A 53,968-nucleotide genomic window follows, 5' to 3' on the forward strand; every position below is an offset into this window, starting at 1 on the left:
TTGCTGTTATGTATGTATGAAATTTTCGAGGTACGGCGGTCTTCGGTTTTTTTCCTTGACCGTTAATATTACTTTAGCTAGTTTATTTCTATTTGTAAAGGGGTGTTAAGTAATTTATTCTTTAATTTATTTATAAGTTTTTTTTATCAAAATAGCTGACAAATCCAGAAACCGGGTTTCTTTGTGGATAAAAATAAATTCAGGACTTAGGCAAAGGTACTATATATATATATATATAGTTGAAAAACTATTGCGCAATAGTTTTTAGGACTATATTTAGGGTCGCTGCGTAAGTCCTGATAAAGTTCCATTGCTTCTCTAATATTATTTTCTGTTTCTTCAAGGGTTTTACCTGTAGAAATACAACCTAGTAAGTCAGGAACATAAGCAGAATAGTTATTTCCAGTCCATTCAAAAATGACAATATATTCTTTCATTATTTATCCTCTAATTTTGCTTGTTTCCAAATGCTTTTAAGTGTTCTAATGGCAACTTCAAAAGAATAAATAAGGAAGAAGGAAGAATAGATAAATATTGAAAAACGAGGAGGAAAATGATAGAAATAGAAATCTAAAATAAATTGAAGCAACCATTTTTCAACATATCTGATCGATATGTAGAGTTTGCTGATTAAATCTAAAACATTAACAGATAAAAGTTTTACCCTTTTTCAAGTCCGAAAAAGTGCAAGTTTTTAGGTCTAAAAGGTACGGTTCCCGAAAAATCAAAAAGTTATAATTTTGGGGTAACTATAGCAGACAAATAAAGAAACCATTCTTAAAAGCAACTTTCTCCATAACTGCTGATTATTAACTACTTCCTACTCCCTACTCCTTACTCCCGTAGGGACCTTGCACGCAACGTCCCTACCAAATGCAAAAAGACTTTTTATAAACAAATCCTATGTACTTTTTTGTAAAATTATTTTTCCAAAGTGTTACCTATGAAAAATTCTCTAATTAACTAGATTTAATCCTTCGTCCATGTCTAAAATCGTCACATATAGTCCTGCTTATACAGTGGTTCCTACTTATGAATGTTTTAATCGTTGTAACTATTGTAATTTTCGCTCAGAACCAGGTCAAAGTTCTTGGCTAAGTCTATCAGAAGCAGAAAAAATATTATTATCTCTCAAAAATCAAGGTATAATTGAAATTTTAATTCTGAGCGGTGAAGTACATCCGAACAGTCAATACAGACAAGCTTGGTTTCAACTAATCTATGATTTGTGTAAATTAGCTCTATCTTTAGGATTTTTGCCCCATACTAATGTTGGGCCACTGAGTCAACCCGAAATGAAAGATTTGAAACAAGTAAATGTGTCAATGGGACTAATGTTGGAGCAGATCACCCCTAAATTACTAGAAACTGTTCATAGAAATGCTCCTAGTAAGAGGCCACATTTACGGTTACAACAATTAGAATGGGCAGGAGAATTAAGAATACCTTTTACTACTGGTTTATTATTAGGAATAGGAGAAACTGTAACTGACTGGAAAGAAACTTTAGAAGCGATCGCTAATATTCATCAAAAATGGGGCCATATTCAAGAGGTGATTCTCCAACCCTACAGTCCTGGCAATCTAGAAATATGGAATGGTGAAGGTTTTGAGCTTAATTTATTGCCAGAGGTTGTAGCGATCGCCCGTCAAATATTACCATCAGATATTACTTTACAAATTCCTCCTAATTTAGTTACAAAACCAGAAATATTATTAGCTTGCTTAGAAAATGGAGCGGGAGACTTGGGAGGTATCGGACCATTAGATGAAGTTAATCCTGATTATCCTCACCTACATTATCAAGCTTTAGTAAAAGTTTTGGAGTTTGAAGGATGGGAATTAATTAAAAGATTACCAGTTTATTCTCAATATGATAATTGGTTGCCAATAAATTTAAAAAATATTGTGAGTAAATGGCGCTCGAAATTATCAGTAAAGTTATCTCCCGTTCAATCGGAATTATAACGGGAGAGGGGTTTTTGGTGTTCTCCCCTGCTCCCTACTGCTATCCAGTCTCAAGATAAGTTGGTACTTAAGCGAGCAGTATTGGAAACGAATCTACTTTGTCAAAAGATAGAAACGATAGTCACTACCATCATGTAGCATCCCTAATTCACTTAGATCACTGTTAGAAGGGGTATCGACTAAATCTAATTCTGGAATAGAGTTGAATTTATATTCATAAGCATTACTACTCATATTGAACGAACCCTGTAATAATTTGTTGTTGTTTCCTAGTTCCATCCTGTAGTATCGGTAAGCACTTCCATCATGTAGCATTCCCCATCGGTTCGCGTCTGAATTATCTGGAAAACCTGTTACAGGGATTTTAGGAATGGAATTGTGTCCCCATTTGTAGGTACTACTACCAGAAACCCAAGCAAACTGATAAAGTTGATTTGATTCACCAAGCTGACGAAGGTATAGTCTGTAGTCACTACCGTCATATAACATAGCAAAACTGCTGGCATCAGCATCTTCTGGTGCATCAATTAAGGTCAATTCTGGAATTGAGTTATGTCCAAATTCATAGGATGAACCATTGAAAGCAAATTGATAAATTGTGTTATTGGTGCTTCCTTTGAAAAAATACAGACGGTAAGCTGAACCATCATGAAGCATAGCCCAACGTTCAAAATTAGTGTCATTTGGAGCATTGGTAATTGGAATATTCGGAATTGAGTTATGTCCGAACTGGTAATTATTGGTTCCAGCGACATAAGCAAATTGATTAAGGGAAGGCATAATTAATTTTCTCCGATTGTACAGTTTTAAGTTAGAGCATCATTCTGTCTTACTATCAGCAAAATACTGATATATATTAGACTAGCTTTTTTATAGTTAATATATACAAATAAATAGGTAAATTTTTTTGAATATTGTGAAAATTTAATGTATTATTTTAATTTACATTACTTAAATTAACAAAAGCCATAAAAAAATGGACGTAACAGAACTCGAATCTGTGACCTCCACGATGTCAACGTGGCGCTCTAACCAACTGAGCTATACGTCCTAGATATTTAATTACAATAACACACCCTTCTGAAACTTGCAACCTCTAAACCAAAAAAATATTATTAGTACCTGACTTCTAGTTATACCTTTTCACAGGAGTTTACTGAATACTAAAAGTTAATAGCTAGTTAAATCCAAGACCGAAACCACATTCTCAACTGCCAATCTTGGGGAGATAAAGGTAATCCTAAATAAACAGGCATCCAAAAAACAAACGCCAAGAAAACTATAAAAATTGTTGTAAATCCTATTATCTTAAGATAATTTTTGCGACTGTTTAATAACCTATCAACCCACCAAGAAAATGCCAAAACAGCAAACACTAAAGCTCCCATATAATGATACAAAAAAGTGCAACGACTCACTTTACTCCAAGGGAGAAAATTACTCATCCAATTTATAATTAAATATAGTAACAACCACATTTCTGAAGCAGGTGGAAATTGAAAAGTCTGCTTTAATTTAATTTTTTTACGTCTTGCTTGTCGATTTTTTTCCCAATGCCAAATACGATTAAATAACATCAAGATTAATAATAAAATTCCCCATACTGATAACCACCAAAGAATAGGATTTCCCATCGCATGAACATCAAAAATTAGGGGATTAACTTTTGGGTCTCCAATATCTGGAGGTAAGGGTGGTAAAGAAGGTTCTGGTTTGTCTAATAAACCTGTATTTTTATAAAAATAAACTACTGGTCTAATCATTAACGGCCAGGTAAACCATTGAGCGCAATAAGGATGAGTATCAGGTCCGCTGCCGACTCTTTGGTGATAGCTGAAAATCTGTTGCTGCATTTCCCAAAAGCCATATTGGGGGTTAAGAATAATGTGGGGAATCCAAAGTAGGCTATAGGTAATTATAGGAATAACGAATAAATATAGAGTAAATTTAATCAGATTTAGTTGAGTTAAATTTTGCCAAGGAAATTTATATTCTGATTTTTTAGTAGGAGCAATAAATTGAATTATCCATGCTAATATCCAGAGCATATAAATTCCGAGTAAAAATCCTAGACCATTCCATTTAATCGCTGCACTTGCACCAAAAAATATACCAGATAAAGCTAACCATTTTCTTGGTTTTAATTGATTATTTTGGAGAGCAATAATTAAACATAAGTGACCTAATAATCCAAAGATTACTAGATAGATATTATTCAAAGCATAGCGAGATTCAACTAAAAATAATCCATCTAAAGCTATTAGTAAAGCAGCAATAAAACTATAACTCCAACGGTGGGTTAATTGATAGGCGATCGCTCCTACTACTACAGGAATAAATGAACCTGTTAAAGCATTTATCCACCGATAACTCCAAGAGGCTAAAGTAGAACCTGTTTCATTATTAACTATTTCTTGACCAAAGGGTAAAATAGAACCTATCCAAATACCAATGGCAATAATATATTGACTTAGGGGGGGATGAGCATTAAAAAATTCTGTTTGAGTGAGATAGTTGTTAGCAAATTTAGCATAATAAACCTCGTCAAAAACGAGAGTATTAAAACGACCTAATTGCCAAAATCTGAGGATGACTGAAAATAGAAATATACTAGCTATCCCTATAATAGTAAACCATTTATTTAATTGATAAGACATTGGATATATGAAATAAATATAATTGACTTTTAGAGGTTTTTAATTTAGTATTAAAACTTAAGCATTCAGCATTCAGCTATGAGTTATTAACTCACTGTTACACCGAAGGATAAATTAGCTTTCAAAAAGAATGAGAACTTATGTTTGCATAGCATTTTATAGGAAATAAAAAGACCATTAGCTAACTTTAGTAAGTGATTAGATTCAAAAGCTAAATGCTGAATGCAAATAGCTAAATACTTAAATCAAAACTGAAGGAGTAACAAGTTTGACAAATTATTTTTCCTGCAATTTCAAGTATTAAGAATCAAGCAAAGCTATCAATAATGTTACTGTAACTAATTGTTCAGTTTTGACTTAAGCACTTTATTTTTACTAACAATATTTTTTCAATTTTTCTGCCATACCAGTATTAAGTACTGAAGCAAAATTAATTGTGCATTAACTTTTCAGATCGCCAATCTATTATATCAAATTCGCTTACTTTGGAGAATAATGTTATACCATCAGTATTAGCAAAAACTCCTAGTTTGTAAGATGTTTAGAAACCAGAGCCATACCGGGGGTGAATTCTCACAATACTAACAGATTTGATATTAAATACAGTAGCGTTAGAGCTAATTTATTTTTGACTTACAGCGTTTTTCAAATTGATGAATCACATTTCTATAATCAAAGCCTTGTAGAGACATTCGCATTTTTTTTATCTAACGTCCCTACTCTGGTTTACCAAAATGAAAACCGCTGTAATTTGGTCAAGATTTTACCTGACGCATAACACGCTAAAGTAATAATTAAAGAAACTTTAGCTACTAAAATTCCAGTTTTCAAACTTTGTTTCTGTAGAATTTCTTGTTGATTTATAATTTGCGCTATTCTCATTATTTAGTCAATCATTTCTGATGATTTGTAATACCGTCGCTCACAAGTCTTCAAAACTTGATAACAACTTACCGAGCAATTTTTTATCAATTTATACCTCTCTAGATTACAGTCTTATATTAGTAAAGTACACCAGTTCCGGGTAAGATGCCCACATAATGAATTTACTTTTGTCTAATTTTGATAAATACTTTTGCTTTCTATTAGTTAGTTAATTATTGCTGAATTTTGTTTAATAACTGTATTCTTTCCAGCAGAAGCTTGAGACATAATACCATTTCTCAAAAGTATTGCTATACTTGGAAGCTAGTAAAATCACTTTTCTTCATCACCGAAATTACTAAATATCAAGCATTTGCTCGAACAAATAATATTTAGAAAGAAAAAATCCAAATATAGCAAAGTTTATGGTAATTTGGTATAATACCTATTTTCCTGATTGTCAAGATAAGTTAAAGAAGTTTTTGATTACTAGAAAAACTCTTGAATTATAGACTATTTGCAAATGGATAATTTTCTCCTGCCATCCATCCTCTTTATTATTTTTAAGTGCAAATTCGTTCAAACTCAAGTATTATTTAATTACACTAATCTGAACTTTGAATAGACAATTAACCTAATCAAAGAATAACGGTACAATTTGAAAAAATACTTAAGTAATGTCTCAACAAATTACACAATTATCTATTGATGAATTGAAACAAGTCTTTGATTCATTTGATACTGATGGTAATAGCTCATTATCACCTGAAGAGGTAATAAATGTTCTGCGTTATCTAGGAATGAACCCAAACACTGAAGATATAAAATCTATCTTTATTAGTATTGATAAAAATGTCAGCAATACGATTGAGTTTGACGAATTTTCTCAATGGATTTTAGATAAAGTAAATATAACTTCTAAAAAGGATTTATTAGAGATTTTTCGCTTAATTGATTTGGATAACAACGGTACTATCTCAACTGATGAACTACGAGAGTTATTTTATGGGTTAAATATTAACGTCAGCGAGGATGAAATCGAAATGTTGATCCAACAAGCTGATATCAATGGTAATGGTATCATTGAGTTCGATGAATTTGTCAAAAGTGGCGGTTTATGGACTCGGATTAAATTAACAGTTGGTGTAGTACGTTCCTTTTACATACAAGCAGAATTTGATTCTCTTGCACGACAATATAATCAACTTATCCGTTTGTGGGTTCCCTGGTACGAAGAGAATCTTGGAATCACCCTGGATAATTTACAAAATGAATTAGATGCGCCGAATATCCTGGAGCTAGGTGGTGGTACTGGTAATCTTTCTGCTGCTGTGCTAGAGCGTTACTCAGAAGCTGATGTTCATGTTGTAGATAGTTCTAGTAAGATGATCGATTTTTGTCAGCAGCGTTTTGGGAAGAATGAGCAAATCCACCTCTATGAGCAGGATTTTATGACATTGGATTTCCCAGAAGCGACTTTTGATTACGTTATCTCATACATCACTCTGCATCATCTAAATGATGGCGATAAAAAACAATTGTTCCACAATGTACATCGGTGGTTAAAATCTGATGGGTTATTTTCTTATTCCGACATCTTTCGGGGAATTAATAATCAAATCCATGAACGCTATAATGAACAATGGAAAAATGCTGTTTATGAGCTAGGAGCAACGAATGAGCAATGGAATCATTTTTGGGATCATGATCGACGCTATGATCGGCATATTCCTATTATGACAGTAGTAGATTGGCTGAGAGAAATTGGCTTTGTGGATATAGATATTACCTGGCGTCGTTCTCTATGGGCAAATATTATTGCTCGAAAACCTTGATTTTTGATGCTTGCTTAATAATTTCTAAATTGTCCTCAGAACAAAATTTTAACTTCTTGACAGAATTTGTTAAACTAGAAGAGTTATTTAGTACCATTGACATACAATAACCCTCTTTGAATTTCATAACATAATAGGTAATGCAACTGATAAATAGATGTTATTCCAAAAATTTAACCTGGTTAAATTTATCAGTTGCTATTTTATTATATTTCAAAATAGCAGTAACTAAATTTTTATATAGTAAATAGCTCACCTTATTAAATAGTAACTATCTATTCTATCTCTAACCAATTTTCTAAATTTATTCCCTCAACTCTTGACATATCAGAATCATTAGAAACTAAAGTTAAATTATTAGTAATTGCTGTTGCTGCAATGAGTATATCAGCATCTTGAATAGGTCTTCCTTTCCTCCTCAAATTTATGTGAATTTCTGTTGCTTTTTCAATAACTTCTAAATTGTCTAAAAACAAAATTGTAACTTTTTGACAGAATCTGTTAAAAATAGATAGTTTGCGAGTAGCATTCACATATAATAATCCTCTTTTTACTTCATAAAAGCTGATGCAGCTAATGTAAACATCTTCTTCTCTGAGATATACGTTCAGTAATTTATCTCTAATTTTTTGATTCTGATTGACAAACGCTGAAACTATATTAGTATCTAATAGATAATTCACTTTTCCTATCTCCCTTCTACTACAGCATTAAACATTTCTATTTCTTCTGGAGTTAAATCATTAGGTGTTGTCCATAATAACTCTGTTACCATGATTCTCTCAACCCTTTTTTTCAACCTTTCATCATTGAGAGGTAGGAGAATTTGAGGTGACACTCTATCTAATAATGTCGAGAAAGTCTGAATAAGTTCATCTCGATCTAATTCTTGATAAAGACTATCGTTTTCCATTGCTCGATCGATCATTTCTGATATTCTTTTAAGAACTGTATTCTTTTCTGTAGAAACTTGAGTCATAATTTCCTCCTATAATTTTTTAATTCTGGTTTACAACTGTTGAAACTATATTAGCATCTAATAGATAATTTAGATAACTTGCTTTTCCCATCTCCCTTCTACTGCAGCATTAAACATTTCTTTTTCTTCTGGGGTAAAATCATCCAGTATTGTCCATAATAATTCTGTTGCCATAAGTCTCCGAACTCTTTTTTTCAACCTTTCATCATTGAGAGGTAAGAGAATTTCAGGTGATACTCTATCTAATATTTTCGAGAAAGTCTCCAGAAGTTCATCTCGATTTAATTCTTCTTGATAAAGACTATCGTTTTCCATTGCTTGATCGATAATTTCTGATATTCTTTTAAGAACTGTATTTTTTTCCACAGAAGTTTTGAGTCATAATTTCTTCCAATTATATAAATAAATTGAAAAGGTTCCCTATTTCTAGAAAACCTCTTTAATTATAATTGATAATCAAGTCAATAAAAACTAAATTGACTTATGCTTTAGTTTTAAGTGTTAGTATCCAATAGGATTTTTTAGTATTAGTTGAAGTTCTAAATAAATTGGTAATCTATCAATTTCTCTACATAGATTTGATAAAGGTTCACCATTTGATTTTCTCTGTAGATAAACTCCTTTCAACAAAACTTCTAACCCATACTTTGTCAGTGCATCTGATGCCAGTCCTATTACTCCCAAAAATGCGATACCACCAATCATTCCTCCCGGCCCTAACATTGCTAATGTTGCTGTAATTGCTGCTGCACCCCTTAAACCAGTAGTTGCCATTGCAATTAAAATACAATACCAGGTAATCCTAGACTTGCTATCTTTCTTACAACTTCATCCATAACTACTTTTTGCTGTTACTAAATAAAAATTTTTGCTGGTAAAATTATAACAGAAAATTGTATTAATAACTTGGGCAAAAAATATATTTAATTCTATTCCACGTCTAACCAATTCTCTAAATTTATTCCCTCCACTCTAGACATATCATAATCATTAGAAACTAAAGTTAAATTATTAGTAATTGCCGTTGCTGCAATAAGTATATCCGCATCTTGAATAGGTCGCCCTTTCCTTCTCAAATTTATGTGAATTTCTGTTGCTTTTTCAATAACTTCTAAATTGTCTAAAAACAAAATTGTAACCTCTTGACAAAATTTGTTAAACTTGGAGAGTTGCCTAGTAGCATTGACATACAATAATCCTCTTTTAATTTCATAATAGGTAATACAACTGATAAATATATCTTCTTCTAAAAATTTAACCTGTTTAAATTTATCAGTTGCTATTTTATTCTGTTTCAAAATTGCAGTAACTAAATTTGTATCTAGTAGATAACCCACCATTTTTATCTCCCTTCAACTACTGCATTAAACATTTCTATTTGCTCTGGAGTAAAATCATCAAATATTGTCGATAATAGTTCTATTGACATTACTCCTCTAACTTTCTTTGTCAGTCTTTCATCATCTAGAGGTACTACCATTTGAGGTGAAACTTTATCTAATAATGTAGAAAAACTATCAATGAGTTGATTTTTATCTAATTCTTGATAAAGACTATCGTTTTCCATAACTTGGTCAATTATTACTGAAATTCTTTTAATTGCTGTATTTTTTTCCACAGAAGCTTGAGTCATAATCTCCTCCTAATTATATAAACAAATTTAAAAGGTTCCCTATTTCTAGAGAACCTCTTTAATTATAGTTTAATTATAGTTGATAATCAAGTCAATAAAAACCAAATTGACTTATGTTTTAGTTTTAACTATTAGTATCCAATATACCAATCCTAAATTAGTTATGACAAGGTGGCTTATAAATCGAAAAAGCGCTTTAGAAAAAAATCAAATCAATTGCCTAATATTTCTTTTATTGTTAGCAAAAAGTTGAGCCAAACTTGGTGCATTAACCAAAACATATACAACCCTGTTAAAGAACTACTAATAATAGTCAATTCAAAACTTCTAACTGTCTTTCCTATAGCTATAAATATTCCCAATAGTGAGAAAGTTACAATTACAGTAGATAGCTCCAGCATTATCTAAATTCTCCTTAATAAAATTCAAAAGGTTCCCTATTTCTAGGGAACCTTTCTAATTATAGTTGATATTTTAAGATAGCTAATAGGCAGATATAACACTACGCAATATGTAGGGGCGAATGGCAGTCGCCCTCACTAGATAAACGTGTCCGCGCGGCTGACTGCTGAATGCTTATCCACCATCGAAACTAACCTAATACTTCCCTAGCTTTAGCAACAATGTTATCAACAGTAAATCCAAACTTCTCTAACACAACATCACCAGGAGCAGAAGCACCAAAAGTATCAACACTTATAGTCGCACCTTCATCAGTCACATAACGATGCCAGCCAAAACTAACACCTGCTTCTACTGCTAAACGCTTCTTCACAGCAGCAGGGAAAACAGACTCCTTATAAGCTGCATCCTGCTCTTCAAATAACTTCCAACATGGCATAGAAACTACCCGCACTTTCTTACCTTCTGCACGGAGTATTTCCCCAGCATCAACACATTGGTAAGTTTCGCCACCAGTACCAATTAAGATAATATCTGGAGTACCTTCGCTATCAGTAACAATATATGCACCTTTAGCAACTGCATCAATAGAAGTACCAGCTAAATTAGGTAAACCTTGACGAGATAATGCTAATAAAGTAGGTTGAGGATGACTTGCTTTAGCTCTTTCTACCGCAACCTTATATGCACCAGAAGTTTCATTACCATCCGCAGGACGCATAACCAGTAATTGAGGAATCAAACGTAAAGATGCAATATGTTCAACTGGTTGGTGAGTTGGGCCGTCTTCACCTAAAGCGATGGAGTCGTGAGTCATTACCCAGATAACACCAGCTTCAGCTAAAGCAGATAAACGGATGGAGTTCCGCATATAATCTGTGAACACCAAGAATGTTGCACCATAAGGAATTAAACCTGAACCGTGGAGAGCAATACCGTTACAAATAGCTCCCATACCATGTTCCCGAACACCGAAGCGCAGATTTCGATTTTGATATTGACCTTTTTGGAAATCTCCTAAACCTTTCATTAAAGTCTTGTTAGAAGGTGCTAAGTCAGCGGAACCACCAATTAATTCTGGTAAAACTCCAGCGATAGCATTTAGTGTTGCGCCAGATTGGTTACGAGTAGCATCCTTCTTGCTTTCCGGAGTATATTTAGGTAGTGCATCCGCCCAACCTTCAGGTAGTTTACCACTTACCATTCTTTCTAGAGTCGCTGCATCTTCAGGATACTTAGACTTATAATCAGAGAATAACTGATTCCATTCTTCCTCAGATTTTGCGCCCCTATCGACTGCTTTACGGAAATGACTCAAAACATCCGCAGGAACTTCAAACTCTGGATATTCCCAACCAAGATTTTTCCGAGTAGCTGCTACTTCCTCAAGTCCGAGTGCTGCACCGTGAACATCATGAGTATCAGCTTTGTTAGGAGAACCATAACCAATCAGAGTAGTAACCTTGATTAAGGAAGGTTTATCAGTAACTGCTTTTGCTTTTTCAATAGCTTCAGCGATCGCGTCTAAACCAGTATTACCATCCTCAACGTGTTGAACGTGCCAACCATAAGCTTCAAAACGTTTGCTTACATCCTCAGTAAAGGAAATATCAGTATGACCATCAATAGAAATATGGTTATCATCATAGAAAGCGATTAACTTACCTAAACCCCAGTGTCCAGCAAGAGAACAAGCTTCACCAGAAATTCCTTCCATGTTACAACCATCACCCATAATTACATAAGTGTAATGGTCAATCAAATTACAATCTGGCTTATTAAATACAGCAGCTAAATGAGCTTCAGCAGCAGCTAATCCCACAGCATTAGCAATACCTTGTCCGAGTGGCCCAGTAGTAACTTCTATACCTTCAGTAATATGATTTTCTGGGTGGCCAGGAGTTTTAGAATCCCACTGACGGAATTGCTTAATTTCTTCGATAGGTACACTGTCATAACCAGTTAAGTGCATTAAAGCGTACTGTAACATACAGCCGTGGCCAGCAGAGAGAACGAAGCGATCGCGATTTAACCATTTAGGATTTTTGGGGTTAAAGCGCATGAACTTGTCCCAGAGAACAAAGGCCATTGGAGCAGCACCCATTGGCAATCCTGGATGGCCAGAGTTAGCTTTTTGGACTGCATCAATGGCTAAGAAACGGATGGCATTAATACAAAGTTCTTCGAGTGATTGAGTTGCAACAGCCATAATTATTGTTTTTGTGTATCTAAATAGTTAATTGTGTTAGTGCCAGAGCTTGAGGAGCAGGTATTTTTTTTGAGTAATACTACTCCCGAATTATGCTCAGGCCATATACATTACAAATCATCTCACTTGTAGGGAACTCTAGGCAAGAGAAGTCATCAAGTTAAAAATTTTCTGGCTGTTTATTACAAATAGGACTTACGCACTGGGAAGGAATTTTGGTTATTTGAGATTGCTTCGCTGTCCCTCGCCATGACAGAAATACGTTGCTTTGCGTAAGTCCTGACAAAATTAAACTTATGATAATAGAGGATATTTTATTGTCAATTGTTATACCCTTTTTGGAGTAGGCAAGGTATGGAAGGTTTCAGGGAAAGTCCGTGTTGATTAATGTTCCCCAAAATCCTTACCAAAAAATGAGGGTATGTGTCTACCCTGGTTCGGGGATTAAAAAATATTTAACTCAGTATTCCAAGTCTCTGACTTTAATCTGAGGTTCACTGATAACTGAAATGACCTTTTTCTTTCTTCCTTTTATATATCCCTTACAGGAAACTCCTGAAAATCTTGAGACCCACCCCTAGCCAGGAGGGGAAGGGGGAGAAGGGAGCTGGGGAGAAAGGAGAAAACATCATAGTAGCTATGGCGTGTCATCAATTAAATAAGTTGACAAAAAAGCTGTTGTCTGTTTTGTGAAAATGGCGATCACGATTGAGTAGGTTCAGATACAGGGTACCACACCTGAAATTGTCTAGTTGGTAGGGGCGGGTTTCTCAGTTAAATGAACTATTTTTCACGCATTCAGTTAAATAAACCCGCCACCCAATGATATAATAAAAACTTTTAGCTTTGTCAGTTCACTACTTTTGTTAACCAAGCTTCTAACGTCTAATTGATGACACACCCTAGCACGCCTGAAATTGTCCGGTCGGTAGGGCGGGTTTCTCAGTTAAATGAACTATTTTTCACGCATTCAGTTAGATAAACCCGCCACCCAATGATATAATAGAAACTTTTAGCTTTGTCAGTTCACTACTTTTGTTAACCAAGCTTCTAACGTCTAATTGATGACACACCCTAAGTAAAACTACTTGCTTAAGCGATCGCCAAAAAAATGTGTTTTTTCATACATTTTTTTCCAAAAAAAGCTGAATTAAGGTATTTACATAAGTTGTCAATTTTGTCAAGTTACATATTAAAAAATATGTGGGTAAAGCATCGATAAGACCGTAGGGGTTTGGTCTCCCAACCCTCTAGAAATATGGGTAGAATTTAAGACCGTAGGGGTTTGGTCTCCTAACCCTATCTAGAAAAGAAAAATCCCACGCTATAGTATAAAGTTAGCATGGGAGTTTCACTCAAGATTAAAAACCTATCCAGTTAGCCAAGACGACCTGCTATCAGATATCTTATATATATTTCTTAAATGCGAGAGTGACATTATGGCCTCCAAATCCAAATGAATTAGATAAAGCTGCTTCTACTTTTTTCTCAATACTTCTATGGGGGACATAATTTAGGTCACATTCTGGATCGGGATTATCCAAGTTAATAGTTGGTGGAATTTTGTCATTGGCGATCGCCATTACTGTTGCTATGGCTTCAATACCTCCAGAGCCACCCAATAAATGGCCAGTCATTGACTTAGTTGAACTAATTGCGATCTTCTCAGCACTTTTACCTAATGCTTTTTTAATTGCTTTTGTTTCAGTTGGGTCATTTGCTGGTGTACTTGTACCGTGGGCATTTATATAACTAATATCTTCTGGAGTTAAACCAGCATCTTTCATGGCCAACTGTATAGCTCTGGTTGCTCCCTCTCCATCTTTTGAAGGAGCTGTTATATGATAAGCATCACAAGTCATACCATAACCAACCATTTCTGCATATATTCTCGCTCCTCTACTCAAAGCATACTCTAATTCTTCCAAAATGAGAATACCTGCACCTTCACCCATAACAAAACCATCCCGATCACGGTCAAAAGGACGATTTGCACGAGTTGGGTCATCATTACGAGTAGATAAAGCTTTAACAGCAGCAAACCCTGCTAGTCCCAAAGGCGTAACTGCTGATTCTGTCCCACCACAAATCATTGCTTGAGCAAACCCTCTTTTAATTAGACGAAAAGCATCTCCTATAGCATTAGATCCAGCAGCACAAGCAGTCACAGTACAAGAATTTGGTCCTTTAGCCCCAGTATGAATTGCCGTCAGACCTGCGGCCATATTAGCAATCATCATCGGAATCATAAAGGGACTACACCTAGAAGGGCCACGACTCAAATAAATCTCTTGCTGATCTTCTAATACTTGAATGCCACCTACCCCAGTGCCAATGATTACCCCTACCTGTTCTGCGTTTAGGTCGTTGATTTCAAATTTGGCATCAGCAACAGCTTGTTTGCTCGCTGCAATTGCAAACTGAGAAAAGCGGTCTGCATGTTTTGCTTGTTTGGTCTCCATGTAGTCGTGAGGGTCAAATCCCTTTACTTCTCCTGCAATACGACATTTGTGTCGGGAAGCATCGAATCGGGTTATTAGTCCTATACCATTTTTGCCACTTAATAACCCATCCCAGTAATCAGATAAAGTGTTGCCTATTGGTGTTAATGCACCCATTCCTGTGACAACTACCCGTTTAAGTTCGTTATTTGTCATAATTTTTTGTTTCCAGAAATTCCACACCCATAAAGCAGAAACTTTTGGCTGTGAGGTTTTCTAGCTTTTTACTTCAAGAAGCATAACGCTAGGTCTCCCAAACTTACTGATATAGCTCTCTGCTTTCAAGGCAGACAAACCCCATCGACTCCACAGACATAAATCCTATGACTCAGCTAACTTCAATGGAGAATTTTAGCTATTGACGCCTTAACGTTTGACTTTGGGAATTTCAGCCTATGTTGTATCTTCAATTATTAATATTTTGTTAGAGAGATTTACAATTGCTACTAATTAAGTTAAGTACATTACTATAACATTAACCTAAAAAAACACCAAAATTTTACCTAATAATTAATAATTAAATAATTCGCGCCTTGAAGCCTCCCCTTTAAAGGGGAAAAAATAAATTTTTTCCTTTTATTCAATCCTATCCGTTTTTAGGGAGAGGTAATTATCAATTATCCATTATTGAACTGCCCCATTATTTGCTTTGCGACAATAAATAAGCACCCGTTAAGCTAAAGCTATAACGGGAGATTAATTCTCAACACATTGACAGTGGTAAATAATTATGCTGTGGCTGGTACTTGTTTCTCAATATAATCTACAGCATCTTGGACAATAACAATTTTTTCTGCGTCTTCGTCTGGAATCTCAATGTCAAATTCTTCTTCTAATGCCATAACCAATTCTACAGTATCTAAAGAATCAGCTCCTAGATCAGTAGCAAAGTTAGCTTCTGGCTTTACTTTTTCTTTATCGACTTCCAGTTGTTTAGCCACAATGTCCTGCACTTTGTTGAAAACTTCTGTGCTCATAAAATGCTCTCCTTACTTTAAATTATTTTAGATGTTGCGTTTCTGATTTTATCTGAAACTGGGTTAAAGCTAACTATATAATTCGAGTTTGCTAAAAAAGTATGAGTGGTAAAGGTAGAAAGTAGAAGGCAGGAGACAGAAGGAATGGGAATTAAAGAATCGTCTCTTGATTTTCTTCCCCTTTCTTGCCCAAAATGCTAGATTTTTGATTTTTTCGGGAACCGTACCTGAGACAACTAAAAGCTGGTACTTTATTAGTACCTGAAAAGGCTACAACCTTTACATATAAAAGTTTTGACAAATAAAGTTTTTAGCAATTTTATGCCTAAAAAAAAGTACCAACCAGCTTTTAGGTCAAAAAGGTACAAAAATTTAGCATAATTAAAGTTTAGTAGGATAGAAAAATCAAGAGAAAATTGTGCCAACTAATACCTCTATAAGTCCTATTCTTCCTCACTCTTAACTACTCCCTACTCCCTACCTTAACCATCAGACTTTTCAGCAAACCCTATATTATTGCTCTGCTGAATATATCTAAAAGCATTGACATTCTAAACTTTTAGCCTTTTTTGATCGAAAAAAGTACCTAGTTTTTGGCTCTTGTTGTCTTAAAATGGTAAATTTTTGACCAACATTGTTAGAAAATTTGACCGTAGCAGATAGTTTAAACTGTTGCTTGTTGCCTGTTGCCTACCTTTTGGGATTTGGTTTTACCTTTTTCTGTTTTCTGTACGTCCGGTCTTTTTAGGTAAATTCTCTCCAGATATGGAAGAATGAAAAGTTTAACAAATATATAAACATAAGCTTAATATCATTAAGAGTATAAAATCTATGTTTATAAAATAATGTTTCTATTCCTATATTTTTTCATGTCATGCCTACTCAAAAACTCAAATATGCTTATTTTCCTGGTTGTGTAGCTCAAGGAGCTTGCCGAGAGCTTTATCAATCTACCCAAGCTCTGACCCAAGTCTTGGGAATAGAGTTAATAGAACTGAAAAAGGCTGCTTGTTGTGGTTCTGGCACCTTTAAAGAAGACTCTCAACTACTAGAAGATACCGTTAATGCCCGTAACATAGCTTTAGCAGAGGAACTAAATTTACCACTACTAACTCACTGTAGCACTTGTCAAGGGGTTATTGGTCATGTAGATGAACGTCTTAAAGAATCTCAACAAACTGAGCCAGCTTATCTAGAACAAATCAATGGCCTCTTACAAAAACAAAGTTGTTCTCCCTATCAAGGCAGTACAGAGGTTAAACATTTACTTTGGGCGTTAGTGGCAGATTATGGTCTCGAAGAAATCCAAAATCGTGTCACCCGCAAGCTTTCTGGTCTTAAATGTGCTGCTTTTTATGGCTGCTATTTACTGAGAAGTCAAACTAATTTATCTTATGATGACCCCTATCAACCAGAATCTATGGAAAATGTGTTTCGGGCTATTGGGGCTATTCCTATTTATTATCGAGGTCGGACTCAATGTTGTGGTTGGCCTCTTTCTAGTTATGCCACTAATCAGTCTTTTCAAATGGCTGGAAGTCATCTACAGGACGCTATTGACAATAGTGCAGATTGTATGGTAACGCCCTGTCCTTTATGTCACTTAAATTTAGATTCTCGTCAACCAGAGGTGGAGAAAGTGATGGGACGTAAGTTGGGTTTACCAGTATTACATTTGCCCCAATTAATAGCTTTAGCTTTGGGTATTTCTCCAAAGGAACTGGGATTAGATCGTCATCTAGTCTCAACTCGTCCAGTATTAGAAAAGTTGGGACTTTGATTCCTTTTTTGAAAAAGGAGTTATAAGTATGGTTCCTGTGGTTCCTGTGGTTCCTGTGGTTCCTGTAGTTCCTGTAGGAAGACATAAAAGGTAGGAAGAAGTAATTGTTTCTTGATTTTCCTGCACAGATATCACAAGATGATAACTTTTTGACTAACAAAAACCAAAAAATTCTCCCCCACTCCCCTACTCCCTACTCCCTACTCCCTATCAGATTATTGAGATATTTTAAGTTTTTCAACAATGTTTATCAGTGATGAGAAGCAGTAATGTAAACTAAATCGAAGCATTCACATCTAAAACTTGCTGTTCTATTTGCCTTTTGGTAGATATGACAGAATAAATTTGTTGGGAGAATTTAATTCATGGCTCATTCAGTAAAAATTTATGACACTTGCATCGGTTGTACTCAGTGTGTCCGTGCTTGTCCATTAGACGTTCTAGAAATGGTACCTTGGGATGGTTGTAAAGCAGGCCAAATTGCTTCATCCCCTCGTACTGAAGATTGTATTGGTTGTAAGCGTTGTGAGACTGCTTGTCCTACTGACTTTTTGAGTGTCCGGGTTTATCTTGGTGCTGAAACTACTCGCAGTATGGGTCTTGCTTACTAATACTAATTCCCTTCTATTGATTTTAGATTTTAGATTTAATAGAGGGTGGGACAACTGTATCTAAAAAATTAAAAAATAAAAGCTTGATAGGGGGAAATTAGTCCCCCTATTTTTTGGCTTTCTATTGGTAGTGGACTGACACAGCTAAAACCCATGTTCCGCACGTCAATTTGTAACACTAGAGTATTATAAGAATTTGGTAGCTTAGTAAATATTTATACTGTAAGAATTATCTTCATTTATAGCAATGTGGGCACTTAATATTTACAAATTGCCGGAGGTGTCCAATAGCTAAAAACATTATATTTAGAGGCTATTGATTCTTCCTCCATACCTGTTCCCTATTGCCTGTTCCCTGTTGCCTGTTCCATAAAAGCAGCGCTATAACCCACATTCCGCACTTCAATTTGTAGTATCAAATTAGGAGTTAGAATTTTCTCCGGAATGCTCCGGAAACAGAATTTAGAATAAAGTCATACTCAAGTATGTGAGCCAAGGAATTTATCCCTTGGCGTTTTTGCGCTGAGAAAGGCATTTTGCTAATAACTGACAACTGATAACTGATAACTGACCCCTACTCCTCACTGCTTACTCCCTATTTATATTACTTCCTATAGCTATGGCCTATATATTGCCTGTTCCCTACTCCCTATCTTCAAACATTTTTGTAAGTTATTAATCAAGTCTTGGTCTAAATAAGGTTTAGTTAAATAGCCATTTGCACCCAACTGTTTACCTAACTGACGATAGGGTTGACTCCCACGAGATGTTAACATTAATACAGGCATTTCTTCCTGAGAATATTCTTTACGACAACGACTTAGGAACTCAAAGCCATTCATTTCTGGCATTTCTACATCACAAATAATGGCTTTAATATAAGTATTTTGTTCGAGCTGTCTTAATCCAGCTTTACCGTCTTGAGCTTGCAGAACATTATATCCTGATTTTTGCAATGTTTTAGAAATAGTTTGGCGAGTAGTCAAGGAATCATCTATTACTAAAATAGTAGGTGCTTTTAAAAAAGTAGAATTTGATAAATTAGGGTGTTGAAATTGCCTCTGAATACCAGGTGATTTATGAGGACTTGACCTGGTTTTATCTAAGGTTTTTTCTAATAATTTAATTCCGTCAATAACTGGTACTAAACTACCATCTCCTAAGATGGTACAACCATATAAATATGATGGTAATGTTAAAGCTTTGCTAAAAGGTTTAATGGTTAAATTTTGTTCCATTAATATCTGTTCAATTTTGATAGCAATTGTATCTGTATCTTCAGAAATTAATAATAACATTACCTTTCCTTGAGATTTTAGACCATAAGGACTTTTACCAAATTCAACAGTTTTTTCCTGCATATCCCTCAAGACTATTGGATAATTATAATCTGATACTATTGATGGTGCTATTGATACTTTTTTGTTTCGCCAAGAATATATTTCTTCCCCTTCTTGACTAACTTTAATTTCAGTGGGGTCAGCATAGACAATAGTTGCTAAAATGTCTAACGGAATGGCAAACAAATTACCTTCCATACGAAAAATTAATAATTTTGTAATTGTTAAAGTCCAAGGTAATCTGAGAATAAATCTTGCTCCTTTACCAATTTCAGATTGAATGGTAATATTGCCTTTTAATGCTTCTATTTGACGCAATACTGCATTTAATCCTACTCCTCTTCCTGATAAATCACTTACTTCTTCTTTGGTGGAAAAGTCAGGATAGAATAAAAATTGATATAATTGTTTGGTTGATAATTTTGCAGCTTCACTGGCAGAAACAATATGCTTAAGTATGGCTTTATTCCGAATTTTGGCAACGTCTATTCCTCCACCATCATCTTGAATTTCAATATAAGTATAGTTTCCTTGATAATAAGATTTGATAGTAATTATTCCTACTTCTGATTTAGCATTAGCTTGTCTAATTTCTGGGGATTCAATACCGTGGTCGAAAGCATTTCTGAGTATATGAACTATAGGGTCATATAATTTCCCTAAAACTGCTTTATCAATCAAAGTATTTGCCCCTACTAATTCTAATTTTACCTGTTTTTGTTTTTCCAATGATAAATCTCGAATCATTCTGGGGAATCTATTAAATAATGATTCGATAGGTAACATTCGAGTTTTAGTAATATGACTTTGAATTTGTTGTAAGGTTTGTTGTCTTTTTTTGATAATTTGTTGACTCTGCTGGTGTAATAGTTTAATGTCATCTACTGCTTCTCCTATTTGAGAAATTTCTTCTAGTAGATTTGGTAACATATTAATTAAAGAACCTAGTTTTTTATTCTGAGGGTTTTCAGATTGATTTAGCTTCTCAGCAAAGGCATTAATGTCTTGAAATTTTGCCATTAATTGCTGAAATTTTTGCCATCCTTTATCTAAGGTTTCTATTGAGGCTTGGGATTGTTGATTTTGCAGAATAAAACTATTATCTTGAGTGGTTAATTCTCCAACTAAATTATTCAACATTTCTAAGCGTTTCATATCTATCCTAATGCCTAAATTAGATGAAGATTGGAAAGTAGTTTGTTTTTCCAGATTTTCCTTTTTATCATCAGTAACTTCTGGTGCAGAAGCTTCTTGAACAGAAATATTTACTGATGCTTTATCAACATTAGAAATTGGAGTTTTAATTCTGCTAGTTGTCTGTACTTTTTGACTTTGATTTTGATTATTCACTTGAGATTTTTTACTAACTTGATTTACTGTTCCTGACTTTAATTTTTGAGTGGCTTTTGGTGCAGTAGTGCTGCTATTTTTTGGCACTTTTTGACCTTGATTTTGATTAGTAACTCGAGATTTTTTAGTGGCTTGATTAACTTGTTTTGACTGAGTATTTGCTACAGTTGTTTTAGGTTTTAATGGTTTGGTCAATCTTACCAATGTTGCATTTGGTTGCCCTCCTTGAACGCGATCGCCTTCTAATACAGCTTTTTGCCCTTTCCAAAAATCTGCTAAAGCTAACTGACCAATTTTGGCTGTATATTTGGGATTAACATCCAAAGCTCTAATTGTAGTTTCCGCAATGGAAGCAAACCCAGACAAATTCAGCATTGTTCCCAATGTCGCAAATACTTCCGCTTGTCTCTTCAATTCATTTTTCAGGGATAAACTATTGTCACCTTTACTTTTCCCAGCTAATAAACTTTCCCAACGGTGCAAACCAGAAGGTATTTCTTCTGTAAATAGAAACTTAGCCATATCACCCTGTTCCATTGGTACTTCCGGAAATTCTGCTGCTGCTTCCAGAGAATGCCCAAGTTTACTTTCCAACTGCTCAAAAATTTGTTTTGCTTGACTAAGGGCAGTCTTTTCATTGTAGTTACCTGTTTCAATTTGTTCTAGAGTTGGCGATCGCAAACAGTCAAAAGCTTGCAATAGTAAATTTTCGAGCGCTACATCAAAAACAGTATTTTCCTGATAAAGCGCTCTGATGCCATTTTCTAAATTATGGGCAATGGTTTTAATACCCATTAAACCGATACAAGCAGCACCACCTTTAATAGAATGAGCTGCCCTCATTAATTTATGGAGTGTTTGCAGTTCATGTTCTTGAGAAATATTTATTAACCCTTGCTCAAGAGTTTGCAATAATTCTGTAGTTTCTTCTACGAAAAATTCGTAAGCTTGGTCATCAATTTCTATCATAATAGGTAATAGGGAATAGGGAATAGTCGTAGGTTGGGTTGAGGAACGAAACCCAACATTAGGGAGTAGGAACTAAGCCAGAAACCCGGTTTCTTTAGGGAATAGGGAATAGTCGTAGGTTGGGTTGAGGAACGAAACCCAACATTAGGGAATAGGAACTAAGCTAGAAACCCGGTTTCTTGAGGGAAGAGGTATGGAAGGAATAGGGAATAGTCGTAGGTTGGGTTGAGGAACGAAACCCAACATTAGGGAATAGGAACTAAACTAGAAACCCGGTTTCTTATCAGTGCGATTTTTCGGGAACCGTGTATCTTGCTTCCTTGGGTGTACCGGAACTAAGCTAGAAACCAGGTTTCTTTTTGGACAAGAAATAAACCCCCAATTATTAATTATTAATTGTTCCCTGTTCCCTTCTTTTAATTTACCTTAAACTCTGCCACATTCTTTTCTAACTCCCCAGCAACTTCTAGTAACTTAGCAAAAGACTGCGCCACAGTCATAGACTGTTCAGAAGTTTGATTAGCGATCGCTGCCACCTCCTCCATAGTTTTCGACAGTGCATTAGAAGTATCAGCTTGAGTAGTAGCAGAAACAGTAATCTCCCCTACCAACTCACTAATTTGTCCACTCACATCCAACACATCCGTTAGAGTTTTTCGTGCCCCCTTAACTAACTCAGTACCAATCATAACTCGCTTGCGTCCTACCACCATTGCCTTAATCACCTCAGTGGTGCCAGACTGAATCTCCTCGACAATTTGCTCTATCTCCTGAGTCGCACTAGCCGACTGTTCTGCCAGAGAACGTACTTCACTGGCAACCGTCGCAAAACCTTGGTCGTCTTGCCCCGCTCTAGTTGCCTCCACGGAAGCATTCAAAGCCAAAACATTAGTTTGATTTGCCAAATCATTAATCAAACTCAACACCCGGGAAATCTTCTTAGAAGTTTCCCCCAAAACCTTCACCTTCCTAGCAGTTGCCTCCACAGTTTTCTGAATCCCCACAATACCATCCACAGTTTTATTCATCGCTGCATCACTGGTTTGCAGAATCTGATTTGCCTGCTGCACCTTAGCTTCGGCTTGTTGAGCATTACCCACCACTGCCTTGACTGAATTAGCCATCACCTGAATTTTTTCCAGAGCATTAATAATCGCCTCCGCTTGCCGTGTCGCTCCCACAGACAACTTCTTAATCTCTGCCTCATTACCCTCAGTCGTCGAACTCACCACATTTGTTGCCGACTGCACCTGCAACACCAACTGCTGTAAATTTTCAATCGTGGCATTAAAAAAGTCAGCCACAGTTCCCATCACACCACTGGTTACAGCAGCACGCACCGTCAAATCACCATCAAAAGAACTTTCGATTTCTGACAAAAACTTTTCAATTTGACTTTCTAACAACTCCTTTTGCTGCTGTTGCTCAATAGACACACTCTCAGCTTTTCGACGAGCCTGTTCAACCTGTTGCAACAAAACCGCCTGGTCCAAAGCATACCCAATCTGCAAAGCCACCTGTTTAAACACCTCAACATCTGACTCCAACCAGTTGCGAGTTTCCGAACATTGATGCACACCCAACAAACCATAGAGAATCTGATTCACCAAAATTGGAGCCACCATATTCGCCTTCACCTGCCATTTTTTTAACTGTTCCTCATGGCAAGCAGTCAAACCTGCCTTACTAATATCAGCATTCACTAACACCCGACCTTGACGATATGGTTCCACATAATCTGCTGGAAAACAAGTCACATCGCTTTCCACCTCCGAAATATTGATATACCCTTGTTTCACTGCCTCACTAATAATCTTACCATCCCAGTCTTCATCAAAGCGATAAACTACCACCCTGTCAGCCTCTATTAACTTTAGCGCCTCCTCTACACCTGTACGGAAAATGCGTTCAATATCAAGAGACTCTCGAATCCTTAAACTAATTTGATTCAACTTTTTCGACTGCTCAACACTTGTTTTTTGTTGTTGGAGGAGGTTTTCCTGTTCCACCGCAAAACCAACTTGAGTAGCCAACTGCCTAACGAAATCCACCTCCGTATCTTTCCAGTTCCGGGGAGCAGAACATTGATTAATCACAAAGAAACCATACAGCTTTTTGTCAACAAAAATTGGAGCCGTCAAAGTTGCCTTAATTGCCAAAGGTTCAGCATCCTTTAAATAACACTCAGTAGTCTTAGCATCGTCAATTATAGTTTGAGAAGGGTCATGCAAATTTCTCAGAACCTTAACTCGTCCTCGCAAATAAGCCTTAATATGATGTTCCTTAAAACACTTGCTATCTAACTTACTACCCAGAGCAGCATACCACATACTATCCACCGACTCAGCCACAACCACACCATTGTAGTCATCATCTAACTTATAAACCATCACTCGGTCTGCTGCTAACACTTGGCGAGTCTCCACCACCACCGTATTAAAAATATCCTGTTCATTCAAAGACTCCCGAATCATCGAACTAATTTCATTCAACCGTCGCGCTTGTTCCGTCGCCACCCTTTGTTGTTCCAAAAGTCCTTGCTGTTCCAAAGCAGTGCTGACTTGACTAGCCAACTGTTTGATAAAATTAACTTCTGACTCTTGCCAACTTCGAGGTTTAGAACATTGGTGAATAATCAACCAACCATACAACCTTGCCTCCACTAGAATTGGTGCAGAAATGTTCGCCTTAACATCAAAAGGTTTTAATAGCTGAAGCATACATTCAGATACCCCAGGACTATTAATATTTTTAATTGTACTAACTTGTCCGCGCAAATAAGATTTAAAATTTTTCGCAAAGCAAGGATCAGCTATTTTCTGCCCCAGAGTGCTTTTCCAACCCTGACCGAGTGATTCTGCTATCACTGTACCAACCATATTCTCATCAAAACAATAAATTATAGCACGGTCAGCTCCCAGAGCATTACGAGCCTCCTCAATCACAAGGTCAAAAACTTCTTCAATATTCGTGGTACTACGAAGATTCATAGAAATTTCATTTAATAAGCGAGCCTGTTTAGTCGCCGCTTGTTGCTTTTCCAATAGATACGCTTGGTCTAGAGCATATCCCACCTGAACACCAACCTTCCGCATCAAATCCATTTCTAACTCCGTCCAACCTCTTGGACCGGAGCATTGGTGAGCAATCAACAAACCCTGCAACTCCTTCTCCACTACAATAGGAGCAACCAAATTAGCCTGCACCTCAAAAGGTTCGAGTTGACCAAGATAACACTGAGTCAATCCCGCTTCATAAATATTTTCTGTAGCTTGAACTCGTCCTTGTTGATAAGATTGTATATAGCGATCAGCAAAACAAGGGTCAGCAATTTTTGCCCCCAACGCTTTCGGCCAGCCACTACCCACCGACTCAGCAATAACAGTACCCTTCCACTCTTCATCAAACTCATACACCACCACCCGGTCTGAGTTTAAAGCACGGCGAGTTTCTTCAACAGCAGTCACCAAAATATCCTTCAGATTGAGAGACTTACGAATTTCAGCATTGATGTAATTTAAGTTTTGAGCTTGTTGAGTAGCTGCCCGTTGTTTTTCTAATAATAATGCTTGGTCTACAGCATAACCAAGTTGAATCGCCAATTGTTGGAAAAACTCAATTTCTGACTCCACCCATTGTCGAGGTTGAGCGCAATGATGCGCTATCAATAACCCCAGTAACTTTCCATTAGCAAGTATAGGCGCAACCAAATTTGCTCTCACAGCAAAAGGTTCCAATTGCTTAATGTGACATTCAGTTAATCCAGCCTTATAGATATCAGGAGTCGCTCCTACCCGCCCTTTCTTGTAAAATTCTACATAGCGATCAGCAAAACAAGGATCCGCTATTTCCGCTCCCATAGCCTTTGGCCATTGTACATCTACTGATTCTGCAATAACTGTACCTTGCCAATTTTTATCAAATTCATATACTATTACTCTATCTGTTTGCAAAGCAGCCCTAGCATCTTGCACCACAGTTTTAAAGATGTCTTCAATATTGAGAGACTCCCGAATATTTGACGTGATTTCGTTTAATAATTCAGCCCTTTCTGCTGCCGCTCCTTCTTTTTCTATTAATAATTGAAGTTGATTAATTCTGATATCTATATTAGAGCGTAATGTGGCTAAATCTTCTGCCAAAGCATTAGTTTTTGCCTTTAACCCTTGTGGTTTTTGATTAGTATTTGGCTGCCAAACTTCTACTGGCACAATTGTTACCTCCTCATCATCTACTTGATTCTTTGTAGTTTCTCGATTAGATTTTTGAGAGTAATCTTGAGCTTGATTTTGTACTCTATTATCTGGCTGGTTGTTTTTTCTAAAACGTGCTTGTGTCATTTATTTTAGGAAATAGGAAATAGTGCGACCATCTTGCTCGCATTGGAACAGGGACTAAGCTAGAAACCCGGTTTCTTGGAGAAACCGGGTTTCTTTTTTTTTTTTGGAAACCGGGTTTCTTTGAGTAGGGAGTAGAAAGTAGGAAATAGTGCGACCATCTTGCTCGCGTTTGATAGAGTAAGAAATAGTGTGACCATCTTGCTCGCGTTTGATAGAGTAGGTTAGGGGTTTGGTCTCCAAACCCAAGCATTAAGGGATGATATCTAGTTATTAGCATTCAGTCTAGTTTAATCTAGTTTTTTTCTATGTATTCAATAATTGCTTCAACATCTAAAATCATCTTTCTTTCTCCTGTTGAATTAGTGCAAGTTCCTAGAATAAATTGTTCTACAAGTGAATCTTTTTTCTCTTTTTTTATAGCACTAATATTTTGACTTTCAATGTCAATCAAGTTACCTACTTTTTGCACTAATATACCCAGATAACTATCTCGAAATTTTACTTTGATTACCCGAAATTTTTGTTGATAGTATCCAGTAGAGAGCAAAGGTTCAAAACCCATCAAATAAGCTAGATCAATTAACCAGAGAATTTCGCCTTGCCACTGAAACACTCCTACAACTACAGTTGGCATACCCGGTATTTGTAAAATTGTTCTCTGGTCTAGGGTAATCACTTCATTCAGCTCACGGGTAGATAATATAACCTCTAATGTTTTAGTAACTTCTAAAGATATAAATTGTTTACTACTACTGATTGTTTGGGAACCGTATGATGCTTGTTTTGACATTGGCTTTTTTCTATTTTTAGGGAGTAGGGAGTAGGGAGTAGAAAGTAGGTAATAGGCAATAGGGAACAGTTTAGAGTATCTGCTACGGCCAAATTTTCTGACAATATGTCAAATCTTTACCATTTTGAGATAACAATAGCCAAAAAATAGGTACTTTTTTAGGCATCAATAAAAAGGCACTTACCTTGATCTGTTAATGCTTTTATATTTAATGAGCATAGCAATATTTATTGGTTGGCTTGGGCTTGGTTTTATTTAATTCTTTAGTGATTAAATACCTACCGTTTTTCAAGCGACCAATTTTTCTAAAGTTGCCACAAGTTTCTCTTGATCAACTGGTTTAGTAACATAAGCAGATGCTCCCTGCTTCATCCCCCATTTTTGATCTATTTTCTCTGATTTACTAGAACAAATAATAATCGGGATATTCGCTGTATTTTCTTGATTTTTTAGTTCTCTACATAAACTATAACCGCTTTGACCAGGAAGCACAATATCCATTAAAATCGCATCAAAATTTTTTTGCCCCAATATAGCTTTAGCTGCTTCTGCTGTAGTTACGCTCAAGACATCATATCCTGATTTTTTTAAATAGTCAGTCAAGATAGTAGCTTCTGTTGGACTATCTTCTACAATTAAAACATTTTTTTTTACCATTGCTGATCTTTTCCTTATCAATACTAATTTAATAATAAATTCTTGTTAATTAATATTATTAATATTTAGACAAAAATTTATTTTTCTTCATAATACAATATTAATTACTAAGTTGCATCTTCCCAATTGTTTTTCCTGCTTCTCTGGTGTAGCTTATAGGAATTTCCATACTTAGGGTTTGCGCTTCTTCAGTCTTTTTAAGAAGATGGGGTGATAGGGTGATGGGGAGTAAATTTTTGTGCCCAACTATGCGCCCAAAATAATAAATTTTTGAGTATGAATAGCTCAAATAAGCTGATTTTTTTAAGGTGTAAAAAAGCTAAAACTTTTATCTGTCAAGGTTTTTATCTTTAATTAGTAGGAAATTAGGCTTTAGGGAAAAATAGTACAGTCTCCAACGACAAGTAGCAAAGAGTTATGACATTAGTCGAGAGGCTTTGCTAGAGCGATTATCCTTGCTAACAACTGCTTTTCATCCCCTGAAAAGGGAAGGCTTGAGACCTTATTTTTTGGTCAAACGATATAGTCGAGTTTATTAACATATTTTAATTATATAAGCAATAGTAATATTGACTGATTTTTGATTAGGAAAATTTGGGAGCGACAGACAAATATTTTTCGATCATTTTTAAAATTTCTTCTGGTTCACCAGGTTTGTGCAAAAATCCAACAGCTCCCATTAATTTAGCCCGACTCCTATCTATTAAATTATTCCGACTGGTAAAGATGATTATTGGTATTTTGGCAAATACTGGTGCATTTCGTAAAAATTGATAAACAGTATAACCATTAGCATCAGGCATTTCTAAGTCAAGAAAAATTAAATCTGGTTTTTCTTCAGCAATTTTTACCAGTCCTTTGACTGGATCTTGTACATCCATCAACTCATATCCAGTAGGTTCAATAATTTTTCTTAATCTTTCAGCAACTACTATACTGTCATCAATACAAGCAATTAATGGCTTTTTTTTAGTAGTAATCTGGTCTTTATTTTCCTCATTTTCTTGAGCATCAGTTAAATGTAATTGAAAATTCGGTTTTGGTAAATCGGGAATTTCTTGTAGTTCTACAAAGTTTTTTTTGATTAAGGGAAGTAAAGCTTTACTGACAGTTAATACTGTTTTTTTTAGTTTACAGGAAATATCCCACAAAGTTAAATCCCCCTTTAAGTATTGAATTTGATTAGATAAAACTTTTGAATCAACAGATTTTTTCAATATAGGAACAAGATTGGGGTTAAAATTTTCTAAACCTGCTCTTTTCGAGAAATATTGCATTTGAGCAACTTTTGTTAAAATTTTTTCTATTTCCCAATAAGACAGAGATAAACCAAGGGATAATTCTGAGCGACTATCATCATTTTTTTTCCATTGATATGTTAAATCTAGACAATGACTCATGGAAAAGAATATTTCTAAGGTGACAGTGCTAATCACTGCTTTAGCTTGAGAAACAGTGATTTGATCTTTCCTAATTCCATCATATAGAAGTAAATATTCCCAAGGTTTGTCTGAATCTGATGGTATTGTTGAAGTTGCACGATTCCAATGAGGACAGTAACATTTTACACATCGTTCCCAACGTCTGACTCTATGGATATCGCTAGTGGCATAGAGCAGTCTACCATAAAATAGGATGAGTCTTTCTTTTCTAGTAGGACTTTTTAACACTAGAGTCCCTATTGCCTTATCTTGAGCAAGTATATTTAGTTTTTGTGCTAATTGAATTAATTGTTTGTTGCCAGACATGAATTTTAAATTCTTAACACTATCATGAGAAGAATCTTCGGGCTTTGTATCTGTCATAGTATTGTTATGAAAAGAATCTTCAGGCTTGGTATTTTTCATAACATTCTTGGTGGCCATATACATACTTTTAATCTATTGAGTTATTTAAATTGAAACGTTCATATCTACATTGATAACATTATTCTTTCTTTAATGTTAAGATTTGTTTACTTCTATTTAGTGATATTGATCGCTTGCAAATAGAACTCTGATTTTGAAACACTTGTTATAAAAGCTTCAGAAGCTTTTATACTACATTTTGCTGGTCAAGCCCCATATCTATTGTACCCAATAAAGGAAGGATAATTGAAAACCCTCCCTTTAATTACTTCTGAGTGGTTCCATAGGAGTTTTTTCTCAGGGGGGAGGTTAAGTTATACCCTACATACATTCCGCACGTCAAAATGTAGTATAAAATATAAGTCAAAATTCAAAAGTTATGCATTAAAAAGTAAATAGTTAATTCAGTATTTATGGTTAATATTTTCGTGAGAATTGGACTTGGAAGAAAGTTATAGCGCTGCTTTTAGGGAACAGGCAATAGGGAACAGGTATGGAGTAAAAATGAATAGCCTATAATATAAGGCTTTGAGCTGCTTGGACACCTCCGGCAATTTGTAAATATTAAGTGCGCACATTGCTATAAATAAAGATAATTCGTACAGTATAAATACTTACTAAGCTACCGAATTATGATAATACTCTAGTGTTAGAAATTGACTTGCGGAACGTGGGTTATACTGCATGGCTAATCTTAATTTACCTTTTTCTTAATTACCAAAAAGGGAGTAGGAAATAGGGAGTAGGAAGTAGGGAGTTACAGAGGAAGTAAATTGCTTCTACAAGAGTTAGGATAAAGAAAGAAGAAGAAATAATTTTGCGATGTTTTAAAAGCAGGACTAAAGCCATGAACCCTATCAGTAGGGTGTGTTAGCGGTAGTTTCACGGACATAAACTCTATATATAGTGCCTCCCGTGTAAGTCCTGAAAAGAACAAAAACTGAAACTCTCACTTCCAGTTAAGTTTTCTCTCAAAACTAAAATTTTGCGCCTCATAGCAATGGAAAGGACAGTATGACTGCGATCGCAACCAGTTGTATTTCCTGAAAGCACCTCAATAGTTACAGGAGTTATGCAAAGGAAAGACACTATATAGAACAGAACCCCTAACCAGATCTATAAAATTAGCTGGGGAGATGGGGAGATGGGGAGATGGGGCTATTTTTCTACCTTTTTCCCCTCCACGGTCAGGGTTAGGGGTGGGTTGACTCCTGATATCAAATCCGCTGGCTTTGGAGAATAAAATTATACCATCAGAAAAGATCGAAAAGTCCTAGTTTGTAGAGGGTACGGTTCCCGAAAAATTGGAGACCAAACCCCTACATCTTTAATTTTACCGATACTATCGGATTTTATATGACTCCTGTATTTTGTCTCCTTCGCCAAAAATCCGCACATTTGCAGAGATACGGTTAGGGTTTCTACTTAATAGTTTGCTGAAAAAATATGAAAGCATTGATAGACAAAGCTTTTAAGAATTTTAAGTCTAGAAAAAGTGTCAGCTTTTAGGTCAAAAAGGTTTAAAAAGGAGCGCATTTTGGGTGCATAGTTGGGCAAAAAAAATTACTTGCTACCTCCCAATCACCCCATCTCCTTATCAAGACTTTTTCACCAGACCCTACATAGAGTATGGGTGCGTTACGCTCCGCTAACTCACCCTACTGGAATGAGACAGCTAAAAATGTAGGTTGGATAGAACGAAGTGAAACCCAACTTACTGAACTGTTTCATCTAAAATGGTGCATTAGGGAGTCGGGGAGTAGGGGAGTAGAGGAGTCGGGGAATCGGGGAGAAAGATTATTGTAACCTACAGCTATTGCATCATTTAAGGTGAAACAATGCACTACTTTTATGGCACTATTTTAGATTTGTCAGTCTACTACTAATAGCTTTGGAAACTTCTGTAAGACGGAAGCTACCAATGATATCGCGTCAATAAACCATATGGCTACAACCAAAACTTAGTAGGGACATTCCATGGAACATCCCTACTATAATCTACCGAAATGGAAACCACTATCAGATAATAGACATCTTCTATTGAGCCAAACTACATCGCCAAATTTTGTGTTATTCAAAGTTAGCAGAAAAGTTGAAGTATTTTGTCCGTTTACTAATTTATTATTAATTTATTATCTTTATGAGAAAGATATTCTAGTTATTTTCTCCCATCCTTCAACTCATCTTCTTTATTTCCTATTATCTAATTCAAATAGAAAATTGCTGTATATATCCTTAGTCAATTACCCAATAGCCATTTTTTCGCCAATATTGTTCTTTTAAAGCTACTTCTAAGTCACTTTCTTGAATTAAACCTTGAAACATAAGTAATTGTCCAAGTTTTTGACGACATGAGACTTGAATATTCACTGCTTGGTCTAATTGAGATTGGGAAATTAATTGTCTGCGAATCAGAATTTCACCTATTTTCATCATGGCTTTTTACCCTTACCTATTTGTATTGGTGTTATTATATATATACCTTAATAACAAGCTCTATTTATAAGTTAGATATATAAGTTTACACTTGGTAATCTACTCAGTTTATCCCTAGTAATTTGCCATTTTCCAGATATATCTGCAAAGCTTAATACTCTCAATATACTATCAATAATCAAAGGAAGAAACATTCTAGTATAAAGTACGTCATTTAATTGAAAATTTTTTTGCCAAGCTGGAACATTATACAGCGTTCGCGAAGCATTTCTCCTAGAAAATGGCTACAACTATAATAAACATTCGATAAATTTTCTAGGAGGAATTTCTTTGATAGCTTCAGTCATATTGGCATAGTTATTATTCTCTAGTTGAGTATAGCGGTCCTCAATAGATTGTGACAAATCAAAAAGTAAATAAAAAACCTGCAACTATTATCTGTTCCCTCTCTTGGTTGATTGGATATGGGGTTTTCCTACACGACATAAAAAGCATTAGCGTTAGGGAAGTTCCTCTTTAAGAGCCAGTTCCTCTGCCAAATGTAGCTCATTTCTTAGCGCTGCTCTGCAAGAGCAGCGACCTTCCGATATTTAGATAGACCGCTGTTCCTCGTTAAGTTTTCCCTAAAAGCTTTTGAATTTTGTACACTAATCAAATAGGATTGCTATATTAGCATAACTATATTTATCCACTCTTCCTCTAAAATGGCCATGGAATATTTTGGCAGTTTTCCCACAACTACTGGTTATAATTATTATTTATTTGATGACAAATTAAGTCTTAGAACCGAGTACAATGGTTATGTATTTGATCAATAAATTAAGCTAACAAATAGGTCATTTCAGTTATCAGTAACTCTGACTGTTTGCGCAGCATTCCGCAGGAAAGCCAGAGACTTGAGATGCTGGATCTAATTTTTTTCATTCTCTTAAAATGGGAAGCTTTAGACCTAAGTTTTTGGGTTATAAATAGTGGACAGGACGAACTATTAAGTAGTTGTGCTAGTGAACAAAAAATCATCAATAAATATCTATAAAAATTTATTTTAAGTAATAATTAAACGTGAAGCGAAGGAATTTTTTAATTGGAGCAACGGCAATAACTTTAGCTGAATTTTTAGCAGGATGTGAAACACAAGCGGATTTAAAAATCCAATTATTAAAAAATACTATTCCTGCTCAAATAGTGTCAAAATTTCAAGGGGAATTAACTTCTCCTTCTCAATTAAGTTTTCACCCTCAAGAAAGCTTAATAGAATTATTTTCTCTGCTGCAAATTTGGCAGAGAAAACTTTTGTTAGAAAAAGAGAAATTATCTATAGATCAAACAAAAAAAATAGATATTGCTAATCTGGTGACAATAGGAGATTATTGGTTAGCAAATGCTATCAAACAAGAATTAATTCAACCTCTTAATTCTCAAGCTTTACTAAGATGGAATAATTTGCCAGAAAAATGGCAAGAATTAGTCAAACGTAATAATCAAGGTGATGTAAATTCTGAAGGAAAAATTTGGGCAGCACCTTATCAGTGGGGTACAACTTTAATTGCTTATCGAGTTGATAAGTTTAAAACTTTGGGATGGGAGCCTAAAGATTGGAGTGATTTATGGCGACCAGAATTGAAGGATAATATTTCTTTGCTAAATCAAGCTAGAGAAGTTATTGGTTTAACTCTGAAAAAATTAGGCAAATCCTACAATACTAAAAATCTTGATGAGGTTAATAATTTAAAATCGGAACTGGTTAAACTTAATCAACAAGTTAAGTTTTATAGTTCCGAAAATTATTTACAATCATTAGTTATTGGAGATACTTGGTTAGCTGTTGGTTGGTCTAATGATATTTTACCATTGGTTAAAAAACACAAAGAAATTTCTGCTATTGTTCCTCAGTCAGGAACAGCTTTATGGGCTAATTTATGGGTTAAACCTGCTGCTAGTGCTGAAACTTCTTTGACACAAAAATGGATTGATTTTTGTTGGCAACCTCAGATAGCAGAACAAATGTCACTGTTAACCCAAATTGCTTCTCCTATTTTACTAGAAGTTAATTCTAATAAATTAACTTCAGAGATTAATAATAATCCGCTTTTATTACCCCCAAAAGAAATTATGGAAAAAAGTGAATTTCTTTATCCATTGACAGATAATACCATTGAACAGTATCGAAAATTATGGAAAGAAATTCGGATCAACAGGGAGTAGGGAGTCATTTCAGTTATCAGTTATCAGTACCTCTACCTGTTTGTGCACCATGACCTAGGAAAGCAAGAGGCTTGATATAAATATCTTTTTTTATCCCCTGAAAAAGGGAGGCTTTAAACCACTATTTTTCGGTAAATTGATAATGGATAGTTGATAGGGGAAATGTAGGCAATAAATACAAGATATTTCCAATAAATGAGGTACAAATTTTAATGATAAAATTATTGTAGTTTGGGTCTATTGTGCGCTAGCTATATACTTCATAACAACGGGAACGCTGTATCAATTACTTCTTTTATTCCCTACAATTGAACAATATTGCCTCTAAATTTTGTAAAGTATCTTCCAAATTATCATTCACTAATCGTATATCAAACTCTGTAGCAGCTTCCAGTTCTTCTGTTGCTAATTTTAGACGTTTAGCGATCGCTTCTTCTGAGTCTTGTCCCCTCTTTCGTAACCTTCTTTCTAATTCTGTGTTTGAAGGTGGTAAAATAAATATTCGCAAAGCATCAGGAAATGTTTTCTGAATTTGTCGTGCTCCCTGTAGTTCAATTTCCAGTATTACCGATTTACCTTGTTTAATATTTTCTATCACTGGCAGATTTGGTGTCCCATAAAAATTACCTGCATATTCTGCCCATTCTAATAATTCTCTATTTTCAATCATTTGTTGAAATTTCTCATGGTCTATGAAAAAATAGTTTTTTCCGTCTATTTCCCCTGGTCTAGGAGAGCGAGTAGTCGCAGAAACAGATAAAGCTAATTCTGGATGACGTTGTCGCAAAGAGCTTAACAAAGTCCCCTTACCTACACCACTTGGCCCAGTTAAAACAATTAATTTACTAATTTGCATAATTTTTTATCCTAGTACCGACATCATAGAACTATTTGGGTTGGGGTGAGCTTAAAATAACATTACTGATGGATAATTAATAATTAATAATTAATAATTAATAATTAATAATTTAGGAGTTACGCAGTGACGCTAAATATAGCACTTAAAACCCCATACGCAATAGTTTTTTAACTCCATAGATAGTACCTTTGCGTAAGTCCTGTAATTAATAATTAGGGTTTGCTGAATAAATACAAGTCTTTACAGATAGAGCTTTTAGGCTTTTTTTATGTAGGGAAAAATCACCTGGTTTTGAGCTGCTTAATGCACGGTTCCCGAAAAATCAAAAAGTCAGAATTTTAAGCAAGAGTTGGGAAAAAAATGATTTTCCTGCTCCCCTATTCCTTAAAAAATACTTTTTCAGCCTAATTAGGGCTTGCTGATTAAATCTCGCTCCCATTGAAATTCCAAAGTTTTAGCCTTTTTAGACCAAAATACCTGGTTTTTAGCTTTTCATGCACGGTTCCCGAAAAATAGGGTGCGTGGATAAAATAAGAACGGAAAAATTAAGGTAAAATTATTGATCCTGCTGTCTCTGTCTTCCCAAACTTCCCAAACTTCCCACCCTTTGTTTTTTTCAGCAAACCCTAATTAGGAATAGATGATTAAATCTAAAATAATTGGTATATCAAATATTTTAGCCTTTTTAGAACTTTGAAAAAGTAACAAATTTTCAATCCCAAACCCTCAAAAAGTTAGCATTTTGAGGTAACTATGGCAGAAAAGTTAATCTTACCCTTATGAATTACCACTTCCTCTATAATTCCCATTCGTCTTGACTCTTCACTACTCCCTACTCCCTGTCAAGGGCAAAAAAACTTCCATAAGCAAACCCTAAATATTTCAGTCATCTTTTTGATTAAATAAAAATCTTTGCGCTACAGTTTCAGGTTGAATAGCAGAAAGAATAATATGATTAGAATCTGTTATAATTACAGATCTGGTACGCCGACCATAAGTAGCATCAATTAATTGGCCTTTTTCTTTGCCATCATTAATGAGTCGCTTAATAGGAGCTGATTCTGGACTAACAATTGCTACAACTCGATTAGCAGAAACTATATTACCAAAACCAATATTAATTAATTGAATATTCATCACATATTATAATTAGGGTTTGCTGAAAAAGTATTTTGGCAGGGGGAGGACTCAGAATCGGTGAATCCAGCATCCAGGAGGAATGGGAATTACAGAAGAGGTAGGAGGAAAAATTATCCCTGGATTTTCTGTCACAATTAGCCAAAAATACTAGACTTTTTAGCTTTCAAGACCTAAAAGCTGGTAATTTTTGTAGGCAAAAAAAGACTGAAACCTTTATGCAGTAGTGCTTTCATGCTTTTTTTTTCAGCAACCCCTAATTAAATATAATCAACCTGTACAAGTAGATAATAAGTACAAAGTTTTCTACAATAAAAGAATATATCTAAATCTTGATTTGGATAAATTAAATTTTCATAAAAAAGAGATGGAATATAGGGAATATAGCAATTTGTATAGCCTTTTTAAATCTTTTTATCTATAAAGTTTATCTGAAAATCCTTTAAGTTTACTTAACCACGGATATTCTACCTGACTTATAGAAAAAATTTTAATCTTGCCAAAGATATCAAATAGTTTATATAAAAGTAATGGATATATATTGTCAAGTTTAAAAATAGATACAACTCATCATTATATTTCAATTTTTGATAAATTGAATAATCAGATTCAGGTTTAGATAATTTTGGAAATTTAATTTAGAAATTTTGATTCTTACCAAAAAATATCAGGTATAAAACCTCTCCATTAATTTTGGCGACTGGCGAAATGTCATATCTAATCGACCAATAATATCAAATCTGTTGACTTCGGAGTAATATAATTCCTATCCTCATTGGGGAGACAAGACTATTTTAATCTAGAATATCAATAAATTATTCCTCAATACTGAATTATACCAATGCTACTGGACTTGATAGAAAAGAAAAAAATTCCTTTTAGCTAATCCTCTTCTTACAAAAAAGAGGTAATTATTAATTATTAATTATTAATTATTAATTCTTGAACTAACTGTGCAACCTGTTGATTATACAACTCTCATAGCTTCTTGTTCTGAACTTCAATCTCAATGGCTACCAGCTAGATTAGAACAAGTATACCAGCGCGATCGCTTTACCATTTCTCTAGCCCTCCGAACTATTAAAAAAAGAGGTTGGCTAGATATTTCTTGGCATCCTCAAGCAGCTCGGGTTTGTATCAGTAAACCCCCTCCTCGCATCCCTGATACATTTACTTTTAGTCAACAACTCAAACATCAGTTAGCTGGATTAGCTTTAATATCTATTAATGAAGTTTCTCCCTGGGAGAGAGTTTTGGATTTTCAATTTGCTAAACGTCCTGGAGAACCTCCCTTATGGCATCTTTATGTAGAAGTTATGACTAAATATAGTAATGTTATTCTAACTACTGCCAATAATTTAGTTGTTACCTGTGCCCATCAAATTAATAGTCAACAGTCTAGTGTCCGTCAAATTCAAACTGGTCAACCCTACGAACTACCACCCTCTCTGACTAACTCTATTCCTAGTTTGCAAGAAACTCAACAACAGTGGCAAGAAAGAATAAGTTTAATTCCTGGTCTGCTATGGCGAAATTTAATCAAAAATTATCGTGGTCTTAGTCAAGCATTGGTCAAACCCATGATTGAAACGGCTGGTTTAGACCCACAAAAATCTACAGATGACTTGACTACTTCCGAATGGGAAAATTTATTTCGACTTTGGCAAAAATGGCTCTTGATGTTGGAAAAATTAGATTTTTCCTCTAGTTGGACATCTATAGGCTACAGTGTAACAGGTTGGGGAGCAACAGAATCTGTTAATACAGTCGGTGAATTACTAAACAGCTATTATACTCAACATCTTAATCAGCAGGAGTTTGGTCAACTTCATCATCAAATTAGTCAAAAACTTCATAGTATTACAGCCAAGTTACAACTAAAGGCCAATACTTTTACCGAACGTTTAAATCAGTCCGATGGGGCAGAATTATTGCGATCGCAAGCTGATTTACTTATGGCCAATCTTCAGGAATGGCAACCAGGGATGAAAAATATCTCCCTTCCAGACTTTGAGACGGGAAAAACTATGGTCATCAAATTAGACCCAGAAAAAAATGCTGTCCAGAATGCTCAAAGTCTCTACAAAAAACACCAAAAGTTAAAAAGAGCGCGTACAGCAGTTGAGCCACTTTTAGCAGAAGTTCAAGCTGAAATTGACTATCTGGAACAAGTAGAAGCTTTTTTGTCTCAGCTAGATAGTTACCGAAGTCCAGAAGATTTAGAGACTTTAGTGGAGATTCGGGATGAGTTGATTCAACAGGGTTATCTTAATGCCCCAGAACATCATCATCAAGATAATAGAAAAGATACAGAATTTTATCGCTACAAAACTCCTGGAGGGTTGGAATTATTAGTAGGTCGTAATAACCGTCAAAATGACCTATTGACTTTTCGAGTCGCAGGAGATTATGATATTTGGTTTCATTCTCAAGAAATTCCTGGCAGTCATGTTTTATTACGACTGGACGCTGGTACAATGCCAGATGAAGTTGACCTCCAGTTTGTTGCCGACATGAGTGCCTTTTATAGTCGCGCCCGTCAAAGTGAAGTTGTTCCGGTGATTTATACTAAACCTAAGTTTGTTTATAAACCTAAGGGGGCAAAACCTGGTATGGTTGTTTATAGACAGGAGCAAGTTTTGTGGGGTAAGCCAAAAAGTGCGGAAGTCCACATCAAACAAATGTCAACTCCTCTTGATTTTTAAATTTTTTTTGTATAGATTTCTCAATAGTTTGTTACAATGAGTACATAACAGCAAAGTGAGACTTATAACCCGCTGGACGCTGCGAACTTGGGAATGCGTAGCTAGAGGTTTATCTCACAGATATAACAACGGAACATACTTAGAAACTAGGCCAGTTTTTCTGAACTGGTCTTTTTATTGTATTATAATAACACAAACAGAACTTACGCACAGACCACATATATATATAGCGTCAAAAACTATAACGTTATAGTTTTTAAACTCCGCATATAGTAGCTTGGCGTCAGTCCTGACAAAAAAAGCTTTTTGTGATACGAAGTAATCTATAGATAGGGTTGGCTGATTAGGGTTGGTTAATTAGGGCTGGCGTATGGAAATATCAAAGCTTTCACAGATAAAGCTTTTAGGCTTTTTAGGTATTGAAAAAGTGAGTATTTGAATAAGATAAAGACAGAGTTGGCAAAGCATAATTTTTACAAGTACATCCTCTAAAACTCCTGATTCCTCTTAACTTATCCTCCATCGGAGGGGTTAGGGGTGGGTTTACTCCCTACTCCCTACTCCCTATCAATTAATAATATATTTTGTTGTGGGGAATGTAGGTTTTAGGCTAACTATGGCAGCCAAATTATGGGAATATTTTCTCATCTCACTATTTCCTATTAACTTCCCCTCCATCGGAGGGGTTAGGGGTGGGTTTACTCACTACTTACTCACTACTCCCTACTCCCTGGCTTAACAAAAGACTTCCATAAGCAAACCCTAGATAAAAACAGTATTAGTAAAGTAGCTCTTAGAAGAGGAAGAATTAAACTTTCAGGGACGCCAGCCAATTGAGTTCCCAACTCAAGTTGCTTCTGCTATTGTAGAAGTGAGGATAGTTCCTAAATATGATTTTTATCTAATTGAGGTGATTTATGAAAAATCTGAACAGTTATTAACTCCAACTGAAAAGATCTAGGTGTAGATAATTTGATGGCTGTAACTTCAAATCAACCGGATTTTATTCCTTTGTTGATTAATGGCAGACCCTTAAAAAGCATAAATAAATTTTACAACAAACGTCTAGCTCAGTTAAAATCTTTGCTATATGCGAACTTAAAAAGTTCAAGGCGAATTAGTACATTAACCCGATGTCGCTTACATAAAATACATAATTATCTTCATCGCGCGAGCTGTCATAAGAGTGAATCTGTTAGTAGAACTTGAAATAATGATTTTAGTGATTGGCAAAAATCAGGGATGGAAACAAGGGGTAAACTTAGGGAAAGTTAATAATCACTCATTTGTGACCATTCCCCACTCCAGATTGATTGACATGATAACTTATAAATGTCAGTTAGTTGGAATCAAGATTCTTCAAGAAGAATCCTATACCTCTGCTGCTAATTTTTTGAATGAAGCTCCGATCCCAGTCTATGGAAAAACAAGTGAAAAAACCCCAATTTTCAGGAAAAAGAATTAAGTGAGGTTTATATCGAACTGATGAAGGAATTATTTGTCAATCTGATGTGAATGGTTCTGACAACATTTTGCGAAAAGCATTCCCAAATGCGTTTAACCGCTATGGAATAGAGAGGTTCGTAGTTCACCCCAGGAGAATTAATCTCTCAAAGTAAAACTGAAGGGAATTTCTAAAATTAAATCAAGTCTATCTATAATTTGACTATACTTTTACTAAAAAGTAAACTATCTCTAATTAGAAAGAAGGTTATTAATAACGTATGATAAATCATAATTCCTTGTACCTACATTTTTATTGGTCATAACTATGTTACAACAGAGTTTAATCACACTCAAAACAAACGGAAAATACTATCAACAGAATTACGCATATCTACCAGAACTGGATCTTGGAGTCCTTAATGAGGAACTTGGTCAAGTGGATGCTCATACTTTAGTGAAGTGGGGATATGAAACTTTTGGGAAAGGCTTAGTTATGAGTACCAGTTTTGGTATCCAGGCTGCTGTAATGTTACATCTAGTTACAAGTGTTGTACCTAATATTCCTATTATCTGGATTGATACAGGATATTTACCAGCCGAAACTTATAAATTTGCAGAAGAGTTGACGGAAAGACTTAAACTTAATCTTCAAGTATATCAGTCCCCTATTAGTCCAGCTCGAATGGAAGCTTTGTATGGGAAACTTTGGGAGGAAAAAGATGTTGATGCTCTTAACAGATATGACCAAATACGCAAGGTAGAACCTATGCAGCGGGCATTGAGAGAGCTTGGGGCAACTGGTTGGTTAGCTGGGTTGAGAGGAGACCAAACCAAGTATCGTCAAGGTTTGGCTCGTATTAGTAAACAGTCGGATGTATATAAAATTTTACCTATACTTAGTTGGAATCCGCGGGATATTTATCAATATTTGACTGCTTACGATTTACCTTATCATCCATTTTTTGATTTGGGATATACTACTGTGGGAGATTGGCATTCTAGTCGGCCTCTGACTGCTAATGATACAGATGAACGTGATACCCGTTTTCATGGTCTTAAGCAAGAGTGTGGACTACATTTACCTCAAACAGATGAAGAAGCTCAAAGTCTTGATTCTAGTTCATTGTAATAAATATGCTTTGCTGAATAAATTTTTTGCTTGACAGGGAGTAGGGAGTAGTGAAGAGTCAAGATGAACCAGATTGCCATAACTAAAATATTGTAGGGACGTTGCCTAAGGGCGTCCCTGCTGCATTGTTTCATCTTACAGCGGATTCCATATTTCCACCATTTATAGCTCTGTGCCCAGGGAAAAGGGAACACAGAAGGTGGGAACAGAAGGAATAAGTTGCTTATAACATAAGACTTTTAGCTATTGGACAGTTCCTGTGATGTGTAAATATTAAGTGCGCACATTGCTATACCAAAAAAAAGAGGTATAAAGCCTCCTCTTTTAACCTATGCTTTACCCACATCTTTCTTAAGATTTCTCAAAGAGCAGGGATTAAGAATTAGGAAGGTCCGAAATTAAGTCATCACTAAAATAGCATATATCCTGGAAAAAGTCAAGTCATCTGTTGTTTTGAAATCTTGAAACCATTAACTAGGGTTTGCTGAAAAAGTCTTTATAATAGGGGGAAGGAGCCAGAATCGAGAATCGGTGAATCCAGAAGGAATGGTCATTACAGAAGAGGTAGGAGGAAGAATTATCTCTTGATTTTCTGTCATAATTAGCCAAAAATACTAAACTTTTTAGCTTTCAAGACCTAAAAGCTCGTACTTTTTCCCGACCTAAACTTGCTGAAACCTTTGTTAAATAGCGCTTTCATTCTTTTTTTAGCATATCCTAACTAATAAGGCTTTCAAGATTGTAAATAATTATGTGGGTAATGGATAGCCTTTTAAGGGGATGAAAAAATATTTAACTCAGTATTTCAAGCCTCCGACTTTAGTCGGAGATTCACTCTCTACTGATAACTGATAACTGAAATGACCGTGTACATCATTTATCAGTTATCAGTTATCAGTTATATATTTTCCAAACTTTGATAAATTTTAGTGGCTATTTCCGTACCATGACGAACACAATCTCCTAAAGCTATACCACCAATATAATTGCTACACAAATAAATACCAGGCCAAGATTTTAAACCATGATTAATTTGAGCCAACCGAGAATTATGACCTAAATTATACTGAGGAATAGCACGAGACCATATATTTACTGCCAGAACTTTTGGTTGTTCAGCATCCTGCTGCAATAAAGTTTGGCTAATATCTTGATGAACCTGTGCCACGATCGCTTCACCATCTAACTGAGAAATTTCTGGATCTGTTGCACCCCCAATAAAATTAGTAAACACTTGCCATCCTGGAGGTGTTCTACCAGAAAATAAAGCAGAAGACCAAATAGTACCAAGAGTCCGAATACCTTGACCTCTAGGAATAAGATTACCAAAACCATCTATTTTTGCCTTGACAGAAGAGATAGGATATGCTAGGACTACACAAGCAACGGTAGGATAGTAAAATTTATTAAATGTAGAAGCAACTTCGGACAATAAAGGTTTCAATAATTCTGCACAAGCATAAGCAGGAGTAGACAGGGCAATAGTACGAGTTTCTACTCGCTCCGAACCATTAGGGGTAGAAAACTCTGCTATATAAGTTTGTTTTTCTGTCCGACGAATACTGGTAAGATGCCAATTTAGTTTAACTGCTTCTCCTAAATAAGTAGCGATCGCCTTTGGTAATGCTTCTAAACCACCTCGAAAAGAACCCAACTCCCCAGGTTTAGTCTTAGGAATATTAGGATCGGCAGCTACCTTTGACTGAGATTTTCTTTGAGCAGACAAAATACCACCAGCTAAAAGTCCACCACCAATATCAGCTATTTGAGCCACCTTAGAAAAAGCAGCAGCAGCACTAAGTTGACTAGGGTCTCCAGCATAAACACCAGAGACAAAAGGTTCTACCAACCGCTCCATTACCTCAAAACCAAGATGCCTTCGGAAAAATTGGGATACAGTTTCTTCGTTTCCTTGCTGAGACAGATGAGTACCCATAGCAGGTGACACAAAACCTAAAGCACCAACTAAGGCCCGTAATTTTCCAGCATCGCTCAGTAGTTTAGACTGTAACATAGCCTGTGGACTCATTGGCACTGGTAATAATTGTCCATTCCAATAAACATAGCGTGGTAGTTTACGGTCTGCAAAAATTAAATCTTGTTTGAGGCCAACGTCTACAGCTAACTTTAAGAGTTCAGGTGTAGGAGAAAAACTATTTGGACCTTCTTCCCAAAGAAATTCTCCTTGAGAAACTGTTGTGATATTACCGCCTACTCGATTTTGGCTTTCAGCAACTAAAATTTTTAAAGGTGAATTGTTACTTAATTTTGTGAGTTTATGGGCTAAACTCAACCCACTAATACCTGCACCCACGACTAAGACATCTAATACTTCTGTCATTTTTTCTTAAGTTAAAATATTCAGTTTAAATATGAGTTAAAATTGTAAACTTTTACTAATATTTGAGATTTTTTAGATGAAAACTGTGATATAATCCCGCGTGATATTTGTTATTAAACAGGACTTACGCATTGGGAACGAGTTTTGGTCATTTGAGATTGCTTTCCTGAGGTCATAGGACTCATTCATGTCGCGGAGCGAAACGCTGTCGCTGGAAATGACAGAAATGGGTTGCGCGTGCCTAAGTCCTGATTAAAGTTAGCGTCAGATTCTCGTTTCGTCAAATAATCTTATGACTTGATTTTATCACTATCTTAGCCACAATAAAACTTCTGACACTAGGTCATAGCAAGAATTAAACTTCTGACAACTGATAACTGAATAGGATACTAAGCAATATTTATAACAGTGGACTTCTTTTGCCCACTGTATTTTTTTTACAACATTAGGACATTTAGACTCTTAAATTTAGTCATAGCAAGAATCAAACTTCTGACAACTGATATAGCATTTGAAGTAAAGGACGCGGACATTTCTAAATCCTGAAACCCTGTTATAGTTTCCTGTTTCCTCCATACCTGTTCCCGATTCAAGTAGTGCCATAACTGATCACTGAACTAAGCATGATGCTGGAAAAGGGTTTCTAGATAAACTCTAGCAGCTTGACGATAATAAGGGGATGTCTCTGGTGTACCGCTATCTCCATTTTGTAATAAAAATAGTGACAAAGCTGCCGAAAATACACGGTCTTGATCCCAGTCGGGATGGGTTTCTAAGTATATTTTAAGGGATTCGTGCAATGCTTCAGGAATTTCGGCCAGAATACTAACAGTTACATTCATCTTTTAAATTAGTTTCTTTAATAAATAATATTTTTTCTTTTTTATAGTCCCTAGTTATGGCCATTAACCGATAACTTGGAACTACCAATGTCGCACCATTGTGCATTAAGAAGGGGTGGGTTTGTCAATGTTGAGAAATATTACAACCTATTTTCAATTAATCAAAGATTTACGAAATCATCAGTGTTTCAGAGCCGGTTTTGTTACATAACTTGATAATCATGGCCTAACTTAAGAAATCTACCTATAACTGAACAAAATCCCCAATTCATAAGTTCTTAAGCAACATTAATTGTATAAGTCCATAAGCAAAATTAATTGCAAATTACTATTAGACATCTCCAATCTTATCCATAAATTATCAATTCTTTCTTCTTGTTCCCTGTTCTCAGTTAAGTGTTCCCTCTCTCAACTAAGAAATTCCTAAAAGCACGACTACTTATATAAGAAGATTATAATGTCGTTGAACTCTGTGGAAAACCCTGTTTAATTTGTGGAAAATATTAAACTTGTTTGTGGAAATGCTGTGGAATTAATGTGGAAAATTACATTAAAAGATAAGAATTTTGAACTACTTAAAGTTTGTTGATGGAAGTCTTTTTTAAGGAGCAGGGGAGCAGGGGAGTGGGGGAGTGGGGACGTTAGATACAAAATTTTATACAGAGTAAAGAATAATGGGAGTTATAAAAAGAATAGGGTCTAAAACCCCGCTTTTTCAGGTGAAATGTTTTTGGAGCGTTGCTCTCATCCCCGTTACAAAAACAACTTCTGACTTCGTTAAAGAGAAGGTGGTCGTTCATAATGGTAGAATTGATTTTTATGCCATAGTTACCCCAAAATACTAACTTGAACAACCTGAGTTAACTAAAAATTGGCACTTTTTCTGAAGCGAAAAACCCTAAAACCTTAATTACTATTAAAAATTAAAAATTAAAAATATGTATACAAGCTCAAAAGTAGGTTTAAAGCTATAGCAATCCTTATTTAGTTTGGGATCAAACAACTATCAATTTGAAGTATAGATTATGGAATCAAACTATTATTTGTTTTATAAAGTAAAACATTATAGTTTTTCGAGGTTAGTCGAGGTTAGTAGTTGGAATTTTTTTAGTTAGGAACATCAGTTAAGGTATACCATAGAATAATGAGTAAATAGAACAATTTATCCCTAGTTGTTTATTAATATTTTTTTCTTAAGTTCGACAAACATAATTATTTATCAAATTCTTTTTCTTTTAATAATAAATAAAAAGCTGTTCTTCTAGAACATTACTATAAACTAAAATTGTCGGTAAAAAATTCGATGACTATACAAGTTCAATCCTCTTTTCGCAAGTTTCTACTATCACGGATATTGGTACTTACTTTACCAGTATTAATATTGGGTCAATATCTAATTTATAGGCAAGCACGTTCTACTCTTTTAGATACTGCTCGTCAAAACTTGAAAGAAAGCGCAGACAGAAAAGCTGAAGATATTCAACAATGGGCAAAAGCCTTGGAATCGAATTTAATTAGTGCCAGTCAAAGCTATATATTTGAATCTAGCAAAACTGAAGATTATCAAAATTATGTTGAACAGTTACACAAAATGTTACCCAGACAGGTAAGTTGTGTTCAACTGAGTAATTTACAAACTAAACAAATTGTCGCAAATAGTTGTAATTCTAAATTAATACATTCTTTACCAGAAAATATATGGCCTCAACAGCAGAAACAAGTTGTTGGAGAAAATAACAATATTTATATAAGCTGCATAAAGCCAGAACAGTTAAACTCAAAAGGTGAGTTAAATGATGGGGAAGTTAATGAAAAAACACAAGTTAGTTTAGGTTTTACTGTTCCAATATACGTTACTGAAAATGGCGAAAGAAAATTGCAATATGCTTTGAGTATTAAGTCAGCTTTACCAATGCAAACTGATAAAAGAAGAGGTTCACTAACAGGTTCAACTGTCATTATTGATAATAAAGGTACAATATTGGCTACTCCATATCCTAGTACATTAGGTCATAATATTTCTGAACAACCAGATGGAAAGAGGTTAGAAAGTATTATCAAAAATGCACAGGAAGGTCAAAAAGATTTTGCCCACATATTTTCTTTTAAGGAAACAGATATTGTGAGTAGAAATAGGGAGAATGATGGAAGTAAAAATTCTTTGAGAGAAATTATTGATAACCTAGAAAAGATATTACCTGAGTTGTTAGGACTTAAATTATCAGCAGATAATGAATTTTTAGCGGGGTATGTTGCTATTCCTAGTCCTGTAGAAAGAGATAATAATAGTCAGTGGATTGTATTAGCAATTACACCTATAGATTTTGCCATATCTGGTCTTAAAGAAGTTCAAAAGGTTCTAATTGTTCTAGTTTTTGTTTTAGTTGTTGCTAGTATTGTAGCAAGTATTTATTTGGCTCGTGATTTAGCTCGTCCTTTGGAGAAGTTGCGAGACTATGCGGTTACTGTTAATAATTTAGAATCTCCTAATAAAGTACCTCGAAATTTAAAAATTAATGAGTTTAATCAACTAGCAATTTCATTAGAAAAAATGGTGGGGAGGCTCAAAAATTGGGCTAATCAACTAGAAGTAACTTCTAAAGAGGCTCAGGTTGCTAATCAGTTAAAAAGTGAGTTTTTAGCAAATATTTCCCATGAGTTAAGAACTCCACTTAATGGAATTATTGGTTCACTTCAATTAGTTCGTGATGATTTTTGTGATAGTAGAGAAGAAGAAATAGAATATGTAGAACAAGCTAATAATTCAGCTATTCATTTACTAGGAATTATTAATGATATTTTAGATATTCGTAAACTTGATTCTGGAACTTTATCTCTTACTGTTCAGGATGTTAATATTATCAATTTATTAAAAGAAACTGTGGATTCATTTAGAGATAATTTTCAAGAAAAATCTCTACTGTTCAACCTAAATATTCTTCCACAAATAATAATTGTTAACGCCGATGAAGAAAAGTTAAAACAGGTCTTTGAAAATATTATTAGTAATGCAATTAAGTTTACAGAAAAAGGGGGTATTAATATTTCTATTAGTCTCCAATATAATGAATTAAGTATTTCTGATAATTTTTTAATGAGCGATCATGGTCAGAGAATTAATGAAGTTTTAGTTAAAATTCAAGATACAGGTATTGGTATTGATTTAGAACAACAGGATAAATTATTTCAACCTTTTGTTATGGTAGATGGTACAACAACCCGTAAATTTGGTGGTAATGGATTAGGATTAGCGATTTCTCGCAGGTTGATGGAAATAATGAAAGGTGATATTCGACTTTATAGTGAAGGCATAAATCAAGGAACTACAGTTAATATTACTATGCCAATTAAGGAAATATTATCATCTGAATCATCTGAGGAAAAATTGTATGTTTCCACAAAAGTTAAATTGTAAGTAGGGGCAGTAGGGATGTTGCATAACAAAAATGCGTTTTCGTATAGGGAATGCTCCGCTTTCTATGTCGCGCAGCGATACGTCCCTACAGAGTCAAGACCCCGAACCAAGAAACCCGGTTTCTAGGAAAAACCGGGTTTCTTGGTGTAAGTCCTGTAGTAAAATTTTATTCTCCAAAGTAAGCAAATTAGGACTTACGCAAAATATGAAATTACACAACATCTGTAGGGGTGAGTCGCGATTCCCTCCTACTTAATGTTTTGGCTTTATGTAATTTCTGTAGATTTGATCAGGATTTACACGGGAGGCACTATATATATATGGAGTATTGCTCAGTTACAAGATACGCTTTACATATCGCGTAGCGTTTCGGCGCTTGAGCCGACATATAAAGCGGAGCTTTGCGGAACGCAAAACACACCCTACCAATAGCGTTCATGCCTAAGTCCTGTTGATATCACATCTGATTGTTTTTCCACCTTGCTGAAGAGAATCATTCAAAGCACATAGTATTCCTACTAACTCAGCACCAACCCAACCAGAAGAAATTTCTGAAATAGCATTCTGACTGATACAATTGAAAAATTCATTGCACACTTGAGCTAAAGGTTCAGCTTTTTCGACTGCCACAACTTCCCGACTTACATCTGCTGCTTTCCAGCGATCGCTCATATATTCTAAATGACCATGGTGAATAATTAAAGGTTGTTCGGCTGACATTTCATCAAAAATTAATGTTCCTTGACTACCGACTACTCCTAAACGACGTTGTTTATCAGGGTTCAGCCAACACAAATGTAAAAATGCTTGAAAACCACTAGAATAAATCAGTTTAGCTGTAACTAAATCTGACTGTGGTGGTTGTTGGGGAAGCCAAACCATACCATTCGCTTGTACTTCTACGGGTGTTTCCTCTAGCAAACTATTAAAAATACAAATATCGTGAATCGCTAAATCCCAGAGTGCATCAACATCTGCACGGACAGGTTCAATATGAGTCCGGGTAGCATAGCCATAACGTAATTCTCCTAACTTACCTTCAGTGACTATGGTTTTTCCAGCTTGGACAACGGAATTAAATAAATAAGTGTGATCGACAAAAAGTTGACGTTGTTGTTGTTCGGCTAATTTACATAGTGCTAGTGACTCTGAATATTCCAAAGTTAGAGGTTTTTCGGAAAAGACATGATAACCTTTTTTCAGAGCAGCACTAATAATTTCGTAGTGGGTAGAAGCGGGAGTGGCGATCGCTGCTGCTGCAATATCTGGTAGCTCTAATGCTTCTTGCCAATTTTCTTTGAAGACAATATCTGGAGTTAGTTGCAACCGCTCTTGAATTTCTTTTAATTTTTCTGGGTTAGGGTCTACGATAGCAATAACTTGAGATTGAGGATGGTTGAGAAAGTTCCGAATTAAGTTAACTCCCCAACGACCTGCGCCAAATATCACAATTCCTATTTTCATAAATTATTAAATATATTAGCTAGTTTCTCACTTGCCAAATTTTGATAATCAGTTACCATTAACTGGTGTTTCCAGGCTATCACATTAAAATTAAGATGTCGAATCTTTGCCCTACTCCCTACTCCCTACTCCCTATATTTTATTTAATCTTTTTTCGTTTTCTGATCTGGTTTTATATTCTCTGTTCCTGACTGCTGTAAGAAATCTAAAGCAGATTTAGCTGCTGCTTGCTCTGCAGCTTTAATAGACGGTCCCTTACCTATACCAAGTTTTTTCCCTTTAAACCAAACTTCTGCCACGAAACGTCCCTGATCGCCATGAATTTTATTTGCTTCCTGAACGTGATAATGTGGTAAGGTTTTATATCGACCTTGAGTCCATTCTTGCAGAGCAGCTTTATAATTTTGGCGAGCTGGATCGCTACGAACTTCTGCAATTAATTTTTCAAAATGATTATCTAACCAGGGGCGGATTAATTCTACATTATTGGTACTTAAATAAAGAGCAGCCAAAACAGCTTCAAAAGAGTCTGCTATTCGAGACTCTTCACCAGCTTTATCCCCTGCTGCACTTTTGGATACCAATAAATAGCGACCCCATCCATATTGATTGGCGATCTGTGCTAAAGAGCGATCGCTCACTAAAATGGAACGAATAGCAGCAAATTCTCCTACAGTGCAATGAGGATAACGTTCTAAGAGTAATTCAGCAGCAACCAGTCGGACTACTGCATCTCCGACAAATTCTAATTTTTCATAGTTATTTATTGATGAAACTGTAGAGTGGGTTAATGCCAAGTCTAGCAAATCCCATTTAATTCCACTGTGCTGAGAAATAGATAATTTTTCGACTAAAGATTTAAGCTGCTTTTGACGGGGATGATATATTTGAGTCATCTACAAAAAATCGGTGGTTTAAAAATCCATTCTAAATCTAAAGTAATAAAAAATGAAGCCAATTATAATACTAAATACATCATGGAAATAGGTAGAATCAATAATTGACATACTCCCGACCCTCTCCCTACGGGAGAGCGCGGGATGCTTGAGCCAGATCAGCTCTGACCGCAGTTTTGACATAGAGAGGTGATGTCCTCCCCCTGTGTTGATAATAATCCTATCTTTTGTATTAGGAGCGCAGACTTATAATCTCTGTCTAATTCTTGCCCACATCTGGGACATGAATGCCAGGGATCCGATAAGCTTTTAGAAACTTTATTCAAGCATTGCCAACAATATTGAGATGTGCCTTTTGGGTCTACGCGCGATAATTCTCTCTTTATATCTACATTAGTTATTATATCAAAACAAGGACAAACAACACAGACAAAACCAGGCTTTCCCATACGACGCTCTCCTCCGGAAGAGCGCGGGACTTCCCGCCGGGGGAGTTAATTTTTTTAATTCTACCCAACTCAAACTAACCAATAGGCGATCGCCCTTCTGCTTCTCCAAACCTAACATAATGTTCTAACCCATTAATAAAAGTTCCATTGTTCACTGCTTCTAATACACCAGGATTACTATTCAAATAAAATTCTTCATCAAAAGCAAACTGAGGTGATCGCCCTTCAAAAAATCCATATTCTAACCAATGCTCAAAACCACTCTCTAATATATTGTTTATTATGGCAGCAGCTACATCAAGATTTTCTATTAGATAAAGATTTTCATCAAAACTCTCAGAAATATTGGGAGTCGGAATAACTGGAGATGGGTTATTAGTAGCGAGTTTAGCAACAAAAACGTCATTTGTTGTATCCACATTATCAACTTGACTAAGTTCCAGAGAAGGTGCTAATGGAAAAGTAGGGATAGTGAAACCTATGAAATAAGCATTACCAATTTCATCTACTGCAATATCATTACCAAACAACCCAATATTGTCATTTATCCGGAAAGGAATAGAATACTCTACAGTTTGACCATCATTAGATATTTTACTGACAACAGTATTGGCAAAGTTGTTGTTGTTAATAATATAACTATTTTCTTCAGCATCAATATCTATACTCTCAATAGACTCGAAGTTTTTTGTGCCTAAGTAAGTAGCATAGTCAAGGTTGTGATCGCTATTAATTTTAATTAATATTCCATCACTTTCGCCTCCACCAAAAGTATTTTGCATAGCATTAAATGTAGGAAATTGACCAACTGGAGGTACTACCGCATCTCCCCCAATAATTTGACTACTGGAATTTCCTGCTACATAAATATTACCAATATCATCTACAGCAATACCATTACCAATGTCTCCATCTACTCCACCATAATAAGTGGAAAAAATTAAGTCACTACCATTATTATTAAGTTGAATAATAAATACATCTGCGTCTCCCCCGATAGTATTTTGTACTGCATTTAAAGTTGGAAAATCTAAGGAACGAGTTTCACCAGTAATATAAGCATTACCATTATTATCTACAGTAATATCTTGACTTATTTCTGTGTCATTTCCACCAAATAAAGTTGAGTAAATTAACTGACTTCCATCGGCAGATATTTTACTCACAAAAGCATCTCGATTAAATTCAGTAACTAGGGTATTTTGTAGAGCATTTTCAGTAGTCGGAAAATCACCAATTCCCGGAATAGGTTGAATTGGAAAACGGAGTGTTGCGCCAGTGTCTCCTGTTATAAAAGCATTACCATTATTATCTACAGAAATAGCATTACTAAAATCGTTATCTTGCCCACCTAAATAAGTAGAATAAAGAATTTTACTACCATCATTAGATAGTTTAACTACAAAAGCATCACCAGAAAAGTTACCACCACCGTAGGTATTTTGCAGAGCATTTTCTGTTGGAAAGTCAACGGAATTAGTGTTGCCAGTAACGTAAATATTTCCGGTTATATCTACAGCAATATCTGTACCATGATCATCACCACTTCCACCTATATATGTGGCATAAATTAGAGTTCCATCAGGAGAATATTTAGCCACAAAAGCATCGCTAAGACTCAATTCATTATTACCACCTAAGCTATTTTGTACAGCATTTGGGGTAATAGGAAAATCTGTAGAATTGGTACTGCCAGTTATATAAATATTGCCTAGATTGTCAATAGTTATTCCGGTTCCTGTGTCTTGGTTAATACCTCTTATTAAGTCGGAAAATTCTAAAGTTGGATTATTGGTTGTGGGAATTTGAGAAGCTTGAGTGAAATGATTGTTAGTTAAATTTTCATCTGATACCTGTAACAAATCAGGTATTGATATTGACTGTGAATTTATAGATGGTTCATCAAACATAATTTGTATCAAATTAAATTTTGGTTTTACTGTGAAATTCGGCTATCCGCTTAACTCAAGCTTTCTTCCTTCTTCCTTTTTATTTCTTCCCTACTATATCACAATATTTCTATATCTAGTAAGATTACCTTAATAGTTAATAGTTAATAATTAAGAGTTGATCGTGAAGAATTATTCATTCAACAATTCACGCCTGGAAGTCTCCCTTATCCTAGGGGATAAATCAAAAATTTTCATAATTAGTCAATCCCCTTCTTTGAAGAAGGGGTAATTATTAATTATTAATTGTTCATTATTAATTTCTGAAATCTAGTTCTTATACATCTTTTATTTTTATATTCTAAATTATTTATATAAATAGGACTGACTGATTAAATATAAAAGTATTCATAGGTGCAAGTAAGTGCCTTTTTAGGGTCTGATTTTTTGGTAACCATAAAAGTTAATTTTTTTGGCTATTCAGATTCAAGAATTGATAATTTTAGGCTAATTAGGAGATAAAAATTAAGGAAATATTTTTTTAACTACTCGCTCTATAACTACCCTAAATTATCACTATGGAGGGAGGTTTTATACAACTTCCCTACTACCTATCTCAAGAAAAAGACTTTCCATAAGCAAACCCTAAATAGATTTAGTTAATATTTAAAAATTAGTTTGGAAAACAAGATTTGATATGATTTCTTTTTTCACAAAACTGTTTCCTTCTACTTCCTCTAGATAATTCAAACCTTCTTCCTTTTTACTTCTTATACCAATTACCATCAACTTTGCTATATTTGGTGATTTTGCCTATGAAAAAAGTTATTTTCCCAGCTTCTAAGTATAGCAATATTTTTGATAATTAGTATTATTTATTACTTATTACTTCTTTTTAACCTGAGCATTTTAAGCTAACTAAGTAGGTAGGCGGGAAAATTTATAACTATGTAACGAAAAGTTAAATCTAAGTTCTAGAGTTAAATTTAATACGCTCTGTACTGTACTCTCCTCTTTTTCCCCTAGCTCTCACCCCATTCATAACCG

37 protein-coding genes and 1 tRNA gene are annotated in these 53,968 nt (G+C 35.2%); 10 read left to right on the top strand and 28 right to left on the bottom strand.

The window, feature by feature from the left end; all coding sequences use genetic code 11:
* Positions 1-206 precede the first annotated feature (206 nt).
* Positions 207-437, bottom strand: coding sequence for a type II toxin-antitoxin system HicB family antitoxin (locus VKJ25_RS01515; protein ID WP_324234859.1), 231 nt, complete (start codon positions 435-437; stop codon positions 207-209).
* A 546-nt stretch (positions 438-983) separates the two neighbouring features.
* Here VKJ25_RS01515 and cofG point away from each other — a divergent pair.
* Positions 984-1,967, top strand: a complete 984-nt coding sequence (cofG, locus tag VKJ25_RS01520) for a 7,8-didemethyl-8-hydroxy-5-deazariboflavin synthase subunit CofG (RefSeq protein ID WP_324234860.1) — start codon at positions 984-986, stop codon at positions 1,965-1,967.
* Between the two features lie 93 nt (positions 1,968-2,060).
* Here the strand turns inward: cofG and VKJ25_RS01525 are convergent, their stop codons facing one another.
* The 3 genes from VKJ25_RS01525 to VKJ25_RS01535 form a co-directional block, all read right to left on the bottom strand.
* On the bottom strand, positions 2,061-2,747 hold the full coding sequence (locus VKJ25_RS01525; protein WP_324234861.1) for a hypothetical protein: 687 nt from the start codon (positions 2,745-2,747) through the stop codon (positions 2,061-2,063).
* A 197-nt stretch (positions 2,748-2,944) separates the two neighbouring features.
* Positions 2,945-3,018: transfer RNA gene (locus VKJ25_RS01530), tRNA-Val, on the bottom strand.
* Positions 3,019-3,148: 130 nt separating this feature from the next.
* A complete protein-coding gene (locus VKJ25_RS01535) occupies positions 3,149-4,624 on the bottom strand; it encodes a dolichyl-phosphate-mannose--protein mannosyltransferase (RefSeq protein ID WP_324234862.1) in 1,476 nt (491 codons plus the stop codon).
* Positions 4,625-6,165: 1,541 nt separating this feature from the next.
* Between VKJ25_RS01535 and VKJ25_RS01540 the strand changes: the two genes are divergently transcribed.
* The gene (locus VKJ25_RS01540) at positions 6,166-7,323 is read left to right on the top strand and encodes an EF-hand domain-containing protein (RefSeq protein WP_324234863.1); all 1,158 of its coding nucleotides are present in this window, start codon (positions 6,166-6,168) and stop codon (positions 7,321-7,323) included.
* Between the two features lie 275 nt (positions 7,324-7,598).
* Here VKJ25_RS01540 and VKJ25_RS01545 read toward each other — a convergent pair whose 3' ends face one another.
* The 10 genes from VKJ25_RS01545 to acpP form a co-directional block, all read right to left on the bottom strand.
* Complete coding sequence (locus tag VKJ25_RS01545) at positions 7,599-8,006, bottom strand: type II toxin-antitoxin system VapC family toxin (protein WP_324234864.1); 408 nt, start codon at positions 8,004-8,006, stop codon at positions 7,599-7,601.
* Between the two features lie 5 nt (positions 8,007-8,011).
* Positions 8,012-8,302, bottom strand: coding sequence for a hypothetical protein (locus VKJ25_RS01550; RefSeq protein WP_324234865.1), 291 nt, complete (start codon positions 8,300-8,302; stop codon positions 8,012-8,014).
* A 69-nt stretch (positions 8,303-8,371) separates the two neighbouring features.
* Positions 8,372-8,668, bottom strand: a complete 297-nt coding sequence (locus VKJ25_RS01555) for a hypothetical protein (RefSeq protein WP_324234866.1) — start codon at positions 8,666-8,668, stop codon at positions 8,372-8,374.
* Between the two features lie 135 nt (positions 8,669-8,803).
* Positions 8,804-9,076 (bottom strand): hypothetical protein, encoded by a 273-nt coding sequence (locus tag VKJ25_RS01560; RefSeq protein ID WP_324234867.1) that lies wholly within the window; start codon positions 9,074-9,076, stop codon positions 8,804-8,806.
* Positions 9,077-9,231: 155 nt separating this feature from the next.
* Positions 9,232-9,642, bottom strand: coding sequence for a type II toxin-antitoxin system VapC family toxin (locus tag VKJ25_RS01565; RefSeq protein WP_324234868.1), 411 nt, complete (start codon positions 9,640-9,642; stop codon positions 9,232-9,234).
* Between the two features lie 2 nt (positions 9,643-9,644).
* On the bottom strand, positions 9,645-9,935 hold the full coding sequence (locus tag VKJ25_RS01570) for a hypothetical protein (RefSeq protein WP_324234869.1): 291 nt from the start codon (positions 9,933-9,935) through the stop codon (positions 9,645-9,647).
* A gap of 212 nt (positions 9,936-10,147) precedes the next feature.
* Positions 10,148-10,336, bottom strand: coding sequence for a hypothetical protein (locus VKJ25_RS01575; protein WP_324234870.1), 189 nt, complete (start codon positions 10,334-10,336; stop codon positions 10,148-10,150).
* A 191-nt stretch (positions 10,337-10,527) separates the two neighbouring features.
* Positions 10,528-12,546: a transketolase gene (gene tkt / locus VKJ25_RS01580; protein WP_324234871.1), complete on the bottom strand. Its 2,019-nt coding sequence runs from the start codon at positions 12,544-12,546 to the stop codon at positions 10,528-10,530.
* Positions 12,547-13,952: 1,406 nt separating this feature from the next.
* Complete coding sequence (gene fabF / locus VKJ25_RS01585; protein ID WP_324234872.1) at positions 13,953-15,203, bottom strand: beta-ketoacyl-ACP synthase II; 1,251 nt, start codon at positions 15,201-15,203, stop codon at positions 13,953-13,955.
* 572 nt (positions 15,204-15,775) lie between these two features.
* Positions 15,776-16,024, bottom strand: a complete 249-nt coding sequence (acpP, locus tag VKJ25_RS01590) for an acyl carrier protein (protein ID WP_324234873.1) — start codon at positions 16,022-16,024, stop codon at positions 15,776-15,778.
* An 874-nt stretch (positions 16,025-16,898) separates the two neighbouring features.
* Here acpP and VKJ25_RS01595 point away from each other — a divergent pair.
* Both VKJ25_RS01595 and psaC read left to right on the top strand, forming a co-directional pair.
* Positions 16,899-17,804, top strand: coding sequence for a CoB--CoM heterodisulfide reductase iron-sulfur subunit B family protein (locus VKJ25_RS01595; RefSeq protein WP_324234874.1), 906 nt, complete (start codon positions 16,899-16,901; stop codon positions 17,802-17,804).
* A 365-nt stretch (positions 17,805-18,169) separates the two neighbouring features.
* Positions 18,170-18,415 carry a photosystem I iron-sulfur center protein PsaC gene (psaC, locus tag VKJ25_RS01600; protein WP_293140161.1) on the top strand — a complete coding sequence of 82 codons (246 nt, stop codon included), beginning with the start codon at positions 18,170-18,172 and terminating at the stop codon, positions 18,413-18,415.
* 617 nt (positions 18,416-19,032) lie between these two features.
* Here psaC and VKJ25_RS01605 read toward each other — a convergent pair.
* The 6 genes from VKJ25_RS01605 to VKJ25_RS01630 all read right to left on the bottom strand — a co-directional run bounded on the left by VKJ25_RS01605 (position 19,033) and on the right by VKJ25_RS01630 (position 32,144).
* The gene (locus tag VKJ25_RS01605) at positions 19,033-22,074 is read right to left on the bottom strand and encodes a hybrid sensor histidine kinase/response regulator (RefSeq protein ID WP_324234875.1); all 3,042 of its coding nucleotides are present in this window, start codon (positions 22,072-22,074) and stop codon (positions 19,033-19,035) included.
* A 416-nt stretch (positions 22,075-22,490) separates the two neighbouring features.
* Complete coding sequence (locus VKJ25_RS01610; RefSeq protein ID WP_324234876.1) at positions 22,491-26,414, bottom strand: GAF domain-containing protein; 3,924 nt, start codon at positions 26,412-26,414, stop codon at positions 22,491-22,493.
* A gap of 292 nt (positions 26,415-26,706) precedes the next feature.
* The gene (locus tag VKJ25_RS01615) at positions 26,707-27,204 is read right to left on the bottom strand and encodes a chemotaxis protein CheW (RefSeq protein ID WP_324234877.1); all 498 of its coding nucleotides are present in this window, start codon (positions 27,202-27,204) and stop codon (positions 26,707-26,709) included.
* 288 nt (positions 27,205-27,492) lie between these two features.
* A complete protein-coding gene (locus tag VKJ25_RS01620; protein WP_324234878.1) occupies positions 27,493-27,861 on the bottom strand; it encodes a response regulator transcription factor in 369 nt (122 codons plus the stop codon).
* 584 nt (positions 27,862-28,445) lie between these two features.
* Positions 28,446-29,666: a response regulator gene (locus VKJ25_RS01625; protein WP_324234879.1), complete on the bottom strand. Its 1,221-nt coding sequence runs from the start codon at positions 29,664-29,666 to the stop codon at positions 28,446-28,448.
* A 2,277-nt stretch (positions 29,667-31,943) separates the two neighbouring features.
* On the bottom strand, positions 31,944-32,144 hold the full coding sequence (locus VKJ25_RS01630) for a cyclic di-GMP-binding domain-containing protein, MshE-related (protein WP_324234880.1): 201 nt from the start codon (positions 32,142-32,144) through the stop codon (positions 31,944-31,946).
* 1,062 nt (positions 32,145-33,206) lie between these two features.
* On the opposite strand from VKJ25_RS01630, the gene VKJ25_RS01635 reads away from it, so the two are divergent.
* Positions 33,207-34,349, top strand: a complete 1,143-nt coding sequence (locus VKJ25_RS01635) for an extracellular solute-binding protein (protein WP_324234881.1) — start codon at positions 33,207-33,209, stop codon at positions 34,347-34,349.
* 295 nt (positions 34,350-34,644) lie between these two features.
* On the opposite strand, the gene gmk is transcribed toward VKJ25_RS01635, so the two are convergent.
* Together gmk and remA are read right to left on the bottom strand one after the other, a co-directional pair.
* A complete protein-coding gene (gene gmk, locus VKJ25_RS01640) occupies positions 34,645-35,205 on the bottom strand; it encodes a guanylate kinase (RefSeq protein WP_324234882.1) in 561 nt (186 codons plus the stop codon).
* 885 nt (positions 35,206-36,090) lie between these two features.
* Entirely contained in the window at positions 36,091-36,345 is a 255-nt protein-coding gene (remA, locus tag VKJ25_RS01645; RefSeq protein ID WP_324234883.1) for an extracellular matrix/biofilm regulator RemA, read from the bottom strand.
* 953 nt (positions 36,346-37,298) lie between these two features.
* On the opposite strand from remA, the gene VKJ25_RS01650 reads away from it, so the two are divergent.
* The 4 genes from VKJ25_RS01650 to cysH all read left to right on the top strand — a co-directional run bounded on the left by VKJ25_RS01650 (position 37,299) and on the right by cysH (position 41,625).
* A complete protein-coding gene (locus tag VKJ25_RS01650; protein WP_324234884.1) occupies positions 37,299-39,050 on the top strand; it encodes an Rqc2 family fibronectin-binding protein in 1,752 nt (583 codons plus the stop codon).
* A gap of 975 nt (positions 39,051-40,025) precedes the next feature.
* On the top strand, positions 40,026-40,259 hold the full coding sequence (locus tag VKJ25_RS24420) for a hypothetical protein (protein ID WP_375340291.1): 234 nt from the start codon (positions 40,026-40,028) through the stop codon (positions 40,257-40,259).
* A gap of 4 nt (positions 40,260-40,263) precedes the next feature.
* Positions 40,264-40,515 carry an IS200/IS605 family accessory protein TnpB-related protein gene (locus tag VKJ25_RS01655; protein ID WP_375340292.1) on the top strand — a complete coding sequence of 84 codons (252 nt, stop codon included), beginning with the start codon at positions 40,264-40,266 and terminating at the stop codon, positions 40,513-40,515.
* A 306-nt stretch (positions 40,516-40,821) separates the two neighbouring features.
* The gene (cysH, locus tag VKJ25_RS01660) at positions 40,822-41,625 is read left to right on the top strand and encodes a phosphoadenosine phosphosulfate reductase (protein WP_324234886.1); all 804 of its coding nucleotides are present in this window, start codon (positions 40,822-40,824) and stop codon (positions 41,623-41,625) included.
* An 898-nt stretch (positions 41,626-42,523) separates the two neighbouring features.
* On the opposite strand, the gene hemG is transcribed toward cysH, so the two are convergent.
* Both hemG and VKJ25_RS01670 read right to left on the bottom strand, forming a co-directional pair.
* The gene (gene hemG, locus VKJ25_RS01665) at positions 42,524-43,966 is read right to left on the bottom strand and encodes a protoporphyrinogen oxidase (RefSeq protein WP_324234887.1); all 1,443 of its coding nucleotides are present in this window, start codon (positions 43,964-43,966) and stop codon (positions 42,524-42,526) included.
* 617 nt (positions 43,967-44,583) lie between these two features.
* Positions 44,584-44,808, bottom strand: coding sequence for a DUF2811 domain-containing protein (locus tag VKJ25_RS01670; RefSeq protein ID WP_324234888.1), 225 nt, complete (start codon positions 44,806-44,808; stop codon positions 44,584-44,586).
* A gap of 1,303 nt (positions 44,809-46,111) precedes the next feature.
* Between VKJ25_RS01670 and VKJ25_RS01675 the strand changes: the two genes are divergently transcribed.
* On the top strand, positions 46,112-48,223 hold the full coding sequence (locus VKJ25_RS01675; RefSeq protein ID WP_324234889.1) for a sensor histidine kinase: 2,112 nt from the start codon (positions 46,112-46,114) through the stop codon (positions 48,221-48,223).
* A gap of 441 nt (positions 48,224-48,664) precedes the next feature.
* On the opposite strand, the gene VKJ25_RS01680 is transcribed toward VKJ25_RS01675, so the two are convergent.
* The 4 genes from VKJ25_RS01680 to VKJ25_RS01695 all read right to left on the bottom strand — a co-directional run bounded on the left by VKJ25_RS01680 (position 48,665) and on the right by VKJ25_RS01695 (position 52,942).
* On the bottom strand, positions 48,665-49,687 hold the full coding sequence (locus VKJ25_RS01680) for a Gfo/Idh/MocA family protein (protein WP_324234890.1): 1,023 nt from the start codon (positions 49,685-49,687) through the stop codon (positions 48,665-48,667).
* A 143-nt stretch (positions 49,688-49,830) separates the two neighbouring features.
* Positions 49,831-50,583, bottom strand: coding sequence for a ribonuclease III (gene rnc / locus VKJ25_RS01685; RefSeq protein WP_324234891.1), 753 nt, complete (start codon positions 50,581-50,583; stop codon positions 49,831-49,833).
* 158 nt (positions 50,584-50,741) lie between these two features.
* A complete protein-coding gene (locus tag VKJ25_RS01690) occupies positions 50,742-51,032 on the bottom strand; it encodes a zinc ribbon domain-containing protein (RefSeq protein ID WP_324234892.1) in 291 nt (96 codons plus the stop codon).
* Positions 51,033-51,106: 74 nt separating this feature from the next.
* A complete protein-coding gene (locus tag VKJ25_RS01695) occupies positions 51,107-52,942 on the bottom strand; it encodes an SBBP repeat-containing protein (protein ID WP_324234893.1) in 1,836 nt (611 codons plus the stop codon).
* Positions 52,943-53,968 lie beyond the last annotated feature (1,026 nt).

The organism is Okeania sp., from assembly GCF_035285525.1.
GTDB lineage: Bacteria > Cyanobacteriota > Cyanobacteriia > Cyanobacteriales > Microcoleaceae > Trichodesmium.

Coding starts and splice junctions, on each gene's coding strand:
- VKJ25_RS01690 (WP_324234892.1), bottom strand. CDS start 51,032: ATGGGAAAGCCTGGTTTTGTCTGTGTTGTTTGTCCTTGTTTTGATATA.
- remA (WP_324234883.1), bottom strand. CDS start 36,345: ATGAATATTCAATTAATTAATATTGGTTTTGGTAATATAGTTTCTGCT.
- hemG (WP_324234887.1), bottom strand. CDS start 43,966: ATGACAGAAGTATTAGATGTCTTAGTCGTGGGTGCAGGTATTAGTGGG.
- fabF (WP_324234872.1), bottom strand. CDS start 15,203: ATGACAAATAACGAACTTAAACGGGTAGTTGTCACAGGAATGGGTGCA.
- VKJ25_RS01625 (WP_324234879.1), bottom strand. CDS start 29,666: ATGACAGATACAAAGCCCGAAGATTCTTCTCATGATAGTGTTAAGAAT.
- VKJ25_RS01655 (WP_375340292.1), top strand. CDS start 40,264: ATGATTTTAGTGATTGGCAAAAATCAGGGATGGAAACAAGGGGTAAAC.
- VKJ25_RS01575 (WP_324234870.1), bottom strand. CDS start 10,336: ATGCTGGAGCTATCTACTGTAATTGTAACTTTCTCACTATTGGGAATA.
- VKJ25_RS01620 (WP_324234878.1), bottom strand. CDS start 27,861: ATGGTAAAAAAAAATGTTTTAATTGTAGAAGATAGTCCAACAGAAGCT.
- VKJ25_RS01675 (WP_324234889.1), top strand. CDS start 46,112: ATGACTATACAAGTTCAATCCTCTTTTCGCAAGTTTCTACTATCACGG.
- VKJ25_RS01695 (WP_324234893.1), bottom strand. CDS start 52,942: ATGTTTGATGAACCATCTATAAATTCACAGTCAATATCAATACCTGAT.
- VKJ25_RS01560 (WP_324234867.1), bottom strand. CDS start 9,076: ATGGCAACTACTGGTTTAAGGGGTGCAGCAGCAATTACAGCAACATTA.
- VKJ25_RS01565 (WP_324234868.1), bottom strand. CDS start 9,642: ATGGTGGGTTATCTACTAGATACAAATTTAGTTACTGCAATTTTGAAA.
- VKJ25_RS01605 (WP_324234875.1), bottom strand. CDS start 22,074: ATGATAGAAATTGATGACCAAGCTTACGAATTTTTCGTAGAAGAAACT.
- VKJ25_RS01525 (WP_324234861.1), bottom strand. CDS start 2,747: ATGCCTTCCCTTAATCAATTTGCTTATGTCGCTGGAACCAATAATTAC.
- VKJ25_RS01615 (WP_324234877.1), bottom strand. CDS start 27,204: ATGTCAAAACAAGCATCATACGGTTCCCAAACAATCAGTAGTAGTAAA.
- tkt (WP_324234871.1), bottom strand. CDS start 12,546: ATGGCTGTTGCAACTCAATCACTCGAAGAACTTTGTATTAATGCCATC.
- VKJ25_RS01570 (WP_324234869.1), bottom strand. CDS start 9,935: ATGACTCAAGCTTCTGTGGAAAAAAATACAGCAATTAAAAGAATTTCA.
- VKJ25_RS01535 (WP_324234862.1), bottom strand. CDS start 4,624: ATGTCTTATCAATTAAATAAATGGTTTACTATTATAGGGATAGCTAGT.
- VKJ25_RS01630 (WP_324234880.1), bottom strand. CDS start 32,144: ATGATGAAAATAGGTGAAATTCTGATTCGCAGACAATTAATTTCCCAA.
- VKJ25_RS01550 (WP_324234865.1), bottom strand. CDS start 8,302: ATGACTCAAGTTTCTACAGAAAAGAATACAGTTCTTAAAAGAATATCA.
- acpP (WP_324234873.1), bottom strand. CDS start 16,024: ATGAGCACAGAAGTTTTCAACAAAGTGCAGGACATTGTGGCTAAACAA.
- cysH (WP_324234886.1), top strand. CDS start 40,822: ATGTTACAACAGAGTTTAATCACACTCAAAACAAACGGAAAATACTAT.
- gmk (WP_324234882.1), bottom strand. CDS start 35,205: ATGCAAATTAGTAAATTAATTGTTTTAACTGGGCCAAGTGGTGTAGGT.
- VKJ25_RS01515 (WP_324234859.1), bottom strand. CDS start 437: ATGAAAGAATATATTGTCATTTTTGAATGGACTGGAAATAACTATTCT.
- cofG (WP_324234860.1), top strand. CDS start 984: ATGTCTAAAATCGTCACATATAGTCCTGCTTATACAGTGGTTCCTACT.
- VKJ25_RS01595 (WP_324234874.1), top strand. CDS start 16,899: ATGCCTACTCAAAAACTCAAATATGCTTATTTTCCTGGTTGTGTAGCT.
- VKJ25_RS01540 (WP_324234863.1), top strand. CDS start 6,166: ATGTCTCAACAAATTACACAATTATCTATTGATGAATTGAAACAAGTC.
- VKJ25_RS01670 (WP_324234888.1), bottom strand. CDS start 44,808: ATGAATGTAACTGTTAGTATTCTGGCCGAAATTCCTGAAGCATTGCAC.
- rnc (WP_324234891.1), bottom strand. CDS start 50,583: ATGACTCAAATATATCATCCCCGTCAAAAGCAGCTTAAATCTTTAGTC.
- VKJ25_RS01610 (WP_324234876.1), bottom strand. CDS start 26,414: ATGACACAAGCACGTTTTAGAAAAAACAACCAGCCAGATAATAGAGTA.
- VKJ25_RS24420 (WP_375340291.1), top strand. CDS start 40,026: ATGGCTGTAACTTCAAATCAACCGGATTTTATTCCTTTGTTGATTAAT.
- psaC (WP_293140161.1), top strand. CDS start 18,170: ATGGCTCATTCAGTAAAAATTTATGACACTTGCATCGGTTGTACTCAG.
- VKJ25_RS01680 (WP_324234890.1), bottom strand. CDS start 49,687: ATGAAAATAGGAATTGTGATATTTGGCGCAGGTCGTTGGGGAGTTAAC.